The sequence below is a fragment of the Ruegeria sp. AM4 genome (assembly GCF_056540665.1).
The window spans coordinates 54343-110476 of record NZ_JBQFXD010000005.1; the positions used below are offsets into that span (position 1 = coordinate 54343).

Annotated in this window: 58 protein-coding genes, 1 tRNA gene and 1 riboswitch (2 of these 60 running past the window's edge); of the genes, 35 read left to right on the forward strand and 24 right to left on the reverse strand. The window is 58.5% G+C overall.

Annotated features, from left to right (window positions below; all coding sequences use genetic code 11):
* Positions 1-29, reverse strand: partial view of a PspA/IM30 family protein gene (locus tag ACR0JA_RS11510; RefSeq protein WP_480574391.1) — the beginning only. The gene continues 673 nt to the left of window position 1, outside the view; only the first 29 of its 702 coding nucleotides appear in the window; it begins with the start codon at positions 27-29; its stop codon lies beyond the left edge, outside the window.
* A 112-nt stretch (positions 30-141) separates the two neighbouring features.
* Between ACR0JA_RS11510 and ACR0JA_RS11515 the strand changes: the two genes are divergently transcribed.
* Entirely contained in the window at positions 142-744 is a 603-nt protein-coding gene (locus ACR0JA_RS11515; protein ID WP_480574394.1) for a TetR/AcrR family transcriptional regulator, read from the forward strand.
* Here ACR0JA_RS11515 and ACR0JA_RS11520 read toward each other — a convergent pair.
* The 3 genes from ACR0JA_RS11520 to ACR0JA_RS11530 all read right to left on the reverse strand — a co-directional run bounded on the left by ACR0JA_RS11520 (position 726) and on the right by ACR0JA_RS11530 (position 1880).
* Positions 726-1085 (reverse strand): antibiotic biosynthesis monooxygenase family protein, encoded by a 360-nt coding sequence (locus tag ACR0JA_RS11520; protein WP_480574397.1) that lies wholly within the window; start codon positions 1083-1085, stop codon positions 726-728. The two genes, ACR0JA_RS11515 and ACR0JA_RS11520, sit on opposite strands and share 19 nt — an antisense overlap.
* A 127-nt stretch (positions 1086-1212) precedes the next feature.
* Positions 1213-1560 (reverse strand): antibiotic biosynthesis monooxygenase family protein, encoded by a 348-nt coding sequence (locus ACR0JA_RS11525; RefSeq protein WP_480574399.1) that lies wholly within the window; start codon positions 1558-1560, stop codon positions 1213-1215.
* Positions 1557-1880 (reverse strand): NIPSNAP family protein, encoded by a 324-nt coding sequence (locus ACR0JA_RS11530; protein ID WP_480574402.1) that lies wholly within the window; start codon positions 1878-1880, stop codon positions 1557-1559. Before ACR0JA_RS11530 ends, ACR0JA_RS11525 begins: the two co-directional genes overlap by 4 nt.
* A gap of 74 nt (positions 1881-1954) precedes the next feature.
* Here ACR0JA_RS11530 and ACR0JA_RS11535 point away from each other — a divergent pair, with 74 nt between their 5' ends.
* Both ACR0JA_RS11535 and ACR0JA_RS11540 read left to right on the forward strand, forming a co-directional pair.
* Positions 1955-2638, forward strand: coding sequence for an ArsR/SmtB family transcription factor (locus ACR0JA_RS11535; protein ID WP_480574404.1), 684 nt, complete (start codon positions 1955-1957; stop codon positions 2636-2638).
* 215 nt (positions 2639-2853) lie between these two features.
* Positions 2854-4716, forward strand: coding sequence for an adenylate/guanylate cyclase domain-containing protein (locus ACR0JA_RS11540; protein WP_480574407.1), 1863 nt, complete (start codon positions 2854-2856; stop codon positions 4714-4716).
* A 317-nt stretch (positions 4717-5033) separates the two neighbouring features.
* On the opposite strand, the gene ACR0JA_RS11545 is transcribed toward ACR0JA_RS11540, so the two are convergent.
* A complete protein-coding gene (locus tag ACR0JA_RS11545) occupies positions 5034-5996 on the reverse strand; it encodes a MurR/RpiR family transcriptional regulator (RefSeq protein ID WP_480574410.1) in 963 nt (320 codons plus the stop codon).
* A 173-nt stretch (positions 5997-6169) separates the two neighbouring features.
* Between ACR0JA_RS11545 and ACR0JA_RS11550 the strand changes: the two genes are divergently transcribed.
* From ACR0JA_RS11550 to ACR0JA_RS11575, 6 genes are all read left to right on the forward strand, one after another.
* Positions 6170-6688 (forward strand): TRAP transporter small permease, encoded by a 519-nt coding sequence (locus tag ACR0JA_RS11550; protein WP_480574413.1) that lies wholly within the window; start codon positions 6170-6172, stop codon positions 6686-6688.
* On the forward strand, positions 6685-7968 hold the full coding sequence (locus ACR0JA_RS11555; protein ID WP_480574416.1) for a TRAP transporter large permease: 1284 nt from the start codon (positions 6685-6687) through the stop codon (positions 7966-7968). The genes ACR0JA_RS11550 and ACR0JA_RS11555 overlap by 4 nt, the downstream gene beginning before the upstream one ends.
* A gap of 35 nt (positions 7969-8003) precedes the next feature.
* Entirely contained in the window at positions 8004-9044 is a 1041-nt protein-coding gene (locus ACR0JA_RS11560) for a TRAP transporter substrate-binding protein (RefSeq protein WP_480574419.1), read from the forward strand.
* Between the two features lie 89 nt (positions 9045-9133).
* Positions 9134-10600: a M81 family metallopeptidase gene (locus tag ACR0JA_RS11565; protein ID WP_480574422.1), complete on the forward strand. Its 1467-nt coding sequence runs from the start codon at positions 9134-9136 to the stop codon at positions 10598-10600.
* Complete coding sequence (locus ACR0JA_RS11570; protein ID WP_480574425.1) at positions 10597-11652, forward strand: D-TA family PLP-dependent enzyme; 1056 nt, start codon at positions 10597-10599, stop codon at positions 11650-11652. The genes ACR0JA_RS11565 and ACR0JA_RS11570 overlap by 4 nt, the downstream gene beginning before the upstream one ends.
* A gap of 133 nt (positions 11653-11785) precedes the next feature.
* Positions 11786-12184 (forward strand): RidA family protein, encoded by a 399-nt coding sequence (locus ACR0JA_RS11575; protein WP_480574428.1) that lies wholly within the window; start codon positions 11786-11788, stop codon positions 12182-12184.
* 47 nt (positions 12185-12231) lie between these two features.
* Here ACR0JA_RS11575 and ACR0JA_RS11580 read toward each other — a convergent pair whose 3' ends face one another.
* From ACR0JA_RS11580 to ACR0JA_RS11625, 10 genes are all read right to left on the reverse strand, one after another.
* Positions 12232-13842 carry an arylsulfatase gene (locus ACR0JA_RS11580; protein ID WP_480574431.1) on the reverse strand — a complete coding sequence of 537 codons (1611 nt, stop codon included), beginning with the start codon at positions 13840-13842 and terminating at the stop codon, positions 12232-12234.
* Positions 13843-13929: 87 nt separating this feature from the next.
* Complete coding sequence (locus ACR0JA_RS11585) at positions 13930-14562, reverse strand: DUF1826 domain-containing protein (protein ID WP_480574434.1); 633 nt, start codon at positions 14560-14562, stop codon at positions 13930-13932.
* Positions 14559-15773 (reverse strand): GTP-binding protein, encoded by a 1215-nt coding sequence (locus ACR0JA_RS11590; protein ID WP_480574437.1) that lies wholly within the window; start codon positions 15771-15773, stop codon positions 14559-14561. The genes ACR0JA_RS11585 and ACR0JA_RS11590 overlap by 4 nt, the downstream gene beginning before the upstream one ends.
* On the reverse strand, positions 15766-16902 hold the full coding sequence (locus ACR0JA_RS11595; protein ID WP_480574440.1) for a CobW family GTP-binding protein: 1137 nt from the start codon (positions 16900-16902) through the stop codon (positions 15766-15768). The genes ACR0JA_RS11590 and ACR0JA_RS11595 overlap by 8 nt, the downstream gene beginning before the upstream one ends.
* 171 nt (positions 16903-17073) lie before the next feature.
* Positions 17074-18228: a zinc ABC transporter substrate-binding protein gene (locus ACR0JA_RS11600; RefSeq protein WP_480574443.1), complete on the reverse strand. Its 1155-nt coding sequence runs from the start codon at positions 18226-18228 to the stop codon at positions 17074-17076.
* A gap of 114 nt (positions 18229-18342) precedes the next feature.
* Complete coding sequence (locus tag ACR0JA_RS11605) at positions 18343-18993, reverse strand: energy-coupling factor ABC transporter ATP-binding protein (RefSeq protein WP_480574446.1); 651 nt, start codon at positions 18991-18993, stop codon at positions 18343-18345.
* A complete protein-coding gene (gene cbiQ, locus ACR0JA_RS11610) occupies positions 18990-19772 on the reverse strand; it encodes a cobalt ECF transporter T component CbiQ (protein WP_480574449.1) in 783 nt (260 codons plus the stop codon). Before cbiQ ends, ACR0JA_RS11605 begins: the two co-directional genes overlap by 4 nt.
* A complete protein-coding gene (locus ACR0JA_RS11615; protein WP_480574452.1) occupies positions 19772-20359 on the reverse strand; it encodes a cobalt ABC transporter permease in 588 nt (195 codons plus the stop codon). The genes cbiQ and ACR0JA_RS11615 overlap by 1 nt, the downstream gene beginning before the upstream one ends.
* Positions 20356-20967: a cobalt transporter CbiM gene (gene cbiM, locus ACR0JA_RS11620; RefSeq protein ID WP_480574455.1), complete on the reverse strand. Its 612-nt coding sequence runs from the start codon at positions 20965-20967 to the stop codon at positions 20356-20358. Before cbiM ends, ACR0JA_RS11615 begins: the two co-directional genes overlap by 4 nt.
* 6 nt (positions 20968-20973) lie before the next feature.
* Positions 20974-21759, reverse strand: coding sequence for a DUF4198 domain-containing protein (locus tag ACR0JA_RS11625; protein WP_480574458.1), 786 nt, complete (start codon positions 21757-21759; stop codon positions 20974-20976).
* A 131-nt stretch (positions 21760-21890) separates the two neighbouring features.
* Positions 21891-22094: riboswitch (cobalamin riboswitch) on the reverse strand.
* A 138-nt stretch (positions 22095-22232) separates the two neighbouring features.
* Here ACR0JA_RS11625 and ACR0JA_RS11630 point away from each other — a divergent pair.
* Positions 22233-22991: a nuclear transport factor 2 family protein gene (locus ACR0JA_RS11630; RefSeq protein ID WP_480574460.1), complete on the forward strand. Its 759-nt coding sequence runs from the start codon at positions 22233-22235 to the stop codon at positions 22989-22991.
* Positions 22992-23098: 107 nt separating this feature from the next.
* Here ACR0JA_RS11630 and ACR0JA_RS11635 read toward each other — a convergent pair.
* Positions 23099-23188: transfer RNA gene (locus ACR0JA_RS11635), tRNA-Ser, on the reverse strand.
* Between the two features lie 631 nt (positions 23189-23819).
* Here ACR0JA_RS11635 and ACR0JA_RS11640 point away from each other — a divergent pair.
* Both ACR0JA_RS11640 and ACR0JA_RS11645 read left to right on the forward strand, forming a co-directional pair.
* The gene (locus ACR0JA_RS11640; protein ID WP_480574463.1) at positions 23820-24659 is read left to right on the forward strand and encodes a FecR family protein; all 840 of its coding nucleotides are present in this window, start codon (positions 23820-23822) and stop codon (positions 24657-24659) included.
* Positions 24660-24704: 45 nt separating this feature from the next.
* Positions 24705-26954 (forward strand): CHASE2 domain-containing protein, encoded by a 2250-nt coding sequence (locus ACR0JA_RS11645; RefSeq protein WP_480574466.1) that lies wholly within the window; start codon positions 24705-24707, stop codon positions 26952-26954.
* Between the two features lie 216 nt (positions 26955-27170).
* Here the strand turns inward: ACR0JA_RS11645 and hemC are convergent, their stop codons facing one another.
* Positions 27171-28130 (reverse strand): hydroxymethylbilane synthase, encoded by a 960-nt coding sequence (hemC, locus tag ACR0JA_RS11650; RefSeq protein WP_480574469.1) that lies wholly within the window; start codon positions 28128-28130, stop codon positions 27171-27173.
* A 108-nt stretch (positions 28131-28238) separates the two neighbouring features.
* Between hemC and hemE the strand changes: the two genes are divergently transcribed.
* The 8 genes from hemE to uvrC all read left to right on the forward strand — a co-directional run bounded on the left by hemE (position 28239) and on the right by uvrC (position 36132).
* Positions 28239-29273 carry a uroporphyrinogen decarboxylase gene (gene hemE, locus ACR0JA_RS11655; protein ID WP_480574472.1) on the forward strand — a complete coding sequence of 345 codons (1035 nt, stop codon included), beginning with the start codon at positions 28239-28241 and terminating at the stop codon, positions 29271-29273.
* 173 nt (positions 29274-29446) lie between these two features.
* The gene (locus ACR0JA_RS11660; protein WP_480574474.1) at positions 29447-30376 is read left to right on the forward strand and encodes an ABC transporter ATP-binding protein; all 930 of its coding nucleotides are present in this window, start codon (positions 29447-29449) and stop codon (positions 30374-30376) included.
* On the forward strand, positions 30373-31134 hold the full coding sequence (locus ACR0JA_RS11665; RefSeq protein ID WP_480574477.1) for an ABC transporter permease: 762 nt from the start codon (positions 30373-30375) through the stop codon (positions 31132-31134). Before ACR0JA_RS11660 ends, ACR0JA_RS11665 begins: the two co-directional genes overlap by 4 nt.
* A 104-nt stretch (positions 31135-31238) precedes the next feature.
* A complete protein-coding gene (locus tag ACR0JA_RS11670; RefSeq protein WP_480574480.1) occupies positions 31239-32036 on the forward strand; it encodes a S49 family peptidase in 798 nt (265 codons plus the stop codon).
* Positions 32017-32208, forward strand: a complete 192-nt coding sequence (locus tag ACR0JA_RS11675; RefSeq protein ID WP_480574483.1) for a hypothetical protein — start codon at positions 32017-32019, stop codon at positions 32206-32208. The genes ACR0JA_RS11670 and ACR0JA_RS11675 overlap by 20 nt, the downstream gene beginning before the upstream one ends.
* A complete protein-coding gene (locus tag ACR0JA_RS11680; protein WP_480574486.1) occupies positions 32205-33167 on the forward strand; it encodes a calcium/sodium antiporter in 963 nt (320 codons plus the stop codon). The genes ACR0JA_RS11675 and ACR0JA_RS11680 overlap by 4 nt, the downstream gene beginning before the upstream one ends.
* Before the next feature lie 20 nt (positions 33168-33187).
* Positions 33188-33967 (forward strand): SDR family oxidoreductase, encoded by a 780-nt coding sequence (locus ACR0JA_RS11685; protein WP_480574489.1) that lies wholly within the window; start codon positions 33188-33190, stop codon positions 33965-33967.
* Positions 33968-34257: 290 nt separating this feature from the next.
* On the forward strand, positions 34258-36132 hold the full coding sequence (gene uvrC, locus ACR0JA_RS11690) for an excinuclease ABC subunit UvrC (protein WP_480574492.1): 1875 nt from the start codon (positions 34258-34260) through the stop codon (positions 36130-36132).
* Here the strand turns inward: uvrC and ACR0JA_RS11695 are convergent.
* A complete protein-coding gene (locus ACR0JA_RS11695) occupies positions 36129-37013 on the reverse strand; it encodes a DMT family transporter (RefSeq protein WP_480574495.1) in 885 nt (294 codons plus the stop codon). The genes uvrC and ACR0JA_RS11695 overlap by 4 nt on opposite strands.
* Before the next feature lie 174 nt (positions 37014-37187).
* Here ACR0JA_RS11695 and pgsA point away from each other — a divergent pair, with 174 nt between their 5' ends.
* From pgsA to ACR0JA_RS11710, 3 genes are read left to right on the forward strand one after another with little or no spacing between them, the layout of a single operon-like run.
* Complete coding sequence (gene pgsA, locus ACR0JA_RS11700; RefSeq protein ID WP_480574498.1) at positions 37188-37856, forward strand: CDP-diacylglycerol--glycerol-3-phosphate 3-phosphatidyltransferase; 669 nt, start codon at positions 37188-37190, stop codon at positions 37854-37856.
* 4 nt (positions 37857-37860) lie between these two features.
* Complete coding sequence (gene moaD / locus ACR0JA_RS11705) at positions 37861-38106, forward strand: molybdopterin converting factor subunit 1 (protein WP_039522855.1); 246 nt, start codon at positions 37861-37863, stop codon at positions 38104-38106.
* A gap of 4 nt (positions 38107-38110) precedes the next feature.
* Complete coding sequence (locus ACR0JA_RS11710) at positions 38111-38554, forward strand: molybdenum cofactor biosynthesis protein MoaE (protein WP_480574501.1); 444 nt, start codon at positions 38111-38113, stop codon at positions 38552-38554.
* A 5-nt stretch (positions 38555-38559) separates the two neighbouring features.
* Here ACR0JA_RS11710 and ACR0JA_RS11715 read toward each other — a convergent pair whose 3' ends face one another.
* The 3 genes from ACR0JA_RS11715 to ubiA all read right to left on the reverse strand — a co-directional run bounded on the left by ACR0JA_RS11715 (position 38560) and on the right by ubiA (position 41831).
* Positions 38560-38880, reverse strand: coding sequence for a hypothetical protein (locus tag ACR0JA_RS11715; RefSeq protein ID WP_480574504.1), 321 nt, complete (start codon positions 38878-38880; stop codon positions 38560-38562).
* Between the two features lies 1 nt (position 38881).
* On the reverse strand, positions 38882-40801 hold the full coding sequence (locus ACR0JA_RS11720) for an OmpA family protein (RefSeq protein WP_480574507.1): 1920 nt from the start codon (positions 40799-40801) through the stop codon (positions 38882-38884).
* Positions 40802-40868: 67 nt separating this feature from the next.
* Positions 40869-41831 (reverse strand): 4-hydroxybenzoate octaprenyltransferase, encoded by a 963-nt coding sequence (gene ubiA / locus ACR0JA_RS11725; protein WP_480574511.1) that lies wholly within the window; start codon positions 41829-41831, stop codon positions 40869-40871.
* A gap of 12 nt (positions 41832-41843) precedes the next feature.
* Between ubiA and ACR0JA_RS11730 the strand changes: the two genes are divergently transcribed.
* The 9 genes from ACR0JA_RS11730 (at position 41844) to ACR0JA_RS11770 (ending at position 50996) form a co-directional block, all read left to right on the forward strand.
* Positions 41844-42569 carry a 16S rRNA (uracil(1498)-N(3))-methyltransferase gene (locus ACR0JA_RS11730; protein WP_480574514.1) on the forward strand — a complete coding sequence of 242 codons (726 nt, stop codon included), beginning with the start codon at positions 41844-41846 and terminating at the stop codon, positions 42567-42569.
* Positions 42566-43414, forward strand: coding sequence for a GNAT family N-acetyltransferase (locus ACR0JA_RS11735; RefSeq protein ID WP_480574517.1), 849 nt, complete (start codon positions 42566-42568; stop codon positions 43412-43414). The genes ACR0JA_RS11730 and ACR0JA_RS11735 overlap by 4 nt, the downstream gene beginning before the upstream one ends.
* On the forward strand, positions 43411-43938 hold the full coding sequence (locus tag ACR0JA_RS11740) for a hypothetical protein (protein ID WP_480574520.1): 528 nt from the start codon (positions 43411-43413) through the stop codon (positions 43936-43938). The genes ACR0JA_RS11735 and ACR0JA_RS11740 overlap by 4 nt, the downstream gene beginning before the upstream one ends.
* A 67-nt stretch (positions 43939-44005) precedes the next feature.
* On the forward strand, positions 44006-45376 hold the full coding sequence (locus tag ACR0JA_RS11745; RefSeq protein WP_480574523.1) for a glutamate--cysteine ligase: 1371 nt from the start codon (positions 44006-44008) through the stop codon (positions 45374-45376).
* 70 nt (positions 45377-45446) lie between these two features.
* The gene (gene pheS / locus ACR0JA_RS11750; RefSeq protein ID WP_480574526.1) at positions 45447-46520 is read left to right on the forward strand and encodes a phenylalanine--tRNA ligase subunit alpha; all 1074 of its coding nucleotides are present in this window, start codon (positions 45447-45449) and stop codon (positions 46518-46520) included.
* Entirely contained in the window at positions 46517-46984 is a 468-nt protein-coding gene (locus ACR0JA_RS11755) for a hypothetical protein (RefSeq protein WP_480574529.1), read from the forward strand. Before pheS ends, ACR0JA_RS11755 begins: the two co-directional genes overlap by 4 nt.
* Positions 46985-47197: 213 nt before the next feature.
* Complete coding sequence (locus ACR0JA_RS11760; RefSeq protein WP_480574532.1) at positions 47198-47992, forward strand: CE1 family esterase; 795 nt, start codon at positions 47198-47200, stop codon at positions 47990-47992.
* A gap of 78 nt (positions 47993-48070) precedes the next feature.
* Positions 48071-50467 carry a phenylalanine--tRNA ligase subunit beta gene (gene pheT, locus ACR0JA_RS11765; RefSeq protein ID WP_480574535.1) on the forward strand — a complete coding sequence of 799 codons (2397 nt, stop codon included), beginning with the start codon at positions 48071-48073 and terminating at the stop codon, positions 50465-50467.
* 82 nt (positions 50468-50549) lie between these two features.
* On the forward strand, positions 50550-50996 hold the full coding sequence (locus ACR0JA_RS11770; RefSeq protein WP_480574538.1) for a YtoQ family protein: 447 nt from the start codon (positions 50550-50552) through the stop codon (positions 50994-50996).
* 38 nt (positions 50997-51034) lie between these two features.
* Here the strand turns inward: ACR0JA_RS11770 and ACR0JA_RS11775 are convergent, their stop codons facing one another.
* Positions 51035-51733 carry a glutathione S-transferase family protein gene (locus ACR0JA_RS11775; protein ID WP_480574542.1) on the reverse strand — a complete coding sequence of 233 codons (699 nt, stop codon included), beginning with the start codon at positions 51731-51733 and terminating at the stop codon, positions 51035-51037.
* A gap of 224 nt (positions 51734-51957) precedes the next feature.
* On the opposite strand from ACR0JA_RS11775, the gene ACR0JA_RS11780 reads away from it, so the two are divergent.
* Entirely contained in the window at positions 51958-52764 is an 807-nt protein-coding gene (locus ACR0JA_RS11780) for a mechanosensitive ion channel family protein (protein ID WP_480574545.1), read from the forward strand.
* A gap of 190 nt (positions 52765-52954) precedes the next feature.
* Here the strand turns inward: ACR0JA_RS11780 and ald are convergent, their stop codons facing one another.
* Entirely contained in the window at positions 52955-54073 is a 1119-nt protein-coding gene (ald, locus tag ACR0JA_RS11785; RefSeq protein ID WP_480574548.1) for an alanine dehydrogenase, read from the reverse strand.
* 136 nt (positions 54074-54209) lie between these two features.
* Here ald and ACR0JA_RS11790 point away from each other — a divergent pair, with 136 nt between their 5' ends.
* Together ACR0JA_RS11790 and ppk2 are read left to right on the forward strand one after the other, a co-directional pair.
* Complete coding sequence (locus tag ACR0JA_RS11790; RefSeq protein WP_480574551.1) at positions 54210-54668, forward strand: Lrp/AsnC family transcriptional regulator; 459 nt, start codon at positions 54210-54212, stop codon at positions 54666-54668.
* 212 nt (positions 54669-54880) lie between these two features.
* A complete protein-coding gene (ppk2, locus tag ACR0JA_RS11795) occupies positions 54881-55798 on the forward strand; it encodes a polyphosphate kinase 2 (RefSeq protein WP_480574554.1) in 918 nt (305 codons plus the stop codon).
* Between the two features lie 51 nt (positions 55799-55849).
* On the opposite strand, the gene ACR0JA_RS11800 is transcribed toward ppk2, so the two are convergent.
* Positions 55850-56134 carry the 3' portion of a CAP domain-containing protein gene (locus ACR0JA_RS11800; protein ID WP_480574556.1) on the reverse strand. Its footprint extends 879 nt past the window's final position, so only the last 285 of its 1164 coding nucleotides appear in the window; its start codon lies off the right edge, out of view — the gene reads right to left on this strand; it ends in the stop codon at positions 55850-55852.

Here is a 56134-nt window from a genome sequence, read left to right on the forward strand (position 1 = left end):
CTAATCAAAGTGGCAAACTGTTTGAACATCGTTGGCTCCTCATTTATGAACATTGTTCATGGTGTGACTATGGAATGATTCTGAACGCCGTTCAATACTAAAAATGAACAACGTTCAATAATGTAAAGATAAGGGAACTAAGTGACTAAAAGTAAAAGAGAAATTCTAAGAGAAAATATCCTGATCGCGGCGGAAAAGCGTATGGAAACGCAAGGGTTGGCCGCGTTGCGGGCCCGTGATGTCACAAAGGATGCCGGATGTGCGCTGGGCAGTCTTTATAACGCTTTCGAAGATCTGGACCTTCTTGTTCTAGCGGTGAACTCGCGCACGATTGCGCGTTTGCATGCGTCATTGAAGGCCGCCTCAGCATTGCAAGAAGAGCCAGAGGGAAAGCTACTGGCACTCGCGTTAGCTTACCTCGATTTTGGTACACAGAACCCAAACTTGTGGGCTGCACTGTTCGATCACCAGATGCAACCAGGGGTGTCCGTACCGCAATGGCACCTTGAGGAACATGTAGCGCTTATCGCCGAGATTATCGGCCCGTTGTCGGTACTATTCCCCGACTTGGATGGCGACACATTGGCTTCGCGGGCGCGGACGGTGTTTTCTGCCGTTCATGGCATCGTCAAGCTTTCGCTTGAGGGGCGCTTTGTTGCTTTGGACCCGGATGAGGTCCGCGTTGAGTTGTCGAAGTTCGTATCCCAGTATCTGCGGGGTCGCCGTTACGAGTCCAGGCCTTGATATGCTTCGTTGCTGTCGTCTGGGGCGGACTCACGTCTTAGGTCATGAGTGTAGTCGCGGGTAACGTCAGCCATCACCAAACGGTAGCTCTTAAAAAAGCGGGACCGGCCAAGCGCTTGCGCGCGACGATGCGCAGGAAGATTTCGCCATTTGGTTACGGCATCTTCGTCCTCGAAGTAGCCGATGGCGACAAATCTGCCGGGTTTGGCTGAGCTTTCAAAACGTTCGATTGAAATGAAGCCTTCAATACCATTCAAATGTTCGCGCAAATCCGTCGACGTTTGCATGTAGTCGTCCATTTCGTGCGCTTCAACGTCGAACTCAAATACCATGACAATCATGCGTGTTATCCATCTAGTTTGGTTCTTCGGGTGATACCTACCAGTAAAACGGCTCTATTGTTTCGATGTGGGTCGAAGCGTTGATGCTGCTGAACTCGTTGCCATTTTTGACAAGATGGGCGTCAACTCATGTCGCGTGTGCCTTCCCGCTGTCAGCCGGAGCCTGCTCTCGATCAAACATGCCATAATCCCGGATCACGCTGGCGATCCGCAGGCGGTAGTTATCAAAGACCGCTGAGCGTCCTCTCGCTTGCGCGTCTCGATGGGCGGTGAGGTTGCGCCAGCGTGCTACTGCGTCTTCATCTTCAAAGAACGACAGGGACAGGATTTTGTGCGGATCCGTTAGGCTTTGGAACCGCTCGACCGAGATAAAGCCCTCGATGTCATCGAGCATCGGACGCATCTCTGCTGCGATGTCGAGATAGTCGTCTTTGCGACCCTCTGCTGGTTCAACTTCAAAAATCACAGCAATCATGCGCCGTCTCCGTGCGGCGAAGAAGCGAGCTTGAGCCAGGTACGATCTTCGCGGAGCAGGAATTTTTCCGTTTGGGCGAATTCGTAGTTCTCGCGCCCGAGCGGGTCGGCGGCCAAGCGTGTCCGATAAGCTTCATAGTCTGCAAGACTGGCCACGTTGTAGATGCCATAAGCTAGCGTCGACGACCCCTCATGAGGCGCGTAGTAGCCGATCAGATCAGCGCCACAGCGCGGGATCGCCTGACCCCAGTTGCGGCAATACTCTTCGAACTGGGCCTTCTTGGTCGGGTCTATTTGGTAACGGATAACGCAAGTCAGCATGACGGATTCCTTCCAGTTTGTTTCGCAGATCCTAACGGTTTGCTTTCCGTCGACGCTTCGATTAGCATCGAACTATGAAAGAAGGTCCAGATATCGCTCATATCGCCGCTTTGATCGGCGACCCCGCCCGCGCCAACATGCTAACCGCGCTGATGAGTGGCAAAGCCCTGACTGTCAGCGAGCTGGCGGAGGAAGCCGGAGTGACGATCCAAACTGCCAGCTCGCATCTTTCGAAGTTGGACGATGGTGGGCTTTTGCGTCCTCGAAAGCAGGGTCGGCACAAATATTTCGCACTCGCGAGCGACGAGGTAGCGCATGTCCTGGAGGGTCTGATGGGACTTGCGGCGGGGTCGGGATATTTGCGCAAACGGACAGGCCCAAGAGACGCGGAATTGCGGCTGGCCCGCGTTTGCTACAACCATCTGGCAGGGGACATGGGTACTCAGATGTTTGATAGCCTCGTAGAACGCGGGCATTTGGTTCTGGATGGCGAGGAACTTGAACTGACCGAGACAGGTGCCGCCTTCGCAACAGAATTCGAAATTGACATCGGGAGCTTACGCAAGGCGCGTGCTCCAGTTTGTCGAGAATGCCTGGATTGGAGTGAGCGCCGGTCCCATCTGGCAGGGAGCTTAGGCCGCGCGTTTCTCGGTCGTTTCGAGGAACTGTCCTGGGCCAAACGAGATCAGAAAACACGCGTAGTGACGTTCTCGCGGAATGGAGCAGAGGAATTTAACAAGCTCTTTCCGGTGACCTAAGAGATTAGTGTTTCTACAAAGCAGACTTTGCGCGGACGGCGGCAAAGCCCGCATCGGGCTCGAAGCCGTCGCTGATGTGAAAGGCAGCGAAGGGCAATACTGAGGCCCAGAAAGGCATAGGTTTTCCACCTGATTGTCCAATCCTTCGTGCTGTTCGCAGTCTTCTCGACGTAACTAGCTGCCATGAGCTAGGCTGTTCGTGGGAGGCCAATGCGATGGAGCAAGAGCACCAAGAACGCAGGTTGACAACGATCCTTTCGGCAGATGTCGAGGGTTACTCCAACTTGATGCGGCTAGATGAGAGCGGCACTCTGGCAGCGCTGAAGGCACTCCGGAATGACGAAATCGATCCACGGATCGAGAGACACCATGGTCGGATCGTCAAACTCATGGGTGATGGAAGCCTTTTCGAGTTTGCCAGCGTGATCGATGCTGTCAGCTTTGCTGTTGATGTCCAACATGCCATTGCAGCGGCTCAGCGAGAGCGCCCTGAAGATGAGCGAATCCTGTTCCGCATCGGCATCAACGTAGGCGATGTCATCGTTGACGGTGATGATATTTACGGTGACGGAGTGAATGTCGCGGCCCGGATCGAGGGCCTGGCGGATCCAGGTGGGATTTGCATATCACGCAGTGCATTTGATCAGGTGCACGAAAAACTCGACCTCACTTTTACGCCGATGGGACCACAGTTGGTCAAGAATATCCCCGCCCCGGTGGAAGTGTATCGTGTCGGACTAGACGACCGCTCGCAGGCACTGGCGCTGGAAGCTCCACCACCCATTGCCGAACCATCGGTTGAGCGTCCGCGTCGTAGGTTTTTGCCATTCGCAATAACTACGGGGCTTGCCATTCTAGCATTGGTGGTTGGGGTGTTTTTCTTTCGGTCGGAGCCAGTCAAACCGCCTGTGATCGCAGTGTTGCCGTTCGAAGACCTAAGTCCCAATGAGCACAAAGGCGTACTGAATGACACGATAGGCGACGGTATCATCACTTCTCTGGCGCGCTATAAGGAATTCACCGTTATTTCACGTCGCTCCAGTTTCAAGTTTCGAAACTCCGAAGAAGGTATATCCGAGATCGGGGACCAACTCGGGGCGGATTTTGTTCTGGAAGGATCTCAGCAATACGATGGCAAGCGGTTGAGAGTGGCGGCGCAGTTGATTGATGCGGATACCGAAACCCATATCTGGGCCGATGAGATCGACGTGCCTCTCGAAGAACTTCTCAGAACAAACAATGAGATCAGCCGGAAAGTCGCAAATGCCGTGGGTGCCAATGTGGTCGCCACGGCCGAAGCGCGAGTGACCGAAGGCGATGTCAGTGCCTTGTTGATTGCCAATGCCGCGCAAAGTCGGATCATGCGGAACTTTAGTCGTGAAAGCCTGTTGAAGAATATCGAAGAACAGGAGCGGTCCCTTAAGGACTACCCGGAATCCGCTTGGGGTCATGTTGGACAGGCATTGTCGCTCCGCATTGGACTGCGCTATGGCTGGATAGAAGGTGACGAAGAAGCGCTTCGAAAAAGGATGATCGACCTCGCCCGCAGCGGTGTAGAGCTCGATCCTAATAATTTCCTAGCCTACCACGCGTTGGGACGTGCCTTGATGTTCAATCGCGATCTTGAGGCCGCCGCTGTTGCGTTTCGACGTGCCATCGAACTGAACCCATCGTCTTCATTTGCGCGTAGCGCGCTGACACTCGCGTTGACCCGTCTTGGAAAAACGGACGAGGCTCTTGCAGAAATTGAGATTACCACGCGCATTGATCCATTCTACGGACACAATTTGTATTGGGACAAGGCGCTGATCCAGTGGCAGATTGGCGAATGTGAACAGGCGCTTGTGACCTTCAAGTCCACGCCATCTATGCCGGTAGCCGCAAAAAAAGTGCTTGCCGCAATATACCAGTGCCTTGGTGAACAGGAAAAAGCGGCCAAAGCGATGGCTGATTTTGTCGCCGAAAACCCCGAATGGTCCGTGTCTCGTGAGCGTGATGTCCTTACAGGTATGTGGAGCGCTCCGGGTGCTCTGGACCGGTGGCTTGAAGCCATGGAGGCTTCAGGAATGCCGCTGTGAGGCACCATTCAGATCCTACTTGAAATGCAGGCTCGCTATTTCGACCACAGATGTGTGGGTAAATCTTGGGCGCACTAACAAAGTCGACGCATGCGTCGAGATCGACGCCGCCGTCGGAATGTCAATGTTGTCGTACGCCCACAGTCGCAGATATCGGGAGCAACGTTAGCAGCGGCAAGGCGCGCACCTCGACGGTACAGGCAAATCACCCCATTCGCTGAGCAACTCAAACCGCTCAGTTTTGCCTTAGATTGTCGGGCATATTCAGTTTTCGTTGATCAGCGGCGCTTATCGAAACGCGCAGTCTCATTCGCGGGTTAGTCGCCCAAGGGCTGCGGACCGGTTCTTCCGTGATACGCCGTCAACGATGCTCGAATGCGTCGCAGGTTTTCTTTTGTTTCGTCAGTCATTTCCTGCGCCACGGTCATGGCCAAAGCGTCGACGATGGCGAGGTGTGCATATCGCGAGGCTGTGGGTTTGTAGATGTCGCTGTCTTCGGGCAGTTCTGTAAGAAGGGCAATCTTGGATAGGTCTGACAGCCTTGTATTGGGTTTTGTGATGCTGATCGTGGTTGCGCCATAGCCATTTGCGACTTCGGCGGCACCAACGATTGCATCGGCTTCCCCGCTTGCCGAAACAAGGAAGAGAACGTCTTCAGGACCCAGGGCTGCGGCGCGCATTTGAAGGACATAGCTGTCATTTACGAAGAACGACGGAATTCCGAGGCGGAAAAAGCGATTGGAGGCTTCCTGTGCAACAAGCGAAGAACCCCCGCCTATTCCCGAGAACAGTATTTGCCGTCGGTCCAGGCAGGCGTCCCGAGCTTCTTCAAGCTTTTTCGTATCGATCTGGCCGCGCATAACATCCAATGTTGCGAATAATGCGCCAAGGACATGATCAATCGCCGTATCGGCGTCAGAACTTTCATTCCCTGTGCTTCTGTATAGATACTGGGCGCTTACAGCGACGTTCTGTGCCAGACGAAGTTTGAAGTCGCGAAACCCCTCACAACCGAGGCTCCGGCAAAAGCGAACGACGGTCGGTTTGCTGACCGAGCAGCGATGCGCGAGGTCCCCGATGGTCATAGAGCTGATTTCGGTGAGATGGTCCTTCACGTAATCGGCCACTTTTTGTTCCTGAACCGCCAATTTGGTCTGCGAGTCGTGCAGGGCTGGAATTAAATCCACCGCCCCGACACGGCCTTTATGCGGCGGCGCGTTCTCTTCTGATTCAGGATGAGATCGGGCCGGTAAAGCGGTCATTTTCTTTTGGTCATGCATGAAACTTAGTTACACAATATGGTGGTGGCAGGCAAGAAACTCGCGAATAGGTGCTCCACAGCCATCGAAATCGATCATCAAAAGAAACTGAGTTACATTTTTTGTTGATTTAACGCCGAACGACGCTCTATATGTAACCAAGTTACAGATTCGGATCCTGGGGAGGAATGCGAATGTCGGAGTGGTTCGCCAGCGCCAGCTCAAGGATAAACACTGTCGTCGAAGGCATCGTCGCCGCATTGATGCTTTCGCTTGTGCTGGATGTCTGGCTTGGCGTCATCGACCGGTATTACTTTCACTGGCAGCTCCCATGGCCCGAGGTTCTGGCCCGCTACCTGATGATCTGGGCGGCGTTGCTCGCGGTTTCATCCGGTATCGCACGCCGGGACCACATCGGACTGACAGCTTTCGTGATGATCCTTCCCGTCGGTTTGCGCCGCGCTCTGCTGATCGTAATGGATGTCTTGGCGTTGGCTTTGTTTCTGTATGTTGCCTACTTCGGCATCAGCTTCGCCGAAAGCGGAGCGCCCCGCCAAGCGATGATCTTTGGGATAAGCCTTGCTCCGTTTTACGCAGCCATTCCCGTCGCGGCGGCCTTGTCATCCGTGCAACTGGTCCTCGTCCTGTTCCGAGACTTGGGGTCGCATATTGACGAACCGCCCTTTGCCACTGAGGCGGAGGACACGCTGTGATCGTCGCAATCGTATTTGTCGCCCTTATCCTGTTCGGGATGCCGATTGGGTTTGCCATTGGCCTTGCCGGCGTTGTTGGTCTGATTGACATGGGCGGAACGCAGTTCCTGGCGATTGGTCCCAGTAAGATATTCAACGGCCTCAATATCTTTCCCTTTTTGGCCATGCCGTTTTTCATTCTGGCCGGTGAGATCATGAATGACATCGGGATCACCAGTCGCCTTGTGAAACTGGCTCAAGTTCTGGTTGGACGGTTCCGGGGTGGGTTGGCCCATACCAACATGTTGGCCTCGGTGTTCTTCGCTGGGCTGACAGGCTCTGCAACAGCGGATGCTGCGGCCTTTGGTCGAACGCTTGTGCCTGCGATGGTCAAAGAGGGTTACAAGCGCGACTATGCCTGCGCAGTCACGGCAGCAGGATCCATCATCGGCCCGACCATCCCGCCATCAGGGCTCATGGTCGTCTATGGGTCGCTGATGGGAGTTTCCATAGCAGGTCTGTTCGCGGCGGGCGTTTTGCCGGGCCTTGTGATCTGTGTCGTCTGCATGGCGGTCATCGCCATCGGCGGCAAGCGTGAGAACCTGCCCAAAGCTTTGCGCGGTGCCACCCCTCGCGAGGTCTGGGACACGTTCGTTTCTTCGCTGACAGCGCTGGCGATGCCCGTGATCATCCTGGGCGGCATTCTGGGAGGCATTGTCACCCCGACCGAAGCGGCGTCCATTGCTGTCGCCTACGCCATGTTCATCGGGATTTTTGTCTATCGGTCGCTGACGTTCAAAGGCTTCTACGCCATGCTTGTCCGTACCGCACGTATCACGGGTGTGATCTTTGTAATTATTGCCTTCGCCGGAATCCTTGGTTGGTGGATGAGCTTTGAACGTATTCCGCAATTGATCGCGGAAACCGTTCTTGGTTTGTCAGATAACCGCTATGCCGTCATCGCGATCATCATCGGATTGCTTCTGATCGTCGGTATGGTGATGGATATCACCGCCATTCTGATCATCCTCGCTCCGGTGCTGGTTCCGCTGACGCAGCAAGTCGGGCTGGAACCCATTCACGCCGGGATCATCTTTGTGCTGGCGCTGAATATCTCGCTGATGACCCCGCCGGTGGGCGCATGCCTGTTTGTTCTGTCTTCCGTAACCGGCGAAAAGCTGGAGCGGATTTCCATCAAATTGTTCCCGTTTCTGATTGCCGAAATCGCAATCCTCTTTGCCTTCGCCTTCTGGGAGGATGCCGCCCTTTGGCTGCCCAGGATGTTGGGTTTTGCTCAGTAAGTTCCCCATGAAAACCAACCAACAGGAGACGTAACATGAAAAAAATTCTGACAGGTGCGGCACTTACCGCGACGATGCTTGCGACCAATGCTCTGGCCGAAGGTGGTGTCATCAAGTTTGGGCACGACAACAAGACCGATCCGTTTGAAAACCCGGCGCATGCATGCACCGCAGTGTTCTCCAATCTGGTGAACTCCGGGACCAACGGCAGCGTCACGGTGGAAGTGTTCGGATCGAACCAATTGGGTTCAGCCGCCGAGCATGTCCAGCAGATGCGGGACGGTATTATCCAAGCGACCCTGACATCAACCGGTGCCCTCGCCAGCTACTACCCGCGCATAGATGTGCTTAACCTGCCGTTTGCATTTAACGGTAACGCCTCGACCTATGAAGTCTTTGATGGCGAGTTCGGCGAGGCATTGGCCGCCGATATCGAGGCGGAACTGGGCGACGTTGTGGTTCTGGGCTTCCCGGATACCGGCGGTTTCTTTGCGGTCACCAACTCTCAGCGACCTATTGCGGACCTGAAGGACTTTGACGGCATCCGCATCCGCACGATGACATTGCCTTCGCATCAGAAGATCGTGCAGGCGCTGGGTGCCGAAGCCTATCCCCTGTCATGGGGTGAAGTGTATTCCGGCCTTCAGACCGGCGTGATCGATGGGCAAATGAACCCGGTCCCGATCATATCTTTCGCCAATTTTGCCGAGGTCCAGCAGTATCTGACACTGACCAACCACCTGTTCTCGCCCTACACCTTCATGATCAACCGCGCTTTCTTTGAAAGCCTGTCCGAGGCCGAACAGGCCACGATCCGCACCGCCGCCGAAAACTGCGTAACCGCCAGCCGCGGTTTGTCCCGGATCATCGAGGCGTCGGATCGCGGGCTTGCTGGTCTGATGGATCAGATTGAAGTTACCGCGCTGACTGACGAGCAACGCAGCGCAATGGCAGCGGCAACGCAGCCGGCGTTTGAAGCGCATGTTCAGGAAAACCTTGACGCGAAGTCGGCCGAGTTGCTGTCAAGCTTCAAAGCCGCCGTTGAGAACGCCAACAACGCGTCCTACCTCGACTGATCCTCCCTGACTGCCGGAACCAACCGGCAGCACACCTTGTCGGAGACCAATTGATTGGCCTCCGACCCAAACACCGAAATGGATGGAACATGCGGGTCTTCTGTGCGTCCCTTGCGACCGAAACAAATACGTTTTCCCCCCTGCGCACGGATTTTTCCGATTTTGAGCAGAGCTTTTACGCCCCTCCCGGCGAACACCCGGCAACCCCGACGCTGTGCAGCGCCGTGTTTCCGGCGCTAAGGAAAAGAGCGCAATCAGATGAGTTGGAGCTGATCGAAGGAACTGCCACCTGGGCAGAACCCGGCGGATTGCTAAACCGCGAAACTTGGGCACGCCTGAAGCACGAGGTTCTGGATCAGGTATCCGCTGCGCTACCTTTGGACGGTGTTGTTCTGGGTCTGCACGGCGCGATGATTGCCGAAGGCTGCGTGGATTGCGAAGGGGAACTGATCGAAGCCATTCGCGCGATTGTCGGGCCTGGTACGGTTATCGGGGCAAGCTTTGATCCGCACAGTCACCTTAGTCAAAGACGCGTGGCCAATGCCGATGTGATCACCGTGTTCAAGGAATTCCCGCACACAGATTTTGTCGACGCCGGAGAGGCCTGTGTCGATCTCACCCTGCGCACCATCAACCGGGAAATCCGCCCGGTTACCTCTGTTTTTGACGTGCGCATGTTGGATGTTTTGCCAACAAGCCATGAACCGATGCGCGGGTTTGTCGATCGCTTAAAGCAGATGGAGGCAGACGGCGAAGTCCTTTCGGTGTCGGTCATTCATGGGTTTATGGCCGGAGATTCCCCGGATCTTGGCGCCAAGATTGTCGTGCTGACCGACAATGACAAGGACAAGGCGGATCGCATTGCCCAACGGCTTGGGGCCGAACTGTTTTCCTTCCGTGGGCAAACAAAACCGGACTATCTGTCCCCTGTCGAGGCCTTGAGGAAAGCGCAGAACGTCGCGCATGGGCCTGTGGTCGTGGCTGATGTCTGGGATAATCCCGGAGGCGGCGTCGCAGGGGATTCAACGCTAATCCTTGAGGAAGCCATCGCACAAAATCTCAAATCCGTGGCATTCGGCACGATTTGGGATCCAATGGCGGTTCGCCTGTGCCACGCAGCCGGAGAGGGTGCGGAGTTCGACCTGCGATTTGGGGGCAAAACTTCGGCTCTTGCTGGAAACCCTATTGACGCCACGGTTACGGTTGTCCGCAACCAACGCAACGCGGTTCAGAGTTTTGGGGCGTCGGTCGTACCGTTGGGAGATTGCTCGGTCATTCGTCTGGGCGGGATCGAGGTCGTTCTGAACACAAATCGAAGTCAGGCCTTCTCGCCGGACCTGTTCACAAATCTTGGCATCGATATCAGTGAAAAAAGAATCCTGGTCGTCAAGTCGACAAACCATTTCCATGGTGCCTTCGCCGACGTCGCTGCCGAGATCGTCTATGCGGCCGTCGAAGGTCCTTATCCGAACGACCCGACCAAAACTCTTTACAAGAACCTGACACGTCCGATTTGGCCCATCGTCAAGAACCCTCACGAGGAGGTTGTGGAATGATCTTTCCTGATATCGACACGCCGGCTGTCCTGGTCGATCTGGACATTGCCGAAGCGAATATCGACCGTTTTCAAGAGCATTGTGCAAAGCACGGGCTGGCCGTCAGGCCGCACATCAAAACCCACAAGCTCCCTATACTGGCGCAGCGACAGTTGGCGGCCGGTGCTATTGGCATAACCTGCCAGAAAGTGAGCGAGGCCGAGGCAATGATTGCCGAGGGCGGCATCGATGACGTGCTGATCACTTTCAACATACTCGGCGACGCCAAGCTGGCGCGGTTGCGCGCTCTCTCGGAACAGGTGAACCTGTCTGTCGTCGCAGACAACACCGAAACTGTTGACGGGTTATCGAGGTGTTTTGCCGACGCGCCGAATCCGCTGGGCGTACTGGTCGAATGTGATACCGGCGCGGCGCGGTGTGGCGTAACAACGCCCGAGCAGGCACGAGATCTCGCTTGCCACATCGACGGCCAACCGGGTGTCACTTTCCTTGGTCTCATGACATATCCGCCTGTGGGCCAAGAGGCGGCGGTTCAGGACTGGCTCGCACGCGCCAAAAGCGAGATCGAAGAGGCCGGGCTTCCAGTGCGCGTCGTATCCCATGGCGGTTCACCCGGTATGTGGCAGGCCCAGGACGTTCCGATTGCCACAGAGTATCGGATCGGCACCTACATCTACAACGACCGATCCTTGCAGGCACGGGGCGTCTGCACCTGGGAGGACTGCGCGCTAAGTGTGCTTGCTACAGTGATTTCGGTTCCGGCGGAAAATCGCGCTGTTATTGACGCCGGGTCAAAGGTTCTGACCTCGGACCTGCTGGGGCTGGAAGGCCACGGGCACGTGATAGGGCGTCCGGACATTCTGGTTCAGGGCTTGTCCGAGGAACATGGTGTGCTGATCGCTGATACCATCGATCTGGAGGTTGGAGAGCGCATCCGCATCATTCCCAATCACGTGTGTGTGGTAAGCAATATGGTGGACCAGATCGAAACCATTCGCGGGAATCGCTCGCTCGGACCAATTCCCGTCGCTGCACGGGGTAAGGTTCAATAGCGGGCCAAACATCCCTCATAACAACAGCGGGCGACAGATATCAAACAGGCCCAATCTGGCTAACTTCAAAGGATTGGATTGCCCCCCGCAAACCCGGCTCATCACGAGAATCTAACAGAAGGAAATCAGGTCAATGACTGAGAAAAAGATCGTTCGCTTAGGCGATGACAGGACGGGAGCAGGGGGCCAGCCGCTTCCCTTTGCACCTGCTGTAAGAGCCGGTGATTTTGTATTCATTTCCGGACAGGTGGCAATGAAAGAAAACGGAGAGATAGAAGCGGGCGGCATCGAGGCGCAAACGCGAAAAACGATGGAAAACCTGATTGCCGCTTTGGCGCTGGCGGATTGCACCCTTGAGGATATCGCCAAAGTCGGTGTCTGGTTGGACGACCCACGCGATTTCTGGACGTTCAATCGGGTCTACGCGAGTTATTTTCCCAATGGTGGCCCGGCGCGCTCGACAGTCAGGTCGCAGATCATGGTCGATGCCAAGGTCGAGATCGACGCGGTCGTATACAAACCGCTGGGTTAAGTCCCGCGTGCTGGAACTGGAAGTAACGTGCTGGCGTTCTTCGCCAGCTATCCCTCTGCGGATTCAATCTTCCACGCTTCAAGTAATCGAGGCAGAGCTATGTCCCAGTCCATGACACCTGTTTTTGCAGCCCAATTGTCGTGTTGGCCGATCAAGTCAGCCTCCAGATCAGAGTTTCGTCCTCTCAAATTTCTCAGCTCGGTACGATCCGCTTCGATGTCGTAGAGCTCCCAATCTTGCCCGTGCTGCCTGACCAGCTTGAACTTGCCAAGCCGGATGGCCGCGTTGCCCTCATGCTCGAAAAAGATCGGTTCCTCACGCGACCAGGCCTTGCCGCGAAACAAATCCATCAATGACTGTCCTTGCATGGGCTGGATTTCGTGGCCACCAACCTCGCTCTGATACTGGCTTTCCGTTGCCTCCAGGATCGTCGGCAGAATATCGACAACGTGGCAAGCCGCATGAGCATTGGCGCCGGGTGCAAATCCATTGGGCCAATGCGCGATGAGCGGTGTCGAAATGCCACCCTCGTGGACGTAGTGTTTGAACAACCGAAACGGCGCATTCGACACATTTGCCCAGGGTTTGTCGTAGCTCTGATAGGTTAGCGCATCGCCCGGCATCACGTCCGGGCGGTTTCCCATTTTGATGTGACGGCCATCATTCGTGGTATCGGGAAAGAACTTTGCCCAGCCGTCCTCGGCCATGAATTCAGCGCATCCGCCATTGTCGGACAGAAACATGATCAGCGTGTTTTCGAAATGACCCATGCGCTTCAGCTCAGATAGGAGCCTGCCGATAGATTGATCCATCCGGTCCACCATGGCAGCGTAGGTCGCCATCTTGCGCGCTTCCCAATCTGTGTTCTTCTCTGCCTGCCATGGATGAACACCGGTATCGCGAGGAGAGATATCCCAGTTTGTCTGGAACAAATTCATTGCGTTCATTGTTTCATGCCGCGCCGTACGGATCGCGTCCCAGCCCGATGCGTATACGCCGTCATAGCGCGCAATGTCCTCGGGGTGGGCATGCAGCGGCCAATGCGGCGCCGTATGCGCAAGATACAGGAAAAAGGGCTGATCGTCGGGGGATTCCTCGATCATTCCAATGGCTTTGTCGGTGATGGCATCCGTGAAGTAGAAGTCGTCCGGGAACGTCATGACGCGGCTGTCATCTTCGAGCATGTAATGCGGTGAAAAGAAGTGGGTGACGCCGTCGACAATACCGTAAAAGCGATCAAACCCGCGCTGCCGCGGTGTTGGATGTTCAACGTCACCAACGCGCCAACTGTCAACTTCGCGGGCCATGAAGTCCCCCGCAACATGCCATTTACCGGACATCAGGGTTCGATAGCCGTTTGCCCTAAGGTGCTCGGCGATGGTGGCGCTATCGTTGCGCAAGAAGCCCTGATAGGCGGCAGTACCCAGATGCGCGCCCATGTGACCGACGCCTGCGTTGTGCGGGTACAACCCGGTCAACAAAGATGCCCGCGTCGGACAGCACCGGGCGCAGTTATACATTGCTGAAAGCAGAACACCGCCTCGCGCCAGAGCATCGATGTTCGGCGTTTGGATTTCTGATCCGGTTGCACCCAAATCTGCAAAGCCCAGATCATCGGCCAGGATCAAAATAACGTTCGGTCTCAACCCTGTCCGCATTCATGTGACTCCATCGCTTTTGTCGATCAGCGTAGCTCACAATCTGCTGCATTCTTGTCATTTAGCGACGCCACCCTGACTTGGTGTTCAGGCGTCTTCAAGGTCGAACACCGGGTCCAGAACAAGAACCAGGCGCGTCTCTCCCGACCCTTCGATGGGTGGCGAGCGATGCAAAAACCCGACGGTCGGTGTCTCGGGCCAGAGCGTTCCGCGCATTACCATCGGAGATCCTGTTGCCACGGTGAACACATCATGCGGCTCGGTGCCATCTGTCGCGTTTCCGTATTGCGTGCCCGTTCCCCGATAGGTGCAGATCAGCCGGGCCATGATCGCATCGATGTGGAACTTGCGGCAGGCATTTGTGTTGACGACGCCAAGGCGCAACTGCAGGTAAGGCGCGCGCATGATCTCGGAAAATCGCATCGACAATCCGGCAATGTCGCCTACCAGCCAGGTCCGCTCGGGGCAGTCTTCCATCCCGGCGGCATCGCACAAATGTCGAACGGTTTCTCCGATCGCACCTGCACGCAAGACCGTGCGGGTTGCTGGTAGCTGATCGGGGCGCAACGCATTGATCCAGTCCTGAACTCCGTTTGGCGGTTGTCTGCGCCAGATCGTGGCGGCGCAGCCCGGATTGCGGATTGCCGCTAATTCGCCGGGCTTTTTGGCACTCTCAACACCGATTGCAGCCTTCTCGATCTCGGTGTGCATCAAGGTCATGCCGCTTCCCCCTCGCGCCGCCAGCCTGGGAACGGGTCGGGAAGGTCCAGCGGCAACACGTCCGGGCCCGCTGCAACGTGTTCAGGCACCAGACACGTATCCAGACGTTCTTTCAGTTCCGGCCAGTCGATACCCGAGCCGATGAAGACGATTTCTTGGCGGCGGTCGCCCCAGGGCTCGGCCCAATGGGCCTGCATATAGGCCCGTGCGCTTTCATGATCCGGCCAGCGATCCTTGGGAACCGAGGCCCACCATGTACCCAGCGGCTTGACCGAAGACAGCGCGCCAGCCATCGAAAATTCCGCCACCCAGTTCGGTCGCGTGGCCAGCCAGAAATGTCCCTTTGCGCGTATGACACCGGGCAGATCTCCGTTCAGCACTTTCAGAATTTTTTCAGGCTCAAATGGCTGTCGTGCGCGATAAACAAAACTGGTGACGCCGTATTCGTCGGTCTCGGGTACGTGATCGGCAAAACCATAGAGTTCCTTGGCCCACATCGGATGCTCATGTGCCTTCTCGAAATCAAACATTCCTGTATCGAGGATTGCTTCGGCGGCGACGTCAGAATGATTGGTTTCGATGATGCGGGCATCCGCGTTCAGGCTGCGGATGATCTTGCGGGCGGCGTCGGTTCGTTCGAGCCCTGCATCTGCGACTTTGTTGAGGATCACGACATCCGCAAATTCGATCTGTTCCACCAGCAGGTTAACCAGCGTGCGGTCGTCTTCTTCGCCCAGTGTTTCGCCCCGGTCCTTGAGGAAATCGTGGCTGGAATAGTCCTGCAGCAAGTTCACCGCATCAACAACGGTCACCATGGTATCCAGCCGCGACACATCTGACAGGCTTTCCCCCAAATCGTCGCGGAAATCGAAGGTTGCAGCAACGGGTAACGGTTCGGAAATGCCGGTGGACTCGATCAGCAGATAGTCAAATCGGCCATCCTCGGCCAGACGACGAACCTCCTGCAGCAGGTCATCACGTAGCGTACAGCAGATACACCCGTTCGACATTTCTACCAGAGTTTCGTCCGTGCGCGACAGTTCGGTATCGGCGCGCACAAGGTCCGCGTCGATGTTGACTTCGGACATGTCGTTGACGATGACGGCCACGCGACGCCCCTCGCGGTTGTTCAGGACACGGTTGAGCAATGTGGTTTTGCCAGCGCCGAGAAATCCGGAAAGGACGGTAACGGGAAGTCGGGTATCAGTCATTGCCTTGCAACTCCGTAGAATGTTGGGTGTTGGTGGGTTGTGTTTCTCGCAACAGATCAAGGCTGCGCTGTATCTCCGACCGGTCCAGATTGCGGCCGATCAAGACGATACGGGTGCGCCTGTCTTCACCGGTCCAGTTCTTCAGCGGAACGGGCGGGTCGAAGATGTGCTGCACGCCGTGAAAGGAAAAAGGTGTATCGATCCCTTCGAGAAACAGAATACCTTTTACGCGCAGAATATCGCGGCCTTTGTAGGCAATCAGTGTGTCAAACCACTTGTCGAACACTGCATCACCCAATGCGTCTTCCAGCACGATCGAAATCGACGTTATGTCGGTGTCGTGACGGCGAAACTCAGAGGTTGTTGCGGGGTTTGCGGCTTTGCCCGGCAGTACGCCTGACAGATTGCTGAAAGGGTCATCAGCTGGTTTGGGCGTTGTCCACGATAGGGCATCCTGTTGCCCGGCATTATCCCGCATGCCCGTCAGGTTCCACATCCGGTTTGCGGCAAAATCGGAACCCAGCTTGCCAATGATGTCAGCGGTCGGATTCAGCCCGCGCAACCGGTTGGCAATGGTCTGCGTCGCGGCGCGCGGAACAAGGTCTGTCTTGCTCAGCAAGATCAGATCGGCCATCGCGACCTGCGATACCGCTTCAAACTGGGCATCCAAAGTGGCAGGTCCGTTCACGGCATCAACAACCGTGACGATACCATCCATGCGTGTGTTGCGGGCCAGGTACGGATCCACCAGCAGCGTCTGTAGGATCGGCCCGGGATCGGCCAATCCGGTGGTTTCGATCACCACGCGGTCAAACGTCAGCAGCCCTTCGTCGCGGCGTGCAAGCAATTTGACGAAGGTGTCCGACAGGTCGCCCCGGATCGAGCAGCACAGGCAGCCCGAAGACATCAGCATGACGTCACCATCCACTGACTCGATCAGATCATGGTCCAGCCCGGCCTCGCCAAACTCGTTCACGATGACGGTGACCGGCCCCGACGAGGGATCGGAAAGCACCTGATTGAGCAGCGTTGTCTTCCCAGCGCCCAGGAACCCGGTGAGCAGCGTCACAGGGATGCGCGGGTCCTCCGACGGGTCAAGCCGGGAATTCGAGGCATGAGACATGAACATTGCAAGTCTTATAATGTAATAACATTACATAAGTAAGGTAAATTGACTGGGCTGTCCAGATCGGTTCAGGCGGGGTCAGAATTGATCAGCGCAACAAATGCCCGACCGAGTGCCCGCGACGATACACACCGGTCGCTTCGCGTTGGGCGGCCGGTGTGTCCAATGTTTGGTCTACAGGCATTCTGCCAGCGTATTCGCCATGTTGCGGATCAATTGCGGATAGAGGTCCGCCCCCGGTTCAAGCTCGGCGCCCAGGGGATCGATCACTCCCGTGGTCGCCTCGGTGCCTTCGAGAACAGTTGCCACAAGGCCTGGATTGAACTGAGGCTCAGCCAGAACACAGTTTATGCCTTCCTCGCGAATGCGTCCCTGGATCTCGGCAATCCGCGCGGGGCTGGGGGCTGTCGCATCACTTAGGGAAATCGCTCCGGCTGCCGGAAAGTCGAAGTCGTTCTCAAAATACTGGTATGCATCGTGGAACACGATGAAGTTCCCTCCGCGCACCGGATCCAGTGTCGCCGTGATCTCTCCGGACAGAGATTCCAATTCTTCGCGCGCTGCCGCAGCGTTTGCAAAGTAGGCGCCTGCATTGTCGGGATCCGCTGCAGAAAGCTGAGAGGCGATCACATTCAACCAAGTGCCTGCATTCGCCGGTGAAAGCCAAGCATGCGGATCATGGTCGCCATGGTTATGGTCATCGTGCCCGGCGTGGTCATCATGATCATCGTGGTCATCATGTCCGTGATCGTCGTGATCTGCATGCTTTTCATCATCATGATCCGCGTGGTCTTCGTCGCCATGTTCATCGTGATCGTGGTCGTCGTGGTCCGCATGATCTTCATCACCGTGGTCATCATGATCCGCGTGATCGTCATCCCCATGGTCGTCGTGATCATGATCATCATGATCGGTATGGTCCTCATCACCATGATCGTCGTGGTCATCGTCCCCGTGGTCGTGGGCTTCGAACAACGCACTTTCCCGGAAGTCGAGCAATGTGGTTCCATCAGCTTCAAGCAGCGCTGTGACCGATGCGTTTTTTCCCAGCGTATCAATTGCTCCTTCAAGCCATGGCGTCAGGTCTTCTCCGACCCAAAACACGACATCGGCATTTTGCAACGCATCCGCATTTGAGGGACGCATGGTGTATCCATGCGGTGACGCCCCGGGCTGCACGATGAGATGCGGTTCGCCAACATCACCCATCACCCGAGCGACCAGAGAATGAACCGGAGCAATGTCCACCGCAACGTTTGGTGCATCCGCCAATGCGGTGCCACCCAGTAACGCGGCAGAGACTGAAAGGGATACAAGCTTCTTGGACATGAGAACCACCTTGTGATCTTATAACGTTACAGTTGCCTTACCTGATAAGGTTTTCCATGACAAGCGACCGCGATTGACATCGGCATCTTACGGGGGGTGTTACCGGCGGCGCAGTTACATCGAAATAAGCTTGCCATCCTGCAAGTCCAACCTGTCCGGGGCCAGCGCCCGGCGGAACGCAGGCGCATGGCTGACCAGCAGGATCGCCTGCGGCAGGGATTGCAGGATTTCAAGTAGCCGCGCCTCGTTCTTGGTGTCCAAGGCGTTGGTCGGCTCATCCAACAACAGCGCTTGGGGGTTCATCGCAAGAACCGTTGCCAGCGTGATCAGGCGCTTTTCCCCACCCGACAGCTTGTGCGTTGTCCGGTTCCTGAGATGCGTCAAATCCAGATCGCGTAGAACCTGATCCACGATGGCGATCGCCTCGTCCTTTGTCTTGCCCAGGTTCAGCGGCCCAAAGGCGATGTCTTCGGCCACGGTGGGGCAAAACAATTGATCGTCGGGATCCTGAAACACAAGGCCGACGTGGCGGCGCACCTCGTGGAAATCCGCCTCTACGCGGCGGGGGGTGCCAAACACGGAAACGGTGCCCGAAGACGGGCGCTGTAGCCCGAGCGCAATGCGCAACAGCGTGGATTTGCCGGACCCGTTCGGACCGGTGAGCGACAGGCGCTGCCCGGCGTCTAGCGTCAGGCAGGCCCCATTCAGAACGGGGTCCTGTCCGGGATAGGCAAAGCAGATGCTGTCCAGCGCGATGAGCGTCATGCGAAATCCACAATGATCAATGCAAGACACAGCGCGCCGAGCCCGAGGCCGAAGGCAATGTCCCGACGAGTCAGCGAATAGTCTTGAAGCAGCAGCATCTGACCCGAAAAACCCCGACACTTCATCGCGCCAAGGATGCGTTCGGACCGCTCGATGGCCCGTACAAGCATCATACCCACCAGATAGCCAAAGCTGCGATAAGTGTGCCAGTTCGTACCGGGCCGAAAACCACGCACTTTCATCGCGGCCCGCAGACGTTGGTATTCTTCGTGCAGCACATCGATATAGCGGATCGTGAACATCAGCAGATGCACCAGCGTCTCGGGGCAGCGCAAACGATGCAGCGCATGGCCCAACGCGACCGGTTCCATCGTGCCGACCAGCACCATCAGCGCCAGGATCACCGCATTTGCGGTAAGGGCAATTTCGACGGCCTGCCAAACGCCCTGCCAACTGGCGGTAAAGCCCCAAAGCGAAAAGATCGGATCGCCGGGCACGGAAAACGGCAACAGCACCAGCATGAATATGATGAACCCGTCCATCATCGCCATACGCTTCAACGTCGAGCGCCATGGCAGGCGGGATACCGCAAGCAGCGACAGCGCGATCATCAACGCTGAGGTCAGCGCCACCAGCGAAGACAACGCGACGACAACAATCGCAAACACACAGGCCATGACGATGCGCATGCGAGGATCGAGAGGGGCAATCATTCCCTGCCGTTCCGGGCCGACAGCCCCGGCCAATGCCTTGTCCTGTGACCCCAGTACGTGTGCCATCAGGAAGACCGCTTTCGCCGGGCGGCTATATAGAAGCCAACCCCGAACAGGCCGAAGATGTACCCGATCCCGCCAAGTATGGATTGCAAATCGTTGTGTTCGCGATAGGCGGCGATCTCACGCCGCAGCGGGTGGATTTCGTCTCGCACGGCCTCTGCGATGAGCCGCCGTTCTTCGTCGGTCAGCGATGCCACCGACCCGCTGCCAGCCGTGGTTTCGGCAGAAACCGCTTTACTCTCGGAGAGGCCTTCCTTGCCGACTGCAACGCCCATGATCCCGGCCACGTCCTGCGCCGACATGACAACTTCGGCCACATGGCCCGCGCCAAGATCGGCAAAGAACGTGTGCGCTATGGCTGTAGTCGGCGTGAACAGGAAAAACCCATCCGCACCGGTCACCGTGCGGCCCAGTTCCGACCCATCCGGACCAGTCACGATCACCTCGGTATCGGTTGCCATGTCACCGTTGGAAAAGCCAATCTCTCCTTCGATGGCGTCACCCGAGGCAAAAACCCCGGCGATCACCTTATGTGCGAAAGCGGGCAAAGGCGCACAACAGATGGCAAAGATCAGAGCAAACCGTATCATGCGATTGTCCTTGTGGCGAATAGCTCGGGTTTGACCTTGCGCGCCAGCAGGACGGCAAATCCGGTCAGCACCGCCTCGATTACCATCACCGGGATATGGGCAAAGAACACGAGTTTCGCCGCAGGCAGGAATGCATCCCCCGACAACGCCAGCGATATGCCAACCATGATCGTCGTGGCGGCAATGGCAAACGCGCCGCCAACTCCACCCCAAATTGCACCGGCCACAGGTGTGCCGCGCCCGATCAGTGGCCGGAACAACATTCCGGCCAATACCGCCGGCAAGGCGATGTTGAGCGTGTTGATACCCAATACGGTCAACCCGCCAAAGCCAAAGAACACCGCCTGCAGCAACAGGCCCACGAACAGGGCCGGAAATGCGGCCCAGCCGAGCAAAAGCCCGGCCAGACCGTTGAGGATCAGATGCACTGACGACGGCCCGATCGGCACGTGAATCAGTGAAGCCACGAAAAAGCTGGCCGAAAGCACCCCGGCTGTGGGGATACGGTCCAGATCAAGCGACCGCAGCCCGATGGCGATCCCACCTGCGGCGGCGACCGCACCGCCGATCACGACCGGGTTGGACAGGGCACCGTCGACGATGTGCATCCGGGGTTACTCCAGATCCCAGGCGCGGATCCAGATCACCGCATCCTGGCTCAGTTCCTTGCCCTCATGCTCGGTCGCGGGGCCCGAACCAAGTGCTGCAAATCCCCAGTATCCGGCTTTTGGAACCCCGAAGGAGAAATAGCCATTGGCGTCCGAAATCGCGACAACGGCACCGCCGGGCATTGGCGATACGGTCGGATCCGAGGGTGCGGCGCTGTCCATTTTCGGCTCTGCTGCCATGTACTCGATCTCGATCTCGGCCCCGGCGACCGGTTGACCGTCGGCCAGTACCTGACCGGTAAAGGTCGAGCCCGCGACGATGTTGTAGGGCTTGTTCAGCGGGATGATCTCGGTCGGCAGACCTGCGGGATTCATCCAATCGGTCGGCAGCTCATTGCGATTCAGGAACGCTTTGGTGATCTGCTGGATATAGATGTCCTCGGATTCCTCATAATAAGGCTGAGGCACCGTGACCATGACATAGTCGCCCGACCGCTTGACCGGCACCGACCCTTTGAAGGCCGCACCTTCGTTTTCAGGGCTGGTGAAGCGCACAGGCTCCAGCGTCTCTAGCAGGTCCGTTTTTTCACCATTGTGGATCACATAGAATTCCTGCGGCTTTTCCAGATCCATGACGTGGCCGTTTTCAAACGGGTGCCAGAAGATCAGCTTGACCGGCACATCGCCCGGCGCATCAATCATGGTGTCCGTGGTGTACTCCAGCAGAAAATGTGCTTGCGCGATCGCTGGAATAGTCAGCGCAACCGCAGCCGTGCAGAGCAGCTTTTTCATGGGGTCTTCTTCCTTGTCCCGACGTGCCAACCCCGGCACGCATTCTTGTTTGACACCAGGACGGTCCGAGCCTGCTCCCGTATTCGGGGCAACAGACCCGACGCACACCCCGGCGTCAGTGACACACCCCTTCCGAGGGTGCACATCCGGCAGGTCTCCTGACTTGCGGGTCAAAGCGTTGGGCTGGCCTTCCCGGGAAACCCCAGTGGCATGTCAGCCCTGCTCGCCGCCTACAGTTGCGGGGGCAGTTGCGGCATTGGGTGTTTGTCTGACAAAACCCGCACCGCATTCCCTTTTCTCCGGGCAAACCCGGAACCGGACACGCGACCGCAGATGCCAGACTCGGGTATCGTCCGTCAACCAAAATTCAGTCGGTGAGTGACAGCATGATACCCAGGTTATTTTCGAACACAGGCATAGTTTGGTGCTAATCTGACTCGCGTGCAAAGGCCTCCAGAACGGGATGAAATGACATGGCATCGAAAAAAGACCTGCTCAAAAAGCTGTTGAAAGGCATCGAGACCGGAGATCCCGAAGCCGCAACCGTAGTCAACGAAGCCAGATACATTCAGCACAATCCCCAGACACATGAAGGCAGCGAGGGCTTGGCCAATCTGTTCGCGCGGTTGGCCAAAACGAATCCCCGGGTCACATTCATGAGGGTGTTCGAAGATGGTGACTTTGCTTTTGCGCATAACGAATACGACTTTTCCAGCCTGCGCGCCGCGTTCGAGGTCTTTCGGTTCGAGGATGGCAAGGCGGTCGAACATTGGGACAACATCCAACCCCTCAAAGGCCCAAACCCGTCAGGTCGTGGCATGTTGGACGGCAGCGCGGACACCACGGATTTGGACAAGACCGAGCAGAACCGGGATCTGGTGCGCCGGTTTGCCGAACAGGTGCTGGTTGGTGGTCAGACCGACTTGCTCGCGACATTCGTGCATGCAGACCTGATCCAGCACAGCCCCGAACTGGGCGACGGAGCGGACGCCTTTCGCGCCGCATTGGACGCGGTCCAGGACGGTACGCACCTGATCCAGCACCACAAATTGCATCGTGTGTTGGCTGAGGGCAATTTTGTCCTGTGCATGTGCGAAGGCAGCAAGGCTGGGGTTCATACCGGTTTCTATCACCTGTTCCGCGTTCACGATGATCTGATCGCCGAGCATTGGGACACAGTCGAAACCATCGCTCCGCGCAGCGAATGGAAAAACGACAACGGAAAATTCTGAACGCGGACAACGGATTGGGTCCCGAACCGCAAAACGCGATGGTAACAAATAAACTCCCGGCAGAGTGGGTCGGATTACGTTCGGGAATATTGTGTGAAAGTGATGGGTGGCGGAGACGAAGGGATTCGAACCCTCGAGACCCTTCCGGGCCTACTCCCTTAGCAGGGGAGCGCCTTCGACCACTCGGCCACGTCTCCGCCGACGGGTATATCCTTGCAAGCAGCGGGAATACAAGACGAAATTTCCATGTGGTGCTGTATCTCGGTAAATCTGCAGAACTTGTTGATATTACGGTGAAACACCGAGAATTGCATTTGCGCGCGGCGGTGCATCCCGGGTGAACGCCGACCATCTCGAACAGAAAACCGCGTCGGCTGGTGGACTTGTGATGAGGGCTTGTGCTGAATCAGCGATTACGTGTGCGGATTGAGCCGTCGGTTTCAACCAATTGTTCATCAAAACACCGTTGATGCTGGCGAGCCTCGGAACGATTTCGACAGGTCAGCCGTGAATCCATGACCCCATAAGGCCTCGGGTGCCGACCCGAAAGGGCCCAATACTTGCCAAACATATCTGTTTCAGTGCATATTTGTTCAGATTTTAGAACATAAATGACCAAATAAAGTAAGCATTCTGAGGTGCAAAATCGGGCGTGGGGCGTTTGTCGCCCCAACGGGAACCTTTGGGGGAAGGGACTTGGTTTTGGCCTGGGTAAAAGTTTTTGTATTCGCATTATTCATTGTGACGCTACCGGCGTCGGTATCAGCCGCAATCGGGAAAGTGCTAAGCGTCAAGCCTGGCGCCGAAGTGGTTCGTGCGGGAAAGACCATGACCCTGCGCAAGGGAATGGATGTGGCATCGGGCGACATGATTACCACGAACCGGTCGGGTGTGGTGCAGTTGATCTTTGTTGACCAGACCAAGATTGCCGTCGGTCCAAACGCCAAGATGGTGCTGGATGTGTCGATGCTGCGCGGAAATCGCAAGGCCAAAAGCTTTGCGGTACAGGCTTTGGGTGGAAGCTTTCGATTTATTTCCGGCAACAGCAAAAAGCGGGCCTATTCCATCAAAACGCCAACAGCCACGATGGCGGTGCGGGGAACAACATTCGATATCTGGGTGCCGTCCGGCAGCCAGAGTGCGATGCTGGTTCTCGAAGGCGAGGTGCAAATGTGCAGCCTGCGAGGCGGGTGCCGTCGCGGGGATTCGCAATGCAGCATGTTTGCCACCGGCCCGTCCGGGGGGGTCGGCCAGCCGGTCAACGCTGCGCAATATGACAAGGCTGTGTCCAGCGGGTTTCCTTTCCTGCAAGCACAGCAGCGGTTGCTGCCGCCGTTGCGGGTGAATATTGGTGGATGCTCGGGGACCGAGGCGCTGGCCCCACGGGTGCGTGCGGAAACGCAAGAACCACGTCAGCGCGAAGAAGCAGAGCAACCCGAAGCGGCCCGATCATCCGCTGGCACAAGATCGGCAAGCCGTTCGGCTCCGACACGATCCGACCCACCTACCACGCGTGCCGAGGCGCGGGCTGGCTCGACGACGAGTGCCAGTTCCACGGCCGGTAGCGTCAGCGTGTCGGTGAACCTCTCAGATGACGGACCGGGTGGGTCAGGTACGTCCGCCAGTGCGACGGCCGGAGGAATTACAGCCGAGGCCGAAACGAGATAGCCGCGATGAAACCTGTCTCGTCCCCTTTGCCCACAGGAGTTTGGCGTGGCGGGTAACGCCAAAGGTTCGTTGGCGCGGCGGCTGGGTTTTCGCTTGGTCGGGCTGGGTTTGATCCTGTTTGGCTGCTTCATTCGCGTTCTGGACCCCTATCCGGTTCAGATGTCGCGCTTCATTTACTTCGATGTCTTGCAAAGGGTCTCGCCACGCGCCTATGACCCGGATCTGCCTGTGCGGGTCGTCGATATCGACGAACGATCCCTGGCCGCTTGGGGTCAATGGCCCTGGCCGCGGACGCAACTGGCGCAGATGGTCGAGCGTCTGGGCCATTATGGTGCAGCGTCCATTGCCTTTGACATGCTGTTTGCCGAACCCGACCGCTATAGCGTGTCGCGGCTGTTGCGGGACCCTGCGCTGGCGGATGTCCTGCGGGCGGACCGGGCTGCTCGGCTACTGGACAACGATGTGATGTTCGGTGCGGAAGTGGCCAATTGGCCTGTTGTTATGGGCGTCGCAGCCCGATCAACCGACAGCGGCACCGTCGTCGCGCCCAAGGCCGGGCTGGTTGAAATCGGTGAACAACCTGCCGCCGGTCTTGTGAGTGTTCCGCACTGGACCCCTCTTGCGCCGCCCTTGGGCGACGACGCGCTGGGGATCGGAGGCGTCAATGTTTCGCCCCTGGATGGGCTGGGGGTGGTCCGACGCGTGCCGGTGCTGTGGTCCGGTCCCGGCGGCGTCATGCCTGGCCTGGGTGTCGAAGCGCTGCGCGTTGCCATGGGTGAGCCTGTCTATTTTGCCGAAGGGTCGCAGGATGAGGTTGGCATCATGCTGGCGGTCGGCATCGGGGACTTCCTGCTGCCGACCACGGAAAACGGCGAGATCTGGGTGCGCTACAGGCGCGATCATCCGGGCCTTTATCTTTCGGCAGATGATATCATGCAGCGCGATGACGACCCCGATCTGAGGGCCCAGATCGAGGGGCGGATCATTTTGGTCGGGACCTCGGCGGCGGGTCTGTTCGATATGCGCGAGACGACGCTGGGCGAATCCGTCCCTGGTGTGTCGATTCACGCGCAGATCATCGAGCAAATCATTCTGGGGGACACGCTCAGCCGGTCCGACGTCACCGCGGCGCTGGAGTTGCTGGCCTTTGTCATTCTGGGCATGGTGGTGACGTTCGTGATGTCCAGATACGGCGCGGTGGCATCCTTTGTCGCCGGTGGGGTGGCCGCTGCGGCTGTGATCGTGATCAGTTGGCTGGCGTTTCAAAACCACTCGGTTCTGTTTGACGCGACTTTTCCGCTGGCGGGCGGGATGGCCAATTTCGGGCTGTTGGCGGGCTACCTCTTTATTTCGACCGAACGCGAAAAACGGGTCATTCGCCGCACATTCTCGCACTATGTCGCGCCCGAGATACTGGACGAGATGGAGGCCAGTGGTCATCAGCTGAAACTTGGCGGCAACTCGCAGGAGATCACGGTGATGTTCTCGGATATCCGCGACTTCACACCTTTGTCCGAATCCGTTTCAGCCACCGAATTGGTCACTTTGCTGAACGCTCTGTTCTCGGAAATTGGGGATCAAATCCTGATCGAGCGTGGAACCATCGACAAATTCATCGGGGATGCGGTCATGGCATTCTGGAACGCGCCCGTGCCGGTCGCGGATCATCCGTTACGTGCGGCGCAGGCGGCGTTGCAAATGCGCCGGGCGCTGGCCGATTTCAATGCAGCACCCATCATGCGCGGACGGCCCGCCCTTGCCCTGGCGACCGGTTGTGCGACGGGCGCTGCTTGCGTTGGAAATATCGGTTCGCGCCGCAGGTTCAACTATACCGTCATCGGCGATGTCGTGAATGTCGCCGCACGGATCGAACAGACCTGCCGCCATGTGGACTATGACATTCTGCTTTCAAGCGCGATCCATGCGGCGGTTGGTCAGAAACTGGCGATGTTGGAGGCCGGGTTCGTTGACCTAAAAGGCAAGGCCGAGCCCGAGCCGGTCTTTGTGCTTGTCGGCGACCGAGCAATGGCAGAGTCCCGGGATTTTCAGGCGTTGCGCAGCAAGCACCAAACTCTGATTTCCGCGATCCGTGAACATCGACCGCGGGATGAGGTGTCCGGCCTTTGCCGCGCGTGTTCAGCTTTGGCCGTCGATCTTGAGCCTGGATTGAAACGGTTCTTCAACGCATTGCCGCGAAGGATCGTGGATTTCCAGGCCGCAAGTCGGGACGGGCAGGTCGAATTCAGCCACCATGATGCTGCCGGTCGGGTCGAAAGACTGCGCTCGGGCAGCTAAAGTGCCATAACGAAACGGGCCGCGGCGTTTTCACGCTGCGGCCCGTCGTGTTCGGTCAGATGGATCGGTCTCGCCCCCTCGAATACTATCTAAAACAAAACCGGCTAAAACTTTCGATATATTCGAGACTGATCTGACATCCGAACCGGAACACCCTCATACTGTACCATCGAAGCGGGGCGTTCAGTGAAGAAGTTCACATTAAGGTAAAATTTTTCAGGCCCGCCACTCAAAAAAACCGGGACCCGCTTGTTTTAGCAGAGAATTTGCCAGTTCGCGGCCCAGATCAGCGGCATCTTCGGCTGGGCCTTCAATCGATTCAGAGATGGATTCGGACCCGTCAGGGCGCAAAACCTGACCGCGAAGACGCAGGGAATTGCCGTCAAGCTCGGCCAACCCGGCAATCGGCGTTTCGCAAGACCCGTCGAGCCCGGCCAGCAAGCTGCGCTCGGCGGCAAGCCGGTCGGCAGTTGTGGTGCAATGAATGGCCGCCAGCAGTTCACCCGCACGCTTGTCGTCAGCGCGTCTTTCGATCCCGATAGTGCCTTGCGCTATGGCTGGCAACATGGCGTCGGGGGAAATTGCGGTGGCAGGAACATCCTGCATTTGCAGACGACGAAGACCCGCCATTGCCAGAAAGGTGCAGTCGGCGACCCCATCGGCCAGCTTCTTCAGCCGGGTCTGAACATTGCCGCGAAACTCGACCACGTTCAGGTCCGGGCGGCGGTTCAGCAATTGCGCGCGCCGCCGCAGCGACGAGGTGCCAACCACCGCGCCCTCGGGCAGGTCCTCGAGCGTTTTCAGTCGGGGCGAAATGAAGGCGTCGCGCACATCTTCGCGCGGCAGGTATGTATCCAGCACCAATCCATCCGGCTGCTCGACCGGCATGTCTTTGGTCGAATGCACCGCGATATCAATGTCGCCGCGCAGCATCGCCTCTTCTATTTCCTTGGTGAACAGACCCTTGTTGCCGATCTCTTTCAGCGGACGGTCTGCGTCGATCATTGCCCGATTGTCACCGGTGGTCTTGATCACCACGATCTCGAACGCCTCTTGCGGCAGATCAAAGGCGATGCCAAGACGCTGGCGGGTCTCATGGGCCTGCGCCAGCGCCAGCGGCGATCCGCGTGTTCCGATTTTCAAGGGCGATGCGGGTGTGGGAAGTGACAGACTCATGCGCCAAGCTTTAGTCGCGTCACATTGCCCTGACAATGGGGGCAGAGCTTGACAAATTGCCACTGAGGGCCGACCCGTTGCCGCACAGCTGTAGAATTGGGGACAGGCATGGCCGGGAAAAAGAAATTGCTGCGGGCGCTGGCAGGAGAGGCGCAGGATGTGCCCCCGATCTGGATGATGCGGCAAGCAGGGCGGTATCTGCCCGAATACCGCGCGACGCGGGCGCAAGCCGGGGATTTCCTGTCGCTGTGCTATAACCCCGAACTTGCCGCCGAGGTCACGTTGCAGCCTATTCGCCGCTATGGATTTGACGCGGCGATCCTGTTTGCCGACATCCTGCTGGTGCCGCAGGCGCTGGGGGCTGATCTGTGGTTCGTCACTGGTGAAGGACCTCGGTTGTCGACCATAACGCAGCAATCGGATTTCGACGCTTTGAAGCCGGTGCATGCGATCCACGAAACCCTTTCGCCGGTTTATGAAACCGTGCGCATCCTGTCGCGCGCATTACCATCCGAGACCACGTTGATCGGATTTGCAGGCGCGCCCTGGACGGTGGCGACTTATATGATCGCCGGGCGCGGCACCCCCGATCAGGGGCCGGCCCATGCTCTGCGCGAGCAGGAAACCGTGCTGTTCGAGGCGTTGCTGGACCGGATCACCGCAGCGACGATTGAATATCTGTCCGCCCAGATCGAAGCAGGTGCCGAAGTGGTCAAGATCTTCGACAGCTGGGCCGGGTCGCTGAAAGGTACGGCCTTTGAAAAATACGCGGTCGAGCCCTGTCGGGTTATCACTCAGGCAATCAATGAACGTCACCCGGGCATTCCGGTGATCGGGTTCCCGCGCGAGGCGGGCGAGGGCTATGTCGGGTTCGCCAAAGCAACCGGCGTGGATTGTGTGGCGCTGGACAATTCCGTTTCACCCGATTGGGCTTCACGGCATGTGCAGGTGGATGGTTGCGTTCAGGGCAATCTGGCTTCGTCCCATATGGTGACAGGAGGACAAGCTCTGATCGATGAAACGCGATCCATTGTCGAGGCGTTTTCAAACGGACCGCATATCTTCAACCTTGGGCACGGGATCACACCCGATGCCGATCCGGCGAATGTGCAACTGATGATCGATACAGTTCGTGAGGGCTAGGCAAGGGAAGGGGCCAGCCCCCTTCTTCGCCTGTGGCGTCTTCCTCGCCCCAGGATAGTCTTTGCCGGATGAGGGGCGGATCGGAAGGGCGTCCTGCGCGCTTGTTTTCCCGAAACGCGCAGTGTTATGTGCTTGGAAGGCTTGCGCCGCACCGGTCAGAACAAGGGAACCGCATGACGACCATTCTTTCCATCAATGACCTGCGCAAGTCCTATGCTGGCGGGTTCGAGGCGCTGAAAGGCGTATCTCTGGAGATTGAGGAAGGGGAAATTCTAGCGCTGTTGGGGCCTAATGGCGCCGGCAAGACAACGCTGATTTCGACCGTGTGCGGGATCACGACTCCGACCTCTGGATCGGTGTCGGTCGGCGGATACGATATCCAGTCGGACTTTCGGGCTGCGCGCAAAATGATTGGCCTGGTGCCCCAGGAAATAGCGCTGGAGCCGTTCGAAAAGGTTTGGAACACGGTCCGTTTCTCACGCGGCCTCTTTGGTCACGGTCAAGACAATGCCCGGATCGAAGAAATACTGCGTACGCTGTCCCTGTGGGACAAGCGTAACAATGCGATCAAGGAACTGTCCGGCGGGATGAAGCGGCGTGTGCTGATCGCCAAGGCGCTGGCGCATGAACCCCGCGTTCTGTTTCTGGACGAACCCACCGCGGGTGTGGACGTGGAACTGCGCAAGGACATGTGGCAGATCGTGGCCGAGTTGAAACAGGCCGGTGTGACCATCATCCTGACCACGCATTACATCGAAGAGGCCGAGGCCATAGCCGATCGCATTGGCGTCATCGACAAGGGCGAGCTGTTGTTGGTGCAGGACAAGGACGCGCTGATGGCGCAAATGGGGAAAAAGCAGATCGAGGTCATGTTGACAGAACCGATCAGCGCCATTCCCGATGCTTTGTCGGAACATGGCCTGACCCTGAACGGCGCCGGCGACGCGCTGATCTATACCTATGACATTCATGCCGAACGCACCGGTATCACCACCTTGCTGAACGATGTCGCACAGGCGGGACTGGTGTTGCGGGACGTGCAGACCCGGCAATCGAGCCTTGAGGAAATTTTCGTCAATCTGGTGTCGGGAGAGCCGGCATGAACTGGTCCGCCATCGCTGCCATCTACCGGTTCGAAATGGCCCGGTTCTTTCGCACGCTGGCGCAGAGCTTTCTGTCTCCGGTTCTGTCCACGTCGCTGTATTTCGTGGTGTTCGGTACTGCCATCGGCAGCCGGATCCAAGAGGTCGAGGGCGTGTCCTACGGTGCGTTCATCGTACCTGGCCTGATCATGCTGTCGGTCGTGATGCTTGCGATTTCAAACGCTTCGTTTGGCATCTATTTCCCCAAGTTTCTGGGAACGATCTATGAACTGCTTTCCGCCCCGGTCAATTTCATCGAGATCGTGATCGGTTACGTCGGCGCTGCCGCGACCAAGTCGTTGTTTGTCGGGCTCGTGATTTTGATCACGGCCACGTTCTTCGTTGAAATACGGATTGAACACCCTTTTGCCATGGCGGCGTTTCTGATTCTGACCTGCCTCAGCTTCTCGCTTCTGGGCTTCATCATCGGCATCTGGGCCAGCAATTTTGAACAGATGTCACTTGTGCCGCAGCTTGTGGTAACGCCACTGATCTTTCTGGGCGGGACCTTCTATTCGATCTCGATGCTGCCGCCCCTGTGGCAGACAATCACGCTGTTCAATCCGGTTGTCTACCTGATCTCGGGTTTCCGCTGGTCCTTCTATGGTCTGGCTGATGTGCCGATTGTTTTCAGCCTGTTGGCAATCATTGCCTTTACCGGTGGCTGTCTGGCCATCATCGGCTGGATATTCAAAACCGGCTGGCGCATCCGCAGCTAGGGCGTTGCATTTTTGCCCGCAGGATGTGTTATTTTGGTTGTCGTTGCGTTTATGGCCGGAAGGTTCCCTTGTTTAACGGTTTGGCGCACTCTACATCGGCACCCATGAAACTCAGCCTGCCGTTTGTCAAAAAGCCGCCGCTGGTGGCAATTGTCCGTTTGTCCGGTGCCATCGGCATGGCCGGTCGCGCGTCGTTGAACGACACCTCTCTGGCCCCGGTTCTGGAAAAAGCATTCCGCAAGGGAAAACCCGCCGCCGTCGCGCTTGAGGTCAACTCGCCCGGCGGTTCACCGGTGCAGAGCTCGTTGATCGGGGCGCGGATCAGACGTCTGGCGGAAGAACTGGATATTCCCGTTTTTGCCTTTGTTGAAGACGTGGCAGCCTCGGGTGGCTACTGGCTGGCGGCGGCCGCGGATGAGATCTGGGCGGATGACAGTTCGGTGCTGGGCTCGATCGGTGTGATATCGTCGGGCTTTGGCGCGCATGTTCTGTTGGCCCGGCAGGGGGTCGAGCGTCGCGTCCACACGGCGGGGCAGTCCAAATCCATGCTGGACCCGTTTGTGCCGGAAAAGAAAGAGGACGTGGCGCGGCTCAAAGTTTTGTTGGATGACATTCACCAGAATTTCATCACCCATGTGAAAACCCGCCGCAGCGGCAAGCTGGACGACAACGCCGATCTGTTCAACGGCGAGGTCTGGTTGGCGCGCCGCGCGCAGCAGCTTGGGCTAATCGACGGCATCGCGCATCTCAAGCCCAAGATGCAGGAGCGGTTTGGCGACAAGGTAAGGTTCCGCCGCTACGGGCTGCGCAAACCGATCTGGTCGCGGTTTGGGGCTGCATTGGCGCAGGACGCCGTCGCCGGTCTGGAGGAGCGCGCGGCCTATGCGCGTTTCGGTTTGTGACGTGATCATCAAAGCGGTCACTCTGTTTCTGATCGGTATGGTGGTGCTGGCCATGTTCGGTAAGCTGCGCTTTCCCGGTCAAACCCGGCTGAGCTCTGCCAAATGCCCGCGCTGTGGGCGGTTTCGGATCGGCAAGGGCCCCTGTGCCTGTGAAAAAGGAGGCCGCGGATGACGGCGTGGCTGCTTTCCGGCCTTGGGTTGGTGATCCTTCTGCTGGCAGGGGATGCGCTGGTACGAGGTGCAGTGAACCTCAGCCTGCGACTGGGCGTGCCGGCGCTGATCGTCAGCCTGACGATTGTCGCCTTTGGTACCTCGGCACCCGAATTGCTGATTGCCATCAGCGCGGTCAAGGAAAACGCGCCGGGCATCGCGCTGGGCAACGTGGTCGGGTCGAACACCGCCAACATACTGCTGGTCCTTGGCCTGCCCGCGCTGTTGGCCACGCTGCACACAAGCGAGTGTGACAGCCGCAAAAACTATGTCTTCATGCTGATTGCTTCGGTGCTGTTCATTGGACTCGCCTTCTGTGGTGTTTTCAACCTGTTCAGCGGCGCAATTCTGCTGGCGGCGTTGGCGCTGATCCTGATGAATGCCTTTCGCGAGGCAAAGGCCCATCGCAAGGCCTGCGGCGACGCATGTGCCGATGATGATGAGTTGGAGGGTCTTGAGGAAGTCGACCCGGACATGCCGTATTGGAAGCTTTCGGTCTATCTGATCCTGGGATTGATCGGATTGCCTATGGGCGCGCATCTGCTGGTCGAAAACGCAACGGTCATTGCACAGGAATATGGCGTCAGCGAAACGGTGATCGGTCTGACCCTGGTCGCCGTCGGAACCTCGCTGCCGGAACTGGCCACGACGGTGATGGCGGCCCTGCGCAGGCAGGCGGATGTGGCGCTGGGCAATGTGATCGGGTCGAACATGTTCAACCTGCTGGCCATCGTCGGGATTGCCACCCTGTTCGGCCGCATTCCGGTCGATCCCGAGTTTTTGCGCTTTGACCTGTGGGTTATGCTGGGCGCGTCGCTGCTGTTGGTGCCGTTTGTTTTCTTCAAGCGCGACATCACACGCATCTGGGGCGTGATTTTGACCCTGCTCTATGTGGCTTATATCGCCGTCTTGCTGGCGTGATCTGATCGACGGAGGCCCCAATGACCCGAGCTTTGGTAACCGGTGCCGGACAGCGATTGGGGCGGGCCATGGCGCTGTATCTGGCGCAGCGCGGATATGATGTTGCGATCCACTATGTTTCGTCGCGCGAGGGAGCAGACGAAACCGTCCGTGAGATCCAGGCGCTGGGCAGAAACGCGGTCGCGCTGCATGCGGATCTGCTGGACGAAGATCAGGTCAACGCCCTGTTGCCGCGCGCTGCCGATGACTTGGGCGGGGCGATCACCTGCCTCGTCAACAACGCCTCGATTTTTGAGTATGACAATATCCATACGGCAACCCGGCAAAGCTGGGACCGACATATGGACAGCAACCTCAGGGCGCCGTTTGTGCTGACGCAGGCCATGTCCGAACAGGGGCTGGAACCGGTAACGGACGACGCGGGCGAGCCTGTCGCCACAGGCCTGATCGTCAATATGGTCGACATGCGGGTGCGAAAACTGACGCCCGAGTTCATGACCTACACGATTGCCAAGATGGGCCTGTGGGCATTGACGCGGACTGCGGCTCAGGCGCTGACCCCGGCGATCCGGGTAAATGCAATCGGCCCAGGCCCAACATTGCGCGGCCATCGTCAGAGCCAGGGGCACTTCGACGCGCAACGCCGGAACACGGTGCTGGAACGCGGTGCGAACCCATCGGACATCACTGCTGCTTTGGGGTATTTTCTGGACGCCCATGCGGTCACCGGGCAGCTATTATGCGTCGATGGTGGCCAGCATCTGGTCTGGCAAACTGCAGATGTTCTGGGCGTTGAATAGGTAAAACTCGTACAAGTTTTGCACCGCTCTCGATCCTGTTACAGGTCCGTTACAAAATTGTCTTGTTTTTCATACACTTGTTTCATATCGAAAAAAATATCGTTGGAAAGCAATGGGTTAAGTATCTGCCTATTTTTTAGGCAGATCAGGGAAAGGGCAATGATTCAAGGGAAAATCCAAGGTGTGAAAAACTTATCTGCACAGTTATCCACAGAAACCGTGGATTTGTTTCCTCTTGATCTGAGTGGCGCAAGATTGCAGCCATCGCCAGAGAATCATATTTCAAGGTTATGACAGCACAGGGCGATTCAGATTCGGACACTCAGCAGACCGGCTATGCCTGTATCCAGCGCTATGTGAAGACGCTGGACAGCTCGCCTGGGGTCTATCGGATGCTGGATGGGGACAGCCGGGTTCTCTACGTGGGCAAGGCCCGCAATCTTCGCGCGCGGGTGTCGAACTATGCACGGCCGGGTCACTCGGGTCGGATCGAACAGATGATCGCCGCGACTTCGTCGATGATGTTTCTGACAACCCGCACGGAAACCGAGGCGCTGTTGCTGGAACAGAACCTGATCAAGCAGCTAAAACCCAAATACAACGTTCTGCTGCGGGACGACAAAAGCTTTCCCAACATTCTGGTGGCCAAGGATCACGCCTTTCCGCAGATCAAGAAACATCGCGGGGCCAAAAAGGAAAAGGGGGCTTATTTCGGGCCCTTTGCCAGCGCCGGTGCGGTGAACCGGACGCTGAACCAGCTGCAAAAGGCTTTCCTGCTTCGCAATTGCTCGGATTCGATGTTTGAAAGCCGCACGCGTCCCTGTTTGCTCTATCAGATCAAGCGCTGCTCGGGGCCATGCGTTGATCTGATTTCCGAAGGCGATTACCGCGAAAGCGTACGGGATGCCGAGCGGTTTCTGTCAGGGCGGTCCACAAAGGTGCAAGAGGAACTGGCCGAGCAGATGATGGCCGCCTCTGAGGCGATGGAGTTCGAACGCGCGGCCGGCCTGCGCGACCGTATCCGGGCGCTGACGCAGGTGCAGACCTCTCAGGGTATCAACCCGCGCGGTGTGGCCGAGGCGGATGTGATTGGCCTTTATATGGACAGCGGTCAGGCCTGCGTTCAGGTGTTTTTCATCCGCGCAAATCAGAACTGGGGCAACAAGGACTTTTACCCTCGGGTTGGCCCGGACGTGTCGGCGGCCGAGGTGATGGAGGCGTTCCTGGGCCAGTTCTACGACAACAAGGAACCGCCCCGGCAGCTGATCTTGTCGAACGGGATCGAAAACGCTGATCTGATGCAGCAGGCGCTGTCGGAAAAGGCTGGTCGGAAGGTCGAGATTCTGGTGCCGCAGCGGGGCGAGAAACAGGAATTGGTGGCGGGTGCGCTGCGCAACGCGCGCGAGTCTCTGGCCCGGCGTATGTCAGAAAGCGCGACTCAGGCCAAGCTGCTGCGCGGCGTGGCCGAGGCCTTTGATCTGGATGGTCCGCCGTCCCGGATCGAGGTCTATGATAACAGCCATATTCAGGGCACCAACGCGGTGGGCGGGATGATTGTGGCCGGGCCCGAAGGGTTCATGAAAAACGCATATCGCAAGTTCAACATCCGCGGTGACGACCTGACGCCCGGCGACGATTTCGGCATGATGAAAGAGGTCCTGACCCGTCGCTTTACCCGCTTGCAAAAGGAAGATCCTGACCGCGACAAGGGGATGTGGCCCGACCTGCTGCTGATTGACGGCGGCGCCGGTCAGGTGAGCGCGGTACACGAGATCATGGTTGAGCATGGTGTCGAAGACATCCCGATGGTCGGCGTAGCCAAAGGTGTCGACCGCGATCACGGCAAGGAAGAGTTTCACCGCACCGGCCAGCGCCCCTTTGCCCTGAAACGCAATGACCCGGTTCTGTACTTCATACAGCGCTTGCGGGACGAGGCGCATCGCTTTGCCATTGGCACCCATCGGGCCAAACGGGCCAAAGCGGTGGGCGCGACCCCGCTGGACGAAATCCCCGGCGTAGGTGCTGCGCGCAAACGGGCTTTGCTGGCACATTTTGGCAGTGCAAAAGCGGTCAGCCGGGCCAATCTGGCCGATCTGAAGGCGGTTGAGGGGATATCAGCGGGGCTGGCGCAAAAGGTCTATGACTTCTTTCACGACAAGGGCTAGGCCCGCCGACCGCGCCACAGAATATAGAGGCCCGATGCCACGATCAGTGCGCTGCCGACCCACATGGTCCGGGTCAGCTGCTCTCCGAACAGAGCGACACCCAGCCCGATCCCGAACAGCAGGCGCGAATAGCGAAACGGCGTGACCGCTGAAACCTCGCCCGTCCGCATCGCCTTCATCAGAGCGCTGTAGGCAACCACACCCAGGGCCACTGCGCCGGTCAGATACAGGCTTGTACCAAACGATGCCGGTTGTGCCGGTGTACCCTCGATCGGCCAATAGGCAAGGCCCGCTACAATGATGCAAAGAAACCCGTAGAACCCCAGAACCTCGGTGCCCAAGGTGGCTGGGGCGGCGCGGCTTGCCAGATCGCGCCCGGCAAAGCCGAACATTCCAAGGACCGCAAGCAGCGATAGTGCAGAAAAGCTCTGACCGGTGGGTTGGATTACGATCACCACACCGATCATACCGATCAGGATCGCGCTCCAGCGTCGCCACCCGACGGTTTCGCCAAAAAACAACGCTGCCCCGGCGACGACAACTAGCGGGGTGGCCTGCAATATCACTGTGGCCGAGGACAAAGGCGTCAGCGCGATGGCCAGCACATAGAGCAGCCGACCCAGAATCTCGAAGACGACGCGTATCAACATCGGTCGTGATAAAACATCCGGGTGCAGCAGCGGCGTGCCACGAACACGGGCCACAAACCCGAAGATCAGCGTCCCGCCCAGCCCAAACAGAACCAGGATCTGCCAGATCGGCAAATGCGCCGATGCACCCTTCAGCAACGCATCTTCAGCGGCAAAACACGCCATCGCGGCGATCATCCAGCCGCTGCCGATCAGGTTCGACCGGGGGTCGGTTTGAATATGCGTTGTCATAAGGAGAGCGCTCTTGGCCAGTTACCGGCGCAATCTGGCGGGAAACCAGCGCCGAGCCAAGCGATAACCGGTTGATGCGACGAACTGTGGCGTTTTGGCCAAGCGTTTGGCAACGGAGCAGATTTTTATCGCCCTGTCTTTTATGTCCGTGACCAGCACTGTAGGGTCCGTTGCATGAAGTGGAACTTGCCGAATATCCTGACCGTCCTGCGCCTTTTGGCCGCCCCCGGTCTGGCCATCATGTTTCTGTATTTCACCCGACCCTATGCAGACTGGTTCGCCTTGATCCTGTTCCTGTCGGCGGCGATCACCGACTGGTTCGACGGGTATCTGGCGCGCGCCTGGAAGCAGGAAACCAAGATCGGGGCGATGCTTGATCCGATCGCCGACAAGGCGATGGTGGTCATCGCGCTGATGATCCTTGTGGGATATTCCGCCGAACACTGGACGCCCTGGCTGGTGCTGCCCGCAACCGTGATCCTGTTTCGCGAGGTGTTCGTCTCGGGCCTGCGCGAATATCTGGGGGACGTGGCCGGAACGCTGAAAGTGACGAAGCTGGCGAAATGGAAAACCACCGCGCAGATGGTTGCGATTGCCGTTCTGTTTTCACAGGGGATATTCGAGCACCATTTTGTCATGGGTTCATTCGGGATGGACGCTGCGACGTTGGATCAGGTGCTGAATGGTGAAATTGAGGATGTGAACGGGTTGCGCAGGCATCTGGAAGGGATGTTCTGGTCGGGGCGGATCGGGTTGTGGTTGCTGTGGATCGCGGCAACGCTGACATTGATCACGGGCTATGACTACCTACGTAAAGCCATGCCTCATCTGAAGGAGAGCTGAACGGATGGATGTGCTGTATTTTGCCTGGGTGCGAGAGCGTATCGGCATCCCCAAGGAACGGGTCGAGACCAGCGCGGCCACCGTGTCCGACCTTGTGGCTGAACTCAGCGCCCGCGAAGACCGCTATGCCGCAGCGTTCGCGGATATCTCGGCCCTGCGGGTGGCACTGGATCAGGAATTGTCCGATTTCGATGCGCCGCTATCCGGTGTGCGCGAGGTCGCATTCTTTCCGCCGATGACGGGCGGCTGAACCTATGCGTATCGCGGTTCAGGAACACCCGTTCGATTTGGGGGCCGAATCCAACGCCTTTGCCGAAGGCAGCGCCGCAAACGGGGCAATTGTGACCTTTACCGGTGTGGTGCGCGATCTGGCCAGCGGCGATCTGGATGTGATGGAGATCGAGCATTATCCCGGCATGACCGAACGCGCCCTGACCAAGATCGCGCAAGAGGCGCAAGCGCGGTGGTCGCTGGGCGATGTGCTGGTGATCCACCGACATGGTCGGTTGGCACCCGGTGACCGGATCATGATGGTCGCCACAGCTGCTCGGCACCGTAAGGACGCGTTTGAGGCGGCCGAGTATCTGATGGATTATCTGAAATCCCGGGCACCGTTCTGGAAGAAGGAAATTACCAGATCCGGCGCAGAATGGGTGGACGCCAAGGACGAAGACGAAGACGCGCTGACCCGCTGGTAGCTGGGTCAGTCCGCGTTGTTGATGCGCCCGCGCAGTTCTTCAGCCTCTTGCCGGGCGGCGCGCAGCCCGTCCATTGCCGCAGACAGTTCAGCTTCGGTTTGCGTCAGTTGGTTGGTCAGTTCAGCCTCACGCTGTTGCAGATAGGTGATCGCCTGATCGCGGGTTTCCTCGGCCTCGTGCAATTCCTGGCTCATGCGGTCCAGATCGGCCACGTCGCTTTGGCGGACGCGCGACAGGCGGTGGGCAAGCCAGTTGGCGAACCAGCCCATGCAGAAGGCTGCGAACAGGATGACGGCGGTGGCGATGACAAACTCGATTCTGTTCAACTTACTGTTCCCCTGCATCCGTTTCGGCTGCGTCCGCGTCCGATGTTTCGGCTTCTGTTTCTTCTGATCCAGATTCCAGCGCTTCAAGCCCGGTTTCCGTTTGTTCGGTCGGTTCAGGGCGGATCAGTACAAACTCGATCCGCCGGTTTTCCTCGCGGCCTTCCTCGGAATCGTTGTCGGCGATAGGCTGCGTTTCCCCATAGCCCACGGCGGAATAGCTAGAGGTCGGTATCCGTCGCCCGCGCAATTCATTCAGGATGGACTGCGCCCGGGCCTGGCTAAGCTGCTGGTTCATCTCTTCGCGGCCTTGGCTGTCGGTGTGGCCTTGAATCTCCAGCCGGATCGGGCCGCATTCGCGCAGGATATCGGCAATTCGGTTCACAGTCTCGCGAGAGTCAGCGGCAATCGTGGCTGAGCCCGGCTCGAACGCGATTTTACTGCCGGTCTGGATCTCGGCGATCTGGGCTTCGCATTGTTCAGGATCAGGTGGCGCATCTTGGGGTTCCGGAGGGGTCACATAGGTGATCGCCAGGTTGAAATCCTGCGCGTCGCCCAATTGCTCAGACAGTTGACCCGCTATGCGTGCCTTTGCGTCCGGGTCATGGCTGATACCGGCAAGCTCAACCAGATCGGGGGTGACTGTCAGGGCTCCATTATGCAGTTGCGACAGCGCATCCAGCCCGGCCAGAACGCGTACGGACCAATCAGCGGGCAGGTCGGTGACAACACGCGTGGCCATATAGACCTGTTCAGAACCAAAAGCGGCCTGGGCGAAACTGTCGACCATGTCCCGAAGCGTTTCGTCGCCAAGGCGACCGCGCAGTTGAACCAGACCTTCCGGGCTACGGGTCGCGGTAAACTCAACCGGGCCGCTTTGGTCTTCTATTTCGGGTTCGGGCAGTACCGCGTGCAGTACAAATACTTCGGGCAGGGCCGTTTCCAGTTCACCGACGACGCGGTCAAAAAGGGCCGGACTGACCCCTTGCGCTGCAACCAGCGTGATGTCCGCATCAGACAGGGTCACCGATCCCTGCCCAAGCTCGGAAAGTGCCCGGATACTCAGTTGAGCGGCATTGGCCCATCTCGGCGACGGAACCCCAAGACCGATGGTGCAGGAATAGGGACCGGACAGACTGGCCTTTTGCGCCGCTTCGATAATCTGGTCTCGGGCGTCTTCGTCCTGAGCCGAACAGGCGTCGAACTGTCCGCCTTCTTCGTTGATCAGGTACCGCAACGTGAACGGCGTGATCACCGGACGTGGGGCCGAGATCGACAGGCCGATGCGCAGGCTGGGCGGCGCAGCGCGGGTCAGGTTCTGTTCCAGCCGTTCCTTTTCCTGCTGGCTGTCGGCGATTGCCGTGATCCGAACCAAACCGGGGCTTGCGGATATCTTGGCGCGCGGCAGATCGGACAGCGCTTTGATCGCGTAGTCCAGCGCAACATCCCAACCCTGCGGAGCGGGATGGTTTGCTGTCTCTAGCAGGTCCGAAACCGATCCGCCCGATTCCAGGCGTTCGAGACGCGCCATCAAGGCGGCGCGGTCTTCGCTGGACGGGATCAGGCCGATGAGAGAAATGCCGCTGTCATTGCGCAGAATTTCAGCCGAGAATTTGGGCGGGGCAAGATTGGCGGTTGGCGCCACTTGCATTTCGTCAATCACGCGCGAGGTGTCCACTTCGGTTCCCGCTGCGGTCAGGGCATTGAACCGTATCGCCTCGCTTGGGGCGGTTCCGGTTAGAACAACACGCAGGCCATCCGATTCGACCTCGGCCCAGTCATGCCCCTGAAGGTCCAGCGCGCGGCGCACGGCCAGTTCCGAAGCGTCCTCGATCCGGGTAACAGCCAGCCCTGCGCCGACAAGGCAAAGCACTGCGGACACGGCAAATATCAGGGCGACGGCGATTGCATAGGGCAGGCGCATTGGGTGGATCGAGACTCCTCGGGTCGTCTGGTCCCGGACTCATACCGAGCCCGGGCGCGAGGTGCAATCAGAGCAAAAGTGCGACGCAGAGGAAGATAAGCGGAATAAGGCCGGTGTCGCGGTTCGAACGGAACAATTGCAGCAGCTTGGCATTGTCTTCGGTATCCAGCCCGCGCAATTGCCATGCCATATGCCACCCCATCGCCCAGGGCCCGGCCAGAGCCACGGCAAGCGCAAGAATCGAAGCCTGTGGCAAGGCGGCGTCGATAATGGCCAACCCCATCAGCCCGACTGTCAGCACCAGAAAGTACTTGAGCCATGTCGCCGTATCCGAACCGAACAGACGGGCGGTGGATTTGACCCCGATCAGTTCGTCATCTTCGGCATCCTGATGGGCGTAAATCGTGTCGTAAAACAGAGTCCATGCCATCCCGGACAGGTATAGTGTAATGGCTGGCCAGCCGAGGGTCCCGCTGTGCGCTGTCCAAGCCAGCAAGGCGCCCCAATTGAAGGCCAATCCCAAGAAGGCTTGCGGCCACCACGTGAACCGCTTGGCAAAGGGATAGATCGTGACCGGTAACAGCGCCAGCACCCCCATGGCGATGGCGGCGCGGTTGAAGGTCAGCAGAATCACCAGTGCCAGCAGAGACTGCAACCCCATCCAGATAACTGCCTGCCGTACACTGACCTGACCCGAAGGGATCGGGCGCGAGCGTGTCCGTTCAACCTGCCCGTCAATGTCGCGGTCGGTAATGTCGTTCCAGGTACATCCCGCCCCGCGCATCAGGAAGGCCCCGATGGCACAGCCGATGGCGATCCACAAATCCTCCCACCGCGGATTGCCATCGCTGAGAATTGCCAATGCCAGCCCCCACCAGCAGGGGATCAGCAGCAGCCATGTTCCGATCGGTCGGTCAGCGCGGCTCAGGCGCAAGTAGGGGCGGGCAAATGCGGGCGCATACGTATCGACCCAGTTGCCGGATACGGCGTCAGCAACCTGACCGTCTGGTGTTGGGGCATTGCCTTGCATATGTAAGGTCTCATGAGTGCAAAGATCAGACTGTATGTAGAGCACGCTCTGGGTCCGGGGCAATCGGTAGAATTGACGCGCGAACAGGCCCATTACCTGTTCGGTGTCATGCGTCTGGCTGTTGGCGGGCAGGTGGCGCTGTTCAATGGCAAGGAAGGCGAATGGCTGGCCGAGGTCGCCGAGGCAGGCAAACGCGGTGGAGTTCTGACCTGCATCGAGCAGACAAAGCCGCTGCAACTGCCGCCCGATCTGTGGTTCCTGTTCGCGCCGATCAAAAAGGCGCGCACGGATTTCATCGTTGAAAAGGCGGCGGAAATGGGCGCGGCGCGTATCCTGCCTGTGCAGACCGAGTTCACCAATTCCGAACGCATCCGTCAGAACCGCTTGCAGGCGCATGCCGTCGAGGCCGCTGAACAATGTGGCGGCACTTTTGTTCCCGAAGTTGCTGATCTTCAACGCCTGGACCGGGTCCTCGACACCTGGCCCGAAAAGCGTCAGTTGATGTTCTGCAACGAGGCCGAGGTCGGCTCGGCCCTGCGATTGGCTGCCAATGAACAAGGTCAGCCCTGGGCGATTCTGATCGGACCCGAGGGCGGTTTTTCCGACCGTGAACGTGCGCGCTTGACCAGCTTGCCCTATGCCCATGTGGTCAGCCTAGGCCCACGCATCCTGCGCGCGGATACGGCGGCAGTGGCGGCGCTGACGATGTGGCAACAGGCATTGGGAGACTGGTCGTGACATGGCGGCTGGCGCAAGAGGCCGACCTGCCTGCGATTGACGCGTTCCTGTCTCGCCACATCCAGACGTCGATGTTTCCTCTTGCCAACCTGCGCGACTTTGGGCTGCGTGGCGCAGACCCGCGTTCGGTAAATGTCTGGCTGCTGGGCGATGGTCCCCGCGCGATCTTTGCAATCACCAACGAGGGGATGGTTCTGCCGCAATGCCCCGACTGTTCGGACGATGAATTGGAGGCGGCCATTGCCCTGATCCGGGGGCGCAGTCTGTTTGGCATCGCCGCCGAGGCCGGTCAGGCCCGGCGCATCATGCGCCTTGCAGGGTGGGAAGAGCGACCAGCGACCCTGAACAGTGACGAGCCGGGATTTCACCTGAATTTGAGCGCGCTTTCGGTTCCGAATACCAAAGGGGCCAAATTGGTGCCAATGGGCGACGTTGATCTGGAGGTGACGCAGGGTTGGCGACAAAGCTATCTGATCGAGGCGATGGATTTCGACGTGCAGCGCGCCACGCATCAGGCTGCCATTGACATCGCCGCTTACATCGAACGGAATTCGCATCGTGCCCTGCTGATAGATGGTCAGCCGGTGGCAATGACCGGATTCAACGCCCGTCTGCCCGAAACCGTCCAGATTGGCGGCGTCTATACACCTCCGGAATTGCGGGGGCGCGGCTATGCAAGGCTTGCGGTCGCACTGCATCTGGTCGAGGCGCGCGATGCTGGCGCAAGCCGCGCAGTTCTGTTTGCGGCTTCCGATTCCGCCGCGCGTGCTTATATGGCAATAGGATTCGAACCCGCAGGGCAGTATTCGCTGATCCTGTTCAGAAACCCGAAGGACCCGGCATGAGCTTTATCCGACCCGAAGCCAAACTGACCCTGTGGCGCTGGCGCGAGGTTCTGGTGGCCGCAGTTATTCTGCTTGTTGGCCTCAGTTGGTACAGCGGCCCTGGCGGTTTGCTGGGCTGGTTGGGTCTGGTGCTGGTGGCGGTGGCGTTTGCACTGGCGGTCGTTGGCGTTCAGCGGGCACGGTTCCGCACCGGCGCGGGCGGCCCCGGTGTTGTGACCGTTGACGAAGGTCAGATCACCTATCTGGGCCCACTGGACGGCGGTATCGTCGCGGCGCGCGAGATTGAGCGTCTGGCGCTCGACCCGACCTCAAGCCCCGCGCATTGGGTGTTGGAACAGCCCGGTCAGCCATTGCTTCACATTCCGGTGAACGCAGAAGGGGCCGAGGCATTATTCGACGTATTCTCCAGCCTCCCCGGCCTGAAAACCGAGCAGATGTTGTCGGAATTGAAAGGCTCTGCCGCGCATCCGGTGGTGATCTGGGAACGCACGCCTTCGCGGCCAGCACATCTCAGGCTGCATTGACACTTGCGCGGTTTCCGCTCAGGACTGACCGCCAAGATAGACACATCAGGATCGGAGCACGGGTCACATGTCCATCCCCCAGTCCGGCGGCGGACCGATCGAACGCCACGAGCAACTTGCCGAATATCTGGAATCGGGCTGCAAGCCCAAGGAAGATTGGCGCATTGGCACCGAGCATGAGAAGTTCGGCTATTGCAAGGATACGCTGAAACCACTGCCCTTTGAGGGCAAACGCTCGATCGTGGCGGTTCTCGAAGGTTTGCGCGACCGCCACGGCTGGACCGAGGTGCGCGAGGCCGGCCATCTGATCGGTCTGGAAAAGGACGGGGCCAATGTCAGTCTGGAACCCGGTGGCGCGCTCGAGCTGTCGGGGGCACCGCTGGAAACCATCCACGAGACCTGCGACGAGGTGAACACCCATCTGCGTGAGGTCAAGGACATCGCCGACGAGATCGGTGTGGGTTTCATCGGTCTGGGCGCGGCCCCGATCTGGACCCATGATGAAATGCCGTTGATGCCCAAGGGCCGCTATCGGCTGATGAACGACTATATGGAAAAAGTCGGCACCATGGGTCGTGCCATGATGCGGCGCACCTGCACGGTTCAGGTCAATATCGACTTTGGGTCCGAGGCCGACATGGTGCAGAAACTGCGCGTGGCGCTGGCCTTGCAGCCGGTGGCAACGGCGTTGTTTGCGAACTCGCCCTTCTTTGAGGGCAAGGTGAACGGCCAGAAAAGCTGGCGCAGCTATATCTGGCGACATCTGGACGATGCGCGTACCGGCATGCTCCCCTTCGTGTTCGAGGAAGGGTTCGGGTTCGAGCGTTACGTTCAGTACGCGCTCGATGTTCCGATGTATTTTGTTTATCGCGACGGCCAGTATATCAACGCGCTTGGCATGTCCTTCCGCGACTTCCTGAAGGGCAAGCTGCCTGCCCTACCTGGAGAAACGCCTACCCTGTCTGACTGGGCCGACCACCTGACCACTGCTTTCCCCGAAGCGCGGATCAAGAAATTCATGGAAATGCGCGGGGCCGATGGCGGACCGTGGCGGCGTCTGTGCGCTCTGCCTGCGTTCTGGGTGGGTCTGACCTATGATCAGGGCGCGTTGGACGCGGCCTGGGATCTGGTCAAGGGCTGGGACGCCGAAACCCGCGAGGCTCTGCGCGTTGGTGCCGCCGCCGAAGGGTTGCAGGCCCAGGTGGGCAATATCAACATGCATGATCTGGCGCGCGAGGTTGTTGCAATCTCTGAGGCCGGTCTGAAATCCCGAGCCCGTCCCGGTGCCGGTGGTCTGGTCCCGGATGAGACGCATTTCCTGAACGCGCTCAAAGACAGTATCGAATCCGGCAAGGTCCCGGCAGATGAGTTGCTGGAACACTACAATGGCGACTGGAACGGCGACCTGACCCGGATTTTCCCCGAATACAGCTATTGATCCACCCGGTCCCGCTTGCATTCGCAGGGCGGGGCCGATAGCAGGTTGGCGACCAAATTCAGAGGGCGTCATGGACGATCTTAAGGCAAAATATCTGGGCCAAATCTCCGAAGCGGGCGACGAAAACGCGCTTGAGGCGATCCGCGTCGCGGCTGTTGGCAAAAAAGGCGAGGTCGCGCTGAAGATGCGCGAGCTGGGCAAGATGACCCCCGAGGAACGTCAGGTCGCAGGCCCCGCGCTGAACGCCCTGAAGGATGAGATCAATTCGGCCCTGTCCGCCAAAAAGTCCGCCCTGGCCGATGCCGCACTGGATGAGCGTCTGCGCACCGAGTGGCTGGATGTGACCCTGCCGACCCGCCCGCGCCGTCAGGGCTCGATCCATCCGGTCAGCCAGGCGACCGAGGAGCTGACGGCGATCTTTGCCGAACTGGGTTTTTCGGTGGCCGAAGGGCCGCGCATTGAGGACGATTGGTACAATTTCGACGCCCTGAACATCCCCGGCCATCACCCCGCGCGGGCCGAGATGGACACGTTCTACATGCACCGCGCCGAGGGCGATAACCGCCCGCCGCATGTGCTGCGCACCCATACCTCGCCGGTGCAGATCCGCTCGATGGAGAAACAGGGCGCACCGATCCGAGTGATCTGTCCGGGCGGCGTGTACCGCGCCGACTATGACCAGACCCACACACCGATGTTCCATCAGGTTGAGGGGCTGGCCATCGACAAGGACATTTCGATGGCGAACCTGAAATGGGTTCTGGAAGAGTTCGTGAAGGCGTTCTTCGAGGTCGACGATGTTGAGTTGCGCTTCCGCGCCTCGCACTTCCCCTTCACCGAACCATCGGCCGAGGTCGATATCCGCTGTTCCTGGGATAACGGTCAGCTGAAGATCGGTGAGGGCGACGATTGGATGGAGATTCTGGGCTCGGGCATGGTCCACCCCAAGGTGATCGCCGCCGGAGGAATCGACTCCGAGGTTTATCAGGGCTTTGCGTTTGGGATTGGTATCGACCGTCTGGCGATGCTGAAATATGGCATCCCGGATTTGCGGGCGTTCTTTGATTCCGATCTGCGCTGGCTGCGTCACTACGGGTTTGCAGCGCTGGATATGCCGAACCTGCATGGTGGTTTGTCGCGGTGAGTTGGGAGACTGCACTCATTGGCCTAGGTGGTGTTATTCTGAGTGCGGTCAGTTTTTTGTTCGGGAGAGTATTCTCGCAATCCGAAAAAATCTTGGATCGTAAGCGAGAGGCTTATCGAGATTTCCTGAAATCCTGTCCAAGCCCAAATGAAGCGCATTTATTGGACGCCGATTTGCCGGTGGAGATGCAACGCGAAACGGGAATTCTGACGCTATATGCCTCTCACGACGCGTTAAAGTTTGCGGGAGAGTACTTCCAAGTATTTGCAGATTCTCAGCTAGAGTTATCCGAAGTTCAGACACCGGGCCACCCGACCTATTTGAAAGTGCTGACGGCGTACAATCGAATGGTCTGGGCAATGAGGGTAGACGTGATGACTTGGTCTGTCTTTGCACCCAAGCGAAGCGCTCGCCAATTTAGACCAGACGGTAGCACTGAATTAGCCAATCGCACGACTGATTGAATTCTCCACCAGCGCAACGTTTGAATCACACACGGAATTGGCCAGCATAAATTGCCCAATACAAGCCGAGGGTCGCCATCCCGCGGTCTGGCGATGGCGCGGCTTGGTGTTTTGGTTGGATACCGGGTGGGTGCCGGGCTGAAGCCCGGCCTACGTCCGGCCTACACCGATATGTTATGTGACAGTGCGGAAAGTCCCGTTAGGGTCGGGCGCATGATCTATCGACTGATTTGCCTTTTCCTGCTGGTCGCAACACAAGCCCTCGCCGTGGATACTTGCCATGGCGAGACCGCCTGTAACCTCGGCGAGCGCTCATACCATGTGCTGGAACCGGACGGGTGGGACGGCGAAACGCCGCTGCCTGTGCTGCTGCACTTTCACGGTTGGGCACGGCAGGGGGATGTTGTGGTCAATCATCAACGGATCGCGGGCGCGACCAAGCTGCGCGGCGTTTTGCTGGTGGCTCCGAACGGGTTGGGAAAAAGCTGGGACTTCTGGTCGGCGGATACCCGTGACGTGCCCTTTGCGGACCGGGTTCTGGAGGATGTCGCCAGACGCTATCCAATTGACCGCGAGCGCATTTACGTCTCGGGCTATTCCTTTGGTGGCGCGATGGCGTGGCGCTATGTCTGTCAGTCGGGCAATGATATTGCCGCGCTTTTAGCGGTGGCGGGTAGCATTCGCCAGACCGAGGATTGCCCGCAGGCTCCGCGCGAGGCGCGCCATGTGCACGGGACCGACGACAAGGTGATGGATTTCCCCTTTGGTCCCGGTGGCGACACGACCTATCCGGTGGCCTTGTGGCGGGCCAAATATGACTGCAACGGTGCCACCCCGCGCGGCGACTGGAGCGTCGAGCCGTTCCTGACGCTCACCCGCGTGGAATGGACCGATTGCACGACAGGACAAGTGGTGTTGGACATCCATCCCGGTGGGCATTTCATCCCCCATGGCTGGATCGGGCGGCAGTTGGACGAGCTTTTGGGCCGCACCCCCACCTATCCCTGACGCGCAGCGCTTGCACCTTGGCGCAATCTTTGCCATTGCCTGTGCCGAACGGATGTTTGCCCAAAAAGGCTCGTAGCAATGAAATTCACTCTGTCCTGGCTGAAAGACCACCTCGACACGGATGCTTCGGTTGATGAGATCGCTGAGGCGCTGACCGATCTTGGGCTTGAGGTCGAAGAGATCGTCAACCCGGCCGACCGGCTGTCGGGCTTTACGCTGGGCCATGTGAAACATGCCGAGAAGCACCCCGATGCCGACAAGCTGCGCGTTTGTACGGTTGAAACCGACGAGGGTGATCTGCAAATCATCTGTGGCGCACCAAACGCGCGCGAGGGGATCACCGTCGTCGTTTGCAAACCGGGCATGTACATTCCCGGTCTCAACCTGACCATTAGCGTCGGCAAAATCCGGGGTGTTGAAAGCTTTGGCATGATGGCGTCCGAGCGCGAGTTGGAGCTGTCGGATGAGCATGACGGCATCATCGAATTGCCCTCGGGGCAGGTCGGGGACCGGTTCGTCGACTGGCTGGCCGAGAACGAGCCGTCCAAGGTCGACCCGATGATCGAGATCGCGATCACCCCGAACCGTCCGGATGCGCTGGGCGTGGCCGGGATCGCGCGTGATTTGGCAGCCCGTGGGTTGGGCAAGCTGAAAGAGCGCGACTATGTGCCGGTTCCGGGGGATTTCGAGAGCCCGATCAAGGTGACGATTGACGAAGATACTCTGGACGGCGCACCGCATTTCACCGGGCGTCTGATCAAGGGCGTCAAGAACGGTCCCAGCCCGCAATGGTTGCAGGATCAACTGAAGGCAATCGGTCTGCGCCCGATTTCGGCGCTGGTTGATATCACCAACTACATGACCTTCGACCAGAACCGCCCGCTGCACGTGTTCGACGCCGATAAGGTGCGCGGCAACCTGCGGGTGCACCGTGCCAAGGGCGGTGAGAAACTGGTGGCGTTGGACGAGAAGGAATACACCCTTCAGCCTAGCATGATGGTGATTTCCGACGACAAAGGCGCGGAATCCATTGCCGGGATCATGGGCGGTGAAGAAACCGGTTGTACCGAGGACACCGTGAACGTGTTTCTGGAAAGTGCGTTCTGGGATCATGTGCAGATCGCCCTGACGGGGCGGGCGCTCAAGATCAACTCGGACGCGCGGTATCGGTTCGAACGTGGCGTCGATCCGGAATATACACGGGAAGGGCTGGAACAGGCGACACAGATGATCCTCGACATTTGCGGTGGCGAGGCATCGAATGTTGTTGAGGCAGGCAAGGCCCCGGATCACTCGCGTGCTTACCGGCTGGATGCGGCGCGGGTGCAATCGCTGGTCGGGATGGATATTCCCGAAAGCGAGCAGCGCCAGACGCTGACCCGTCTTGGGTTCCGTCTGGATGGTGAGATGGCCTATGTGCCAAGCTGGCGCCCTGATGTCATGGGCGAAGCTGATCTGGTAGAAGAGGTTGCCCGGATTGCCTCGCTGACCAAATTGCAGGGCAAACCGCTGCCGCGCGTGACTGAGGGCATTCCCAAGCCGGTCATGACACCTGCGCAGCGCCGCCAGTCGATGGCTCGGCGGACCTGTGCGGCGTTGGGATACAATGAATGTGTGTCCTACACCTTTATCGATCAAGCATCGGCGGCGCTGTTTGGCGGTGGTGATGAGGTCACGCAGCTGGAAAACCCAATCTCTTCCGAGATGAGCCATATGCGACCGGACCTGTTGCCGGGCCTGCTGCAAGCCGCTGCCCGCAATCAGGCACGCGGATATGTGGACCTCGCGTTGTTCGAGGTTGGGCCAGTGTTCCACGATGGCGAGCCGGGTGAGCAGCAGACGCAGATTGCGGGATTGCTGGTTGGGGCCAGTGGCCCCAAAGACGTACATGGTGCCGCGCGTGCGGTCGATGTGTTCGACGCCAAGGCGGATGCCGAGGCTGTGCTGGCGGCCATCGGCGCACCTGCTAAGGTTCAAATTCTGCGCGGTGGTGATGCCTGGTGGCATCCGGGCCGTCATGGCAAGATCTGTCTGGGTCCGAAAAAAGTGCTGGGCGTGTTTGGCGAATTGCACCCGCGTGTGTTGCAGGCGATGGACATCAAGGGCGCCGCCGTGGCCTTTACCATCTGGCCGGATCAGGTTCCGTTGCCACGCAAGTCGGGTGCGACACGCTCGGCGTTGGAATTGCGCGATTTGCAGGCGGTCGAGCGCGATTTTGCCTTTGTCGTCGACGCGGATGTCGAGGCTCTGACGCTGGTCAACGCAGCGGCGGGCGCGGACAAGGCGCTGATCGAAGAGGTGCGCGTGTTCGACGAGTTTATCGGCGGCAGTCTCGGCGACGGCAAAAAATCCCTTGCCATCACTGTGCGCATGCAGCCGTCCGAGGCCACGCTGAAGGAGAAGGACATCGAGGCCGTCAGCGCAAAGATTGTCGAGAAGGTCGCCAAGGCGACCGGCGGCACTCTGCGCGGCTGAGGTCGGATCGCCTCCGGCGGGAGTATTTTTGAAAAGATGAAGGGGCGGTTGCGCCCTTTCTTTGTCTGCGGAGGAGAAAGAAATGCTGAAGGTTTACCTGTCCGGAGAAATCCATACGGATTGGCGTGAGCAGATCATTGATGGCGCTGAGGGTCTGGATGTGTCTTTCAGCAGCCCGGTCACCGATCATGACGCCAGCGATGACTGCGGAGTCGCCATTCTGGGCGCTGAATCGAATAAGTACTGGCATGACCACAAGGGTGCCATGGTCAACGCAATCCGGACGCGCAAGGGTATTTCGGACGCGGATGTGGTCGTCGTGCGCTTTGGTGACAAGTACAAGCAGTGGAATGCAGCCTTTGACGCTGGCTATGCGGCGGCGCTGGGCAAATCGATCATCGTCCTGCACGGTCCCGATCATCAACATGCGTTGAAAGAGGTGGACGCCGCGGCACTGGCCGTCGCAGAAGAGCCTGCGCAGGTCGTCGAGATCCTGCGCTATGTGCTAACGGGGCGACTACCCGGCTGACCTCTGCCCCAGTTCCGGGGCCGAGGTCAAACGGAGCTTCACTCTCTTGGCGGCGTGACCAGACCCTTTTGGACCGCAGGCCGTTCCAGAAAGCGGTCGAGATAGGCCACAAGGTTCGCGTGGTCATGCCACCCGACGACCTCATGCGCGCCATAGAAATCCAGTCCGCGCAGCCAGGGGGCGATGGCGATATCGGCGACGGAGTATTCTCCGGCGATCCAATCCTGGCCTTCAAGCTGTTGGTTGAGGACGTTCAGCAGCCGTTTGGCCTCGGTGACATAGCGCTCACGTGGTCGCGGGTCCTCGATCTCGCTGCCAGCAAATTTGTGAAAGTAGCCAAGCTGTCCCAGCATTGGTCCCAGGCCACCCATCTGGAACATCAGCCATTGGGTCACGCGGTGCTTGTCGGCGTCTGACTGGCCGATCAGCTTGCCGGTTTTTTCAGCCAGATACAGCAGGATCGCGCCACTTTCGAATAGCGCCAAGGGTTGCCCGTCCGGCCCGTTCGGGTCGATGATTGCGGGGATCTTGTTGTTGGGGTTGAGCGACAGAAACTCGGGGCTTTTGACATCGACATCGGCCAGCGTGACCCGGTGCGCCTCATAGGGAAGGCCGGTTTCTTCCAGCATGATCGATATCTTGACGCCATTAGGGGTCGGAAAGGAATACAGCTGAAGCCGGTCGGGGTGTCGCGGGGGCCATTTGGCCATAATCGGAAAGTGGGTCGTGTCCAGCATCTGAAGCTCCTGTCATGCGGGCGGGTCCAGTGTAGTCTGGCAATTTCCGACTGCCTTGTCAGGTCCCGGTCTGTGCGTCACCGGTCATCCGCTGTTTGCTCAGGAACAGATGGGGGAAAATCCGTCACATACGCCCCCTAGACCCGAAAGGCGATTTGGCCCAGACTTTCGCCCGACACCGGCGCGGTCTGCGCGGGTTTTCTTGTGCTGTAAAGGAGATACGCGTGGAAGATGTCGTAACACAGGTGGGCGCTTTCGGTCCGCTGATCATGAGCGCGGTCAAAGCACTGATCGTACTGGTTCTGGGCTGGATCGTTGCCGGGTCGATCAGCGGCCTTGTTCGCCGCCGCATCAACTCAACACCGCATATTGACCCGACGCTGGGGAATTTCGTAGCCAGCCTTGTCAAATGGGTGCTGTTGGCGATCGTTTTTGTCGCCGTTCTGGGCATCTTCGGCATCGAGGCCACAAGTATCGTTGCGATTCTGGGTGCGGCATCACTGGCCATCGGTCTTGCGCTGCAAGGAACCCTCAGCGATCTGGCGGCGGGCGTGATGCTGGTGGTGTTCCGTCCCTACAAGCTGGGCCAATACGTGGATATCGGTGGCACGGCCGGGACGGTTATGGACCTGAACCTGTTCACCACCGAGCTGGTGACGCCCGACAATGTGCAGATCATCGTACCGAATGGTCAGGCCTGGGGATCGGTGATCACCAACTACTCGGCGCATGACACGCGCCGCGTCGATCTGGTGTTTGGCATCGACTACGGCGACAGCGCGGATGACGCGATGAAGATTATTCTGGATGTGGCGAAGGCAGACGACCGCATTCTCGGTGATCCTGAGCCCTGGGTGCGGGTGACCAATCTGGGTGACAGCTCGGTCGATCTGACGGCGCGTTTGTGGTGTGCTGCGGCGGACTACTGGGATGCGAAATTCGACCTGACCAAAGCAGTCAAAGAAGCCTTCGACGCCAAGGGGATCTCGATTCCCTACCCGCATTCGGTGGAAATCCACAAGGAGGGGTGAGTACTCCCGCCCGTCATGCGGGCATTGGAAATGCCCTCCTCCGGTTGGGCCCGGCGCCGCGCTTTGCGCGGCGCCTGTCGTTTTGCATCAGGTTGAAGGTCTGGCGAGACCGCGCCGCGCAAAGCGCGGCGCTACGCCCAACGCTGTACGCCGTCCTTTGAAAAAGGACGGCTTCAGGGGCGGGAGGGCCCTATGACTTGACCGCCACGTTTGGCGAAACAACGTCAATGCCAAGCGCTTTGCCGACCGCATAGTAGGTCAGCTGTCCGGCGTGGACGTTCAGACCTGCCAGCAAATGCGGATCGTCCTGACAGGCCTGTTTCCAGCCTTTGTCCGCAAGCGACAGCAGGAACGGCAATGTCGCGTTGCCCAGTGCGATTGTCGAGGTGCGGGCAACCGCGCCTGGCATGTTAGCCACGCAATAGTGCATGATCCCGTCGACCTCATAGATCGGGTCGGCATGGGTCGTTGCCTTGGACGTCTCAAAGCACCCGCCCTGATCGATGGCGACGTCGACCAGCACCGCGCCAGGTTTCATTGTGGAAAGCTGCGCGCGCGTGACCAGCTTGGGGGCCGCGGCGCCCGGGATCAGAACTGCACCGATGACCATATCGGCCTCTTGCACCAGCTCGGCCGTAGCACCTGCGGTCGAGTACTGGTTCTTGAAGCGACCGCCAAAGACATCATCGAGATAGCGCAGGCGCGGCAGCGACCGGTCAAGCACGGTTACGTCCGCGCCCATTCCTGCCGCGACCTGTGCGGCATGTGTGCCGACAACGCCGCCGCCGATCACGACGACCTTGGCTGGGCCAACACCGGGCACGCCACCCATCAGGACACCACGTCCGCCATTGGCTTTCTGCAAGGTCCACGACCCGACCTGCGGGGCCAGACGACCGGCAACTTCGGACATGGGCGCCAGCAGAGGTAGGCCGCCATTTGCGTCGGTTACTGTCTCATAGGCGATGGCGGTGCAGCCCGAGGCCAGCAGGTCGTGGGTCTGATCAGGATCCGGTGCCAGATGCAGATAGGTGAACAGCAATTGGCCTTCACGCAGCATTTTGCGCTCGACAACCTGCGGTTCCTTGACCTTGACGATCATGTCGGCGGTGGCAAAGACCTCTTCCGCTGTGTCGACGATGCGCGCACCGGCAGCGATGTAGGCGTCATTATCAAAGCCGGACCCCATGCCGGCATTGGTTTCGATGATCACCTCATGACCGCGCGCCACCGCTTCACCAGCGGCGTTCGGAGTCATACCGACGCGGAATTCCTGAGGTTTGATTTCCTTTGGGCAACCGATTTTCATTGGGAGTCTCCGTTCACAAACTGCCTAAATTATGTGCAGAATCCAGCGCAATTTTTGTGAAACCCCGCTTGCAAAGGGCAGGTTCTCTGGAAGATTATTCGAACAAACCGAAGTTTCACGCATTGGATGTGCGCAATTGAGTTTAGATACAACAGATCGCAAGATTCTGGCGGCGCTTCAGCGCAAAGGCCGGATGTCGAATTCCGAACTGTCCGATCAGGCAAACCTGTCACCCTCGGCCTGCCACCGCCGGGTGCAGCGGCTCGAGGCCGAAGGGTACATCAAGGATTACGTCGCTTTGCTGGACGCGCGAAAAATGCGGGTCCCGACAACCGTGTTTGTCGAGATCACTTTGCAGGGCCAGGCCGAAGAGGTTCTGGAAGCCTTCGAGAAAGCCGTCGCCCGAATTCCGGATGTGCTGGAATGTCATCTGATGGCCGGTACTGCGGATTACATTCTGAAGGTTGTCGCTGAGAACACCGAGGATTTCGCCCGCATTCACCGGCAATACCTGTCGCGACTGCCGGGCGTCGCGCAGATGCAAAGCTCATTCGCGTTGCGCACCGTGTTCAAGACCACCGCGCTGCCCGTCTGACACAATTGCGCTGAATTCACAGCTTTGAATCAGCGCGCGCTGCGGCAATTCTGAGGCTTGTATCCCAGCGCGCCAAGGGTCACATTATGGCTTTGGCGCATGTGTTTGATTTGAAAGGGCCGAGTCCGCTGGACTGGCTGGTGCCTCGGTGACATCAGGCTTTTACACATCGCGGATACGGTTCGAACCCGAAGAATAATAAGGAGCCGACCTTGGCACACGACATTAACGACGCTGCACAGGAGTGGTTGGAAGCGGAACTGGAAGATACGCTGGACGAAGATTTCGAGATCGAATTCAACGAGCCGATGCTCTCGATGGAGATCCGCAAGGTCTACAAGGCGCAGCACCCCGATATGCTGGACCGCAAAGTGTATTTTCGCAACCTGCTGCGCCTTCAGGCCGAACTCATTAAGGTTCAGGATTGGGTGCAGCATACCGGAGCCAAGGTCTGCATTCTGTTTGAAGGTCGCGACAGCGCCGGCAAAGGGGGCGTGATCAAGCGGATCACCCAGCGCCTCAATCCGCGGGTTGCCCGGGTCGTGGCGCTGCCAGCGCCCAGCCGCCGGGAACAGAGCCAGTGGTATTTTCAACGCTACGTCCCGCATTTGCCTGCGGCCGGGGAAATCGTGCTGTTTGACAGGTCCTGGTACAACCGTGCCGGTGTCGAACGGGTGATGGGATTCGCGTCCGAGGATCAGGTGGAGCAGTTCTTTCAGGACGTTCCCGAATTTGAACGTATGCTGGTCCGGTCAGGGATCATCCTGCTGAAATACTGGTTCTCGATCACGGACGAAGAACAACAGTTGCGATTCCTGATGCGGATTCACGACCCGATGAAGCAATGGAAACTGTCGCCGATGGACCTGGAATCCCGCATCCGCTGGGAATCCTACACCAAGGCCAAGGAAGACATGTTGTTCCGCACCAACATTCCCGAAGCGCCGTGGTATATCGTCGAAGGCAACGACAAAAAACGCGAGCGCCTGAACTGTATCGAGCACTTGCTGACCCGCATCCCCTACGAGGATGTGCCGCAAGAAAAGGTCAACCTGCCCGATCGCCGATACAACCCGGAATACGAGCGCCGCATTCTGCCCGACGAGCTATACGTACCCAAGGTTTATTGATCTGACCAGCAGAGCGATACGGGGCCCGAGGCCCCGCATCTGTTGGTATTGTTAGCCGAAATCGAAACCACAAGTCGTGTCGAAGAACGGGACACAGCAGAAATCGTCGGTCATATCGTCGGCCACGTCCACACCTGTTTCGACCTCGTCTTCGTCGCCCGAAAAATCGAAGCTGAAGGTGAACTCGAACGTGTTGGTGTCGGTCGCAGGGTCACTCTGTTGTGGCACGTTCCAGTCGAATTGGTCGAACCGCGCTTGCAGGGCCGTGACAAAGGCCTCGATCTCGGCGAGGAAGCCTTGTACGTCAAACTCCGCAATTTCGGGGCTGTCGGGTTC

Coding starts and splice junctions, on each gene's coding strand:
- ACR0JA_RS11520 (WP_480574397.1), bottom strand. CDS start 1,085: ATGATTGTCATGGTATTTGAGTTCGACGTTGAAGCGCACGAAATGGAC.
- ACR0JA_RS11525 (WP_480574399.1), bottom strand. CDS start 1,560: ATGATTGCTGTGATTTTTGAAGTTGAACCAGCAGAGGGTCGCAAAGAC.
- ACR0JA_RS11530 (WP_480574402.1), bottom strand. CDS start 1,880: ATGCTGACTTGCGTTATCCGTTACCAAATAGACCCGACCAAGAAGGCC.
- ACR0JA_RS11535 (WP_480574404.1), top strand. CDS start 1,955: ATGAAAGAAGGTCCAGATATCGCTCATATCGCCGCTTTGATCGGCGAC.
- ACR0JA_RS11540 (WP_480574407.1), top strand. CDS start 2,854: ATGGAGCAAGAGCACCAAGAACGCAGGTTGACAACGATCCTTTCGGCA.
- ACR0JA_RS11545 (WP_480574410.1), bottom strand. CDS start 5,996: ATGCATGACCAAAAGAAAATGACCGCTTTACCGGCCCGATCTCATCCT.
- ACR0JA_RS11550 (WP_480574413.1), top strand. CDS start 6,170: ATGTCGGAGTGGTTCGCCAGCGCCAGCTCAAGGATAAACACTGTCGTC.
- ACR0JA_RS11560 (WP_480574419.1), top strand. CDS start 8,004: ATGAAAAAAATTCTGACAGGTGCGGCACTTACCGCGACGATGCTTGCG.
- ACR0JA_RS11565 (WP_480574422.1), top strand. CDS start 9,134: ATGCGGGTCTTCTGTGCGTCCCTTGCGACCGAAACAAATACGTTTTCC.
- ACR0JA_RS11570 (WP_480574425.1), top strand. CDS start 10,597: ATGATCTTTCCTGATATCGACACGCCGGCTGTCCTGGTCGATCTGGAC.
- ACR0JA_RS11575 (WP_480574428.1), top strand. CDS start 11,786: ATGACTGAGAAAAAGATCGTTCGCTTAGGCGATGACAGGACGGGAGCA.
- ACR0JA_RS11580 (WP_480574431.1), bottom strand. CDS start 13,842: ATGCGGACAGGGTTGAGACCGAACGTTATTTTGATCCTGGCCGATGAT.
- ACR0JA_RS11585 (WP_480574434.1), bottom strand. CDS start 14,562: ATGACCTTGATGCACACCGAGATCGAGAAGGCTGCAATCGGTGTTGAG.
- ACR0JA_RS11590 (WP_480574437.1), bottom strand. CDS start 15,773: ATGACTGATACCCGACTTCCCGTTACCGTCCTTTCCGGATTTCTCGGC.
- ACR0JA_RS11595 (WP_480574440.1), bottom strand. CDS start 16,902: ATGTTCATGTCTCATGCCTCGAATTCCCGGCTTGACCCGTCGGAGGAC.
- ACR0JA_RS11600 (WP_480574443.1), bottom strand. CDS start 18,228: ATGTCCAAGAAGCTTGTATCCCTTTCAGTCTCTGCCGCGTTACTGGGT.
- ACR0JA_RS11605 (WP_480574446.1), bottom strand. CDS start 18,993: ATGACGCTCATCGCGCTGGACAGCATCTGCTTTGCCTATCCCGGACAG.
- cbiQ (WP_480574449.1), bottom strand. CDS start 19,772: ATGGCACACGTACTGGGGTCACAGGACAAGGCATTGGCCGGGGCTGTC.
- ACR0JA_RS11615 (WP_480574452.1), bottom strand. CDS start 20,359: ATGATACGGTTTGCTCTGATCTTTGCCATCTGTTGTGCGCCTTTGCCC.
- cbiM (WP_480574455.1), bottom strand. CDS start 20,967: ATGCACATCGTCGACGGTGCCCTGTCCAACCCGGTCGTGATCGGCGGT.
- ACR0JA_RS11625 (WP_480574458.1), bottom strand. CDS start 21,759: ATGAAAAAGCTGCTCTGCACGGCTGCGGTTGCGCTGACTATTCCAGCG.
- ACR0JA_RS11630 (WP_480574460.1), top strand. CDS start 22,233: ATGGCATCGAAAAAAGACCTGCTCAAAAAGCTGTTGAAAGGCATCGAG.
- ACR0JA_RS11640 (WP_480574463.1), top strand. CDS start 23,820: ATGACCCTGCGCAAGGGAATGGATGTGGCATCGGGCGACATGATTACC.
- hemC (WP_480574469.1), bottom strand. CDS start 28,130: ATGAGTCTGTCACTTCCCACACCCGCATCGCCCTTGAAAATCGGAACA.
- hemE (WP_480574472.1), top strand. CDS start 28,239: ATGGCCGGGAAAAAGAAATTGCTGCGGGCGCTGGCAGGAGAGGCGCAG.
- ACR0JA_RS11660 (WP_480574474.1), top strand. CDS start 29,447: ATGACGACCATTCTTTCCATCAATGACCTGCGCAAGTCCTATGCTGGC.
- ACR0JA_RS11665 (WP_480574477.1), top strand. CDS start 30,373: ATGAACTGGTCCGCCATCGCTGCCATCTACCGGTTCGAAATGGCCCGG.
- ACR0JA_RS11670 (WP_480574480.1), top strand. CDS start 31,239: ATGAAACTCAGCCTGCCGTTTGTCAAAAAGCCGCCGCTGGTGGCAATT.
- ACR0JA_RS11675 (WP_480574483.1), top strand. CDS start 32,017: ATGCGCGTTTCGGTTTGTGACGTGATCATCAAAGCGGTCACTCTGTTT.
- ACR0JA_RS11680 (WP_480574486.1), top strand. CDS start 32,205: ATGACGGCGTGGCTGCTTTCCGGCCTTGGGTTGGTGATCCTTCTGCTG.
- ACR0JA_RS11685 (WP_480574489.1), top strand. CDS start 33,188: ATGACCCGAGCTTTGGTAACCGGTGCCGGACAGCGATTGGGGCGGGCC.
- uvrC (WP_480574492.1), top strand. CDS start 34,258: ATGACAGCACAGGGCGATTCAGATTCGGACACTCAGCAGACCGGCTAT.
- ACR0JA_RS11695 (WP_480574495.1), bottom strand. CDS start 37,013: ATGACAACGCATATTCAAACCGACCCCCGGTCGAACCTGATCGGCAGC.
- pgsA (WP_480574498.1), top strand. CDS start 37,188: ATGAAGTGGAACTTGCCGAATATCCTGACCGTCCTGCGCCTTTTGGCC.
- moaD (WP_039522855.1), top strand. CDS start 37,861: ATGGATGTGCTGTATTTTGCCTGGGTGCGAGAGCGTATCGGCATCCCC.
- ACR0JA_RS11710 (WP_480574501.1), top strand. CDS start 38,111: ATGCGTATCGCGGTTCAGGAACACCCGTTCGATTTGGGGGCCGAATCC.
- ACR0JA_RS11720 (WP_480574507.1), bottom strand. CDS start 40,801: ATGCGCCTGCCCTATGCAATCGCCGTCGCCCTGATATTTGCCGTGTCC.
- ubiA (WP_480574511.1), bottom strand. CDS start 41,831: ATGCAAGGCAATGCCCCAACACCAGACGGTCAGGTTGCTGACGCCGTA.
- ACR0JA_RS11730 (WP_480574514.1), top strand. CDS start 41,844: ATGAGTGCAAAGATCAGACTGTATGTAGAGCACGCTCTGGGTCCGGGG.
- ACR0JA_RS11740 (WP_480574520.1), top strand. CDS start 43,411: ATGAGCTTTATCCGACCCGAAGCCAAACTGACCCTGTGGCGCTGGCGC.
- ACR0JA_RS11745 (WP_480574523.1), top strand. CDS start 44,006: ATGTCCATCCCCCAGTCCGGCGGCGGACCGATCGAACGCCACGAGCAA.
- pheS (WP_480574526.1), top strand. CDS start 45,447: ATGGACGATCTTAAGGCAAAATATCTGGGCCAAATCTCCGAAGCGGGC.
- ACR0JA_RS11760 (WP_480574532.1), top strand. CDS start 47,198: ATGATCTATCGACTGATTTGCCTTTTCCTGCTGGTCGCAACACAAGCC.
- pheT (WP_480574535.1), top strand. CDS start 48,071: ATGAAATTCACTCTGTCCTGGCTGAAAGACCACCTCGACACGGATGCT.
- ACR0JA_RS11770 (WP_480574538.1), top strand. CDS start 50,550: ATGCTGAAGGTTTACCTGTCCGGAGAAATCCATACGGATTGGCGTGAG.
- ACR0JA_RS11775 (WP_480574542.1), bottom strand. CDS start 51,733: ATGCTGGACACGACCCACTTTCCGATTATGGCCAAATGGCCCCCGCGA.
- ald (WP_480574548.1), bottom strand. CDS start 54,073: ATGAAAATCGGTTGCCCAAAGGAAATCAAACCTCAGGAATTCCGCGTC.